The organism is Rhizorhabdus dicambivorans (assembly GCF_002355275.1).
Lineage (GTDB): Bacteria > Pseudomonadota > Alphaproteobacteria > Sphingomonadales > Sphingomonadaceae > Rhizorhabdus > Rhizorhabdus dicambivorans.
Genome location: NZ_CP023450.1, coordinates 57,672 through 111,916, shown reverse-complemented (window position 1 = coordinate 111,916; position 54,245 = coordinate 57,672). Strand labels below are relative to the sequence as shown.

General features: G+C 64.8%; 62 protein-coding genes (2 of these 62 cut by a window edge). 23 read left to right on the top strand and 39 right to left on the bottom strand.

From position 1 onward, the window contains the following. From CMV14_RS24245 to CMV14_RS24150, 20 genes are all read left to right on the top strand, one after another. On the top strand, positions 1-327 hold the end of the coding sequence (locus CMV14_RS24245; RefSeq protein ID WP_229742691.1) for a LuxR family transcriptional regulator. 351 nt of this gene lie to the left of the window's left edge; only the last 327 of its 678 coding nucleotides appear in the window; its start codon lies beyond the left edge, outside the window; it ends in the stop codon at positions 325-327. A gap of 74 nt (positions 328-401) precedes the next feature. Then, positions 402-1,013 carry an acyl-homoserine-lactone synthase gene (locus CMV14_RS24240; RefSeq protein ID WP_007683387.1) on the top strand — a complete coding sequence of 204 codons (612 nt, stop codon included), beginning with the start codon at positions 402-404 and terminating at the stop codon, positions 1,011-1,013. Between the two features lie 11 nt (positions 1,014-1,024). Beyond that, positions 1,025-1,957, top strand: a complete 933-nt coding sequence (locus CMV14_RS24235; RefSeq protein WP_013039073.1) for a phytanoyl-CoA dioxygenase family protein — start codon at positions 1,025-1,027, stop codon at positions 1,955-1,957. A 63-nt stretch (positions 1,958-2,020) separates the two neighbouring features. Then, a complete protein-coding gene (locus CMV14_RS24230) occupies positions 2,021-2,359 on the top strand; it encodes a hypothetical protein (RefSeq protein ID WP_009823965.1) in 339 nt (112 codons plus the stop codon). Further along, a complete protein-coding gene (locus CMV14_RS24225; protein WP_021224381.1) occupies positions 2,356-3,021 on the top strand; it encodes a lytic transglycosylase domain-containing protein in 666 nt (221 codons plus the stop codon). The genes CMV14_RS24230 and CMV14_RS24225 overlap by 4 nt, the downstream gene beginning before the upstream one ends. Further along, complete coding sequence (locus CMV14_RS24220) at positions 3,018-3,356, top strand: TrbC/VirB2 family protein (protein ID WP_013039070.1); 339 nt, start codon at positions 3,018-3,020, stop codon at positions 3,354-3,356. The genes CMV14_RS24225 and CMV14_RS24220 overlap by 4 nt, the downstream gene beginning before the upstream one ends. Then, a complete protein-coding gene (locus tag CMV14_RS24215; RefSeq protein ID WP_044663235.1) occupies positions 3,353-3,703 on the top strand; it encodes a VirB3 family type IV secretion system protein in 351 nt (116 codons plus the stop codon). Before CMV14_RS24220 ends, CMV14_RS24215 begins: the two co-directional genes overlap by 4 nt. Continuing rightward, the gene (locus CMV14_RS24210) at positions 3,690-6,107 is read left to right on the top strand and encodes a VirB4 family type IV secretion/conjugal transfer ATPase (RefSeq protein ID WP_013039068.1); all 2,418 of its coding nucleotides are present in this window, start codon (positions 3,690-3,692) and stop codon (positions 6,105-6,107) included. Before CMV14_RS24215 ends, CMV14_RS24210 begins: the two co-directional genes overlap by 14 nt. A 3-nt stretch (positions 6,108-6,110) precedes the next feature. Then, positions 6,111-6,824, top strand: coding sequence for a TrbJ/VirB5 family protein (locus CMV14_RS24205; RefSeq protein ID WP_007683402.1), 714 nt, complete (start codon positions 6,111-6,113; stop codon positions 6,822-6,824). Continuing rightward, on the top strand, positions 6,821-7,039 hold the full coding sequence (locus CMV14_RS27660) for an EexN family lipoprotein (RefSeq protein WP_150132838.1): 219 nt from the start codon (positions 6,821-6,823) through the stop codon (positions 7,037-7,039). Before CMV14_RS24205 ends, CMV14_RS27660 begins: the two co-directional genes overlap by 4 nt. A 21-nt stretch (positions 7,040-7,060) precedes the next feature. Beyond that, positions 7,061-8,005 (top strand): TrbL/VirB6 family protein, encoded by a 945-nt coding sequence (locus CMV14_RS24200; protein ID WP_013039067.1) that lies wholly within the window; start codon positions 7,061-7,063, stop codon positions 8,003-8,005. A 340-nt stretch (positions 8,006-8,345) separates the two neighbouring features. After that, complete coding sequence (locus CMV14_RS24190) at positions 8,346-9,044, top strand: VirB8 family type IV secretion system protein (RefSeq protein ID WP_013039065.1); 699 nt, start codon at positions 8,346-8,348, stop codon at positions 9,042-9,044. Next, the gene (gene virB9 / locus CMV14_RS24185; RefSeq protein ID WP_013039064.1) at positions 9,041-9,898 is read left to right on the top strand and encodes a P-type conjugative transfer protein VirB9; all 858 of its coding nucleotides are present in this window, start codon (positions 9,041-9,043) and stop codon (positions 9,896-9,898) included. Before CMV14_RS24190 ends, virB9 begins: the two co-directional genes overlap by 4 nt. 3 nt (positions 9,899-9,901) lie before the next feature. Further along, entirely contained in the window at positions 9,902-11,128 is a 1,227-nt protein-coding gene (virB10, locus tag CMV14_RS24180; protein WP_013849913.1) for a type IV secretion system protein VirB10, read from the top strand. A gap of 3 nt (positions 11,129-11,131) precedes the next feature. After that, the gene (gene virB11 / locus CMV14_RS24175) at positions 11,132-12,136 is read left to right on the top strand and encodes a P-type DNA transfer ATPase VirB11 (protein WP_013039062.1); all 1,005 of its coding nucleotides are present in this window, start codon (positions 11,132-11,134) and stop codon (positions 12,134-12,136) included. After that, positions 12,120-14,084, top strand: a complete 1,965-nt coding sequence (locus CMV14_RS24170) for a type IV secretory system conjugative DNA transfer family protein (protein ID WP_021245302.1) — start codon at positions 12,120-12,122, stop codon at positions 14,082-14,084. Before virB11 ends, CMV14_RS24170 begins: the two co-directional genes overlap by 17 nt. Then, positions 14,074-14,943, top strand: coding sequence for an LPD7 domain-containing protein (locus CMV14_RS24165; RefSeq protein WP_031291273.1), 870 nt, complete (start codon positions 14,074-14,076; stop codon positions 14,941-14,943). Before CMV14_RS24170 ends, CMV14_RS24165 begins: the two co-directional genes overlap by 11 nt. A gap of 97 nt (positions 14,944-15,040) precedes the next feature. After that, positions 15,041-15,238 carry a hypothetical protein gene (locus CMV14_RS24160; protein WP_021245304.1) on the top strand — a complete coding sequence of 66 codons (198 nt, stop codon included), beginning with the start codon at positions 15,041-15,043 and terminating at the stop codon, positions 15,236-15,238. Then, positions 15,238-16,416 (top strand): nucleoside triphosphate pyrophosphohydrolase family protein, encoded by a 1,179-nt coding sequence (locus tag CMV14_RS24155; RefSeq protein ID WP_021245305.1) that lies wholly within the window; start codon positions 15,238-15,240, stop codon positions 16,414-16,416. The genes CMV14_RS24160 and CMV14_RS24155 overlap by 1 nt, the downstream gene beginning before the upstream one ends. Next, a complete protein-coding gene (locus CMV14_RS24150) occupies positions 16,413-17,117 on the top strand; it encodes a uracil-DNA glycosylase family protein (RefSeq protein ID WP_013039057.1) in 705 nt (234 codons plus the stop codon). Before CMV14_RS24155 ends, CMV14_RS24150 begins: the two co-directional genes overlap by 4 nt. Here CMV14_RS24150 and CMV14_RS24145 read toward each other — a convergent pair. The 16 genes from CMV14_RS24145 to CMV14_RS24080 form a co-directional block, all read right to left on the bottom strand. Next, a complete protein-coding gene (locus CMV14_RS24145) occupies positions 17,084-17,863 on the bottom strand; it encodes a hypothetical protein (RefSeq protein ID WP_013039056.1) in 780 nt (259 codons plus the stop codon). The genes CMV14_RS24150 and CMV14_RS24145 overlap by 34 nt on opposite strands. After that, complete coding sequence (locus CMV14_RS24140) at positions 17,835-18,515, bottom strand: C1 family peptidase (RefSeq protein ID WP_013039055.1); 681 nt, start codon at positions 18,513-18,515, stop codon at positions 17,835-17,837. The genes CMV14_RS24145 and CMV14_RS24140 overlap by 29 nt, the downstream gene beginning before the upstream one ends. Positions 18,516-18,520: 5 nt before the next feature. Further along, positions 18,521-19,531: an ImmA/IrrE family metallo-endopeptidase gene (locus CMV14_RS24135; RefSeq protein WP_013039054.1), complete on the bottom strand. Its 1,011-nt coding sequence runs from the start codon at positions 19,529-19,531 to the stop codon at positions 18,521-18,523. 2 nt (positions 19,532-19,533) lie between these two features. Next, positions 19,534-19,908: a helix-turn-helix domain-containing protein gene (locus tag CMV14_RS24130; protein WP_013039053.1), complete on the bottom strand. Its 375-nt coding sequence runs from the start codon at positions 19,906-19,908 to the stop codon at positions 19,534-19,536. After that, on the bottom strand, positions 19,905-20,243 hold the full coding sequence (locus tag CMV14_RS24125) for a hypothetical protein (RefSeq protein WP_013039052.1): 339 nt from the start codon (positions 20,241-20,243) through the stop codon (positions 19,905-19,907). Before CMV14_RS24125 ends, CMV14_RS24130 begins: the two co-directional genes overlap by 4 nt. Before the next feature lie 175 nt (positions 20,244-20,418). After that, on the bottom strand, positions 20,419-20,622 hold the full coding sequence (locus CMV14_RS24120) for a hypothetical protein (RefSeq protein WP_013039051.1): 204 nt from the start codon (positions 20,620-20,622) through the stop codon (positions 20,419-20,421). Positions 20,623-20,782: 160 nt separating this feature from the next. Continuing rightward, entirely contained in the window at positions 20,783-21,097 is a 315-nt protein-coding gene (locus tag CMV14_RS27445; protein WP_236614771.1) for a nucleotidyl transferase AbiEii/AbiGii toxin family protein, read from the bottom strand. Further along, a complete protein-coding gene (locus CMV14_RS27440) occupies positions 21,066-21,833 on the bottom strand; it encodes a nucleotidyl transferase AbiEii/AbiGii toxin family protein (protein WP_237267768.1) in 768 nt (255 codons plus the stop codon). Before CMV14_RS27440 ends, CMV14_RS27445 begins: the two co-directional genes overlap by 32 nt. Further along, the gene (locus CMV14_RS24110; protein ID WP_021245567.1) at positions 21,826-22,434 is read right to left on the bottom strand and encodes a DUF6088 family protein; all 609 of its coding nucleotides are present in this window, start codon (positions 22,432-22,434) and stop codon (positions 21,826-21,828) included. Before CMV14_RS24110 ends, CMV14_RS27440 begins: the two co-directional genes overlap by 8 nt. 179 nt (positions 22,435-22,613) lie before the next feature. Further along, positions 22,614-23,726, bottom strand: coding sequence for a relaxase/mobilization nuclease domain-containing protein (locus tag CMV14_RS24105; protein WP_021245566.1), 1,113 nt, complete (start codon positions 23,724-23,726; stop codon positions 22,614-22,616). After that, positions 23,719-24,279: a plasmid mobilization protein gene (locus CMV14_RS24100; protein ID WP_066969467.1), complete on the bottom strand. Its 561-nt coding sequence runs from the start codon at positions 24,277-24,279 to the stop codon at positions 23,719-23,721. Before CMV14_RS24100 ends, CMV14_RS24105 begins: the two co-directional genes overlap by 8 nt. A 206-nt stretch (positions 24,280-24,485) precedes the next feature. Beyond that, entirely contained in the window at positions 24,486-25,433 is a 948-nt protein-coding gene (locus tag CMV14_RS24095) for a ParB/RepB/Spo0J family partition protein (protein ID WP_021245564.1), read from the bottom strand. Next, positions 25,433-26,197, bottom strand: a complete 765-nt coding sequence (locus CMV14_RS24090; protein ID WP_021245563.1) for a ParA family protein — start codon at positions 26,195-26,197, stop codon at positions 25,433-25,435. Before CMV14_RS24090 ends, CMV14_RS24095 begins: the two co-directional genes overlap by 1 nt. 12 nt (positions 26,198-26,209) lie before the next feature. After that, on the bottom strand, positions 26,210-26,386 hold the full coding sequence (locus CMV14_RS26920) for a hypothetical protein (protein WP_013039042.1): 177 nt from the start codon (positions 26,384-26,386) through the stop codon (positions 26,210-26,212). Positions 26,387-26,577: 191 nt separating this feature from the next. Beyond that, entirely contained in the window at positions 26,578-26,970 is a 393-nt protein-coding gene (locus tag CMV14_RS24085; protein WP_031291473.1) for a DUF3768 domain-containing protein, read from the bottom strand. Between the two features lie 307 nt (positions 26,971-27,277). Next, complete coding sequence (locus CMV14_RS24080; protein ID WP_232307277.1) at positions 27,278-27,469, bottom strand: hypothetical protein; 192 nt, start codon at positions 27,467-27,469, stop codon at positions 27,278-27,280. A 762-nt stretch (positions 27,470-28,231) separates the two neighbouring features. Here CMV14_RS24080 and ltrA point away from each other — a divergent pair. Further along, on the top strand, positions 28,232-30,097 hold the full coding sequence (gene ltrA / locus CMV14_RS24075; RefSeq protein ID WP_066970370.1) for a group II intron reverse transcriptase/maturase: 1,866 nt from the start codon (positions 28,232-28,234) through the stop codon (positions 30,095-30,097). A gap of 186 nt (positions 30,098-30,283) precedes the next feature. Continuing rightward, positions 30,284-31,264: an IS481 family transposase gene (locus CMV14_RS24070; protein ID WP_096367656.1), complete on the top strand. Its 981-nt coding sequence runs from the start codon at positions 30,284-30,286 to the stop codon at positions 31,262-31,264. A 63-nt stretch (positions 31,265-31,327) separates the two neighbouring features. Here the strand turns inward: CMV14_RS24070 and CMV14_RS24065 are convergent, their stop codons facing one another. Both CMV14_RS24065 and CMV14_RS24060 read right to left on the bottom strand, forming a co-directional pair. Next, positions 31,328-31,849, bottom strand: coding sequence for a hypothetical protein (locus tag CMV14_RS24065; RefSeq protein WP_021243662.1), 522 nt, complete (start codon positions 31,847-31,849; stop codon positions 31,328-31,330). Between the two features lie 107 nt (positions 31,850-31,956). Next, complete coding sequence (locus CMV14_RS24060; protein WP_007688065.1) at positions 31,957-32,121, bottom strand: hypothetical protein; 165 nt, start codon at positions 32,119-32,121, stop codon at positions 31,957-31,959. Between the two features lie 306 nt (positions 32,122-32,427). Here CMV14_RS24060 and CMV14_RS24055 point away from each other — a divergent pair, with 306 nt between their 5' ends. Further along, the gene (locus CMV14_RS24055; RefSeq protein ID WP_021243663.1) at positions 32,428-32,862 is read left to right on the top strand and encodes a thermonuclease family protein; all 435 of its coding nucleotides are present in this window, start codon (positions 32,428-32,430) and stop codon (positions 32,860-32,862) included. A 75-nt stretch (positions 32,863-32,937) separates the two neighbouring features. On the opposite strand, the gene CMV14_RS24050 is transcribed toward CMV14_RS24055, so the two are convergent. The 21 genes from CMV14_RS24050 to CMV14_RS23950 form a co-directional block, all read right to left on the bottom strand. After that, a complete protein-coding gene (locus CMV14_RS24050) occupies positions 32,938-33,345 on the bottom strand; it encodes a single-stranded DNA-binding protein (RefSeq protein ID WP_007688067.1) in 408 nt (135 codons plus the stop codon). A gap of 407 nt (positions 33,346-33,752) precedes the next feature. After that, positions 33,753-34,424, bottom strand: a complete 672-nt coding sequence (locus tag CMV14_RS24045) for a hypothetical protein (protein ID WP_031291055.1) — start codon at positions 34,422-34,424, stop codon at positions 33,753-33,755. 113 nt (positions 34,425-34,537) lie between these two features. Further along, positions 34,538-35,479, bottom strand: a complete 942-nt coding sequence (locus CMV14_RS24040) for a DUF2493 domain-containing protein (protein ID WP_031291054.1) — start codon at positions 35,477-35,479, stop codon at positions 34,538-34,540. Between the two features lie 349 nt (positions 35,480-35,828). Beyond that, positions 35,829-36,569, bottom strand: a complete 741-nt coding sequence (gene arsH / locus CMV14_RS24035; protein ID WP_066970268.1) for an arsenical resistance protein ArsH — start codon at positions 36,567-36,569, stop codon at positions 35,829-35,831. After that, positions 36,569-37,000, bottom strand: coding sequence for an arsenic resistance N-acetyltransferase ArsN2 (arsN2, locus tag CMV14_RS24030; protein ID WP_007688071.1), 432 nt, complete (start codon positions 36,998-37,000; stop codon positions 36,569-36,571). The genes arsH and arsN2 overlap by 1 nt, the downstream gene beginning before the upstream one ends. Continuing rightward, positions 36,997-38,064 (bottom strand): ACR3 family arsenite efflux transporter, encoded by a 1,068-nt coding sequence (gene arsB / locus CMV14_RS24025; RefSeq protein WP_007688072.1) that lies wholly within the window; start codon positions 38,062-38,064, stop codon positions 36,997-36,999. The genes arsN2 and arsB (CMV14_RS24025) overlap by 4 nt, the downstream gene beginning before the upstream one ends. Beyond that, on the bottom strand, positions 38,061-38,501 hold the full coding sequence (gene arsC, locus CMV14_RS24020; RefSeq protein ID WP_007688073.1) for an arsenate reductase (glutaredoxin): 441 nt from the start codon (positions 38,499-38,501) through the stop codon (positions 38,061-38,063). Before arsC ends, arsB (CMV14_RS24025) begins: the two co-directional genes overlap by 4 nt. Further along, a complete protein-coding gene (locus tag CMV14_RS24015; protein WP_007688074.1) occupies positions 38,498-39,034 on the bottom strand; it encodes an arsenate reductase ArsC in 537 nt (178 codons plus the stop codon). The genes arsC and CMV14_RS24015 overlap by 4 nt, the downstream gene beginning before the upstream one ends. Before the next feature lie 12 nt (positions 39,035-39,046). Next, entirely contained in the window at positions 39,047-39,385 is a 339-nt protein-coding gene (locus tag CMV14_RS24010) for an ArsR/SmtB family transcription factor (RefSeq protein WP_013849891.1), read from the bottom strand. A gap of 52 nt (positions 39,386-39,437) precedes the next feature. Beyond that, on the bottom strand, positions 39,438-39,707 hold the full coding sequence (locus CMV14_RS24005; protein ID WP_096367884.1) for a zincin-like metallopeptidase domain-containing protein: 270 nt from the start codon (positions 39,705-39,707) through the stop codon (positions 39,438-39,440). A gap of 348 nt (positions 39,708-40,055) precedes the next feature. After that, on the bottom strand, positions 40,056-41,120 hold the full coding sequence (gene arsB, locus CMV14_RS24000; RefSeq protein WP_066970392.1) for an ACR3 family arsenite efflux transporter: 1,065 nt from the start codon (positions 41,118-41,120) through the stop codon (positions 40,056-40,058). Next, positions 41,117-41,644 carry an arsenate reductase ArsC gene (locus tag CMV14_RS23995; RefSeq protein WP_096367739.1) on the bottom strand — a complete coding sequence of 176 codons (528 nt, stop codon included), beginning with the start codon at positions 41,642-41,644 and terminating at the stop codon, positions 41,117-41,119. The genes arsB (CMV14_RS24000) and CMV14_RS23995 overlap by 4 nt, the downstream gene beginning before the upstream one ends. Continuing rightward, positions 41,641-41,997 carry an ArsR/SmtB family transcription factor gene (locus CMV14_RS23990; RefSeq protein WP_066970295.1) on the bottom strand — a complete coding sequence of 119 codons (357 nt, stop codon included), beginning with the start codon at positions 41,995-41,997 and terminating at the stop codon, positions 41,641-41,643. The genes CMV14_RS23995 and CMV14_RS23990 overlap by 4 nt, the downstream gene beginning before the upstream one ends. After that, on the bottom strand, positions 41,997-42,449 hold the full coding sequence (locus tag CMV14_RS23985) for an ArsI/CadI family heavy metal resistance metalloenzyme (protein WP_066970291.1): 453 nt from the start codon (positions 42,447-42,449) through the stop codon (positions 41,997-41,999). Before CMV14_RS23985 ends, CMV14_RS23990 begins: the two co-directional genes overlap by 1 nt. Before the next feature lie 74 nt (positions 42,450-42,523). Continuing rightward, positions 42,524-43,387, bottom strand: a complete 864-nt coding sequence (locus tag CMV14_RS23980; RefSeq protein WP_066970288.1) for an ArdC family protein — start codon at positions 43,385-43,387, stop codon at positions 42,524-42,526. Between the two features lie 169 nt (positions 43,388-43,556). After that, positions 43,557-45,719 (bottom strand): integrase, encoded by a 2,163-nt coding sequence (locus CMV14_RS23975; protein ID WP_066970285.1) that lies wholly within the window; start codon positions 45,717-45,719, stop codon positions 43,557-43,559. After that, the gene (locus CMV14_RS23970; protein WP_066970282.1) at positions 45,716-47,503 is read right to left on the bottom strand and encodes a hypothetical protein; all 1,788 of its coding nucleotides are present in this window, start codon (positions 47,501-47,503) and stop codon (positions 45,716-45,718) included. The genes CMV14_RS23975 and CMV14_RS23970 overlap by 4 nt, the downstream gene beginning before the upstream one ends. Beyond that, the gene (locus CMV14_RS23965; protein WP_096367745.1) at positions 47,500-48,849 is read right to left on the bottom strand and encodes a tyrosine-type recombinase/integrase; all 1,350 of its coding nucleotides are present in this window, start codon (positions 48,847-48,849) and stop codon (positions 47,500-47,502) included. The genes CMV14_RS23970 and CMV14_RS23965 overlap by 4 nt, the downstream gene beginning before the upstream one ends. A 157-nt stretch (positions 48,850-49,006) precedes the next feature. Continuing rightward, a complete protein-coding gene (locus CMV14_RS23960) occupies positions 49,007-49,753 on the bottom strand; it encodes an ArdC family protein (protein WP_096367883.1) in 747 nt (248 codons plus the stop codon). Positions 49,754-49,845: 92 nt separating this feature from the next. Continuing rightward, positions 49,846-51,858, bottom strand: a complete 2,013-nt coding sequence (locus CMV14_RS23955; RefSeq protein WP_007688079.1) for a ParB/RepB/Spo0J family partition protein — start codon at positions 51,856-51,858, stop codon at positions 49,846-49,848. Between the two features lie 111 nt (positions 51,859-51,969). Next, positions 51,970-54,245 carry the 3' portion of a strawberry notch-like NTP hydrolase domain-containing protein gene (locus CMV14_RS23950; RefSeq protein WP_066970045.1) on the bottom strand. It continues 1,924 nt past the right edge of the window, so only the last 2,276 of its 4,200 coding nucleotides appear in the window; the start codon falls outside the window, past its right edge; its stop codon occupies positions 51,970-51,972.

Here is a 54,245-nt window from a genome sequence, read left to right as displayed (position 1 = left end):
GCGGGCGAGATGCTCGACCATCGGCAGCTGCCGTTCGTGCAGCTCGTCGGCAGCTTCGCGTTCGAAGCGGCACGCAAGATTTCCCGGATCCACGCGCCGCAATCCGAATGCCCGAGCCTGACCGAAAGGCAGGCCGAATGCGTGGCGCTGGTCGCGCGGGGCAAGACCGATTGGGAGATCAGCCAGATCCTCGGCATCGGCCAGGAAACGGTGATCCAGCATGTGAAGGATGCGCGCGACCGCTATGGCGTCACCAAGCGCACCCTCCTCGCCATTCGCGCCTTGTTCGAAGGGCAAATCAGCTTTGCCGATGTGTTCGGCCGATGATCTCCCCAGAACTGGGGATAACGCAAAAAAGCCGCCTCTGATCGACTGACAGGCCTCACCAAAAGGAGGCTGTCATGCACATCGGGACCGGCTTTTCGCAAGCCATGGAACACCGCCTGTTTCGCTCCATGTTCGAGGAGCGCAAGCGGGTCTTCGTCGATCTTCTTCGCTGGGACGTTCCGGTCATCGCCGGTCGCTACGAGATCGATCAGTTCGACAATGATCGCGCCGTCTACATCGTTGTTACCGGGGACGACGGGGAACACCGGGCATCCGCACGGCTTCTGCCGACCACGCACGAGCATATTCTCGGCACGATCTTCCCGGATCTTTGCGAGGAAGCGCCGCCGCGCGGCAGTGCTATCCTGGAAATCACCCGCTTTTGCCTTGCGCGAAAATTGCGCGCCCGGGAGCGTCTCGAGCTGCGCAATCAGCTGGTCACCGCGCTCGTCGAATATGCCCTCGCCAACCAGATCCACAGCTTCACCGGGGTCGCCGAGTGGCCGTGGTTCCAGCAGATCCTGGGTTTCGGCTGGACTTGCCGACCATTGGGTCTTCCCACGTCCGAGCAAGGGCGAAGTCTCGTCGCCTTGCAAATCGATGTGGACGACCGAACGCGCGAGCAGCTGCGCGCGAGCGGCATTTTCCGCCCTGTCGGCCTTGCCGATCTTCCCGCCGCAGCATGAGGAGGGCGATCATGGCCACGATCGCACCGCGCGGCGTCTCCGCCGCGACCAAAGCCGACGAAAATCTGCGGCAGCACGGCTTCTGCATCCTGCGGGATGTCGAGTCTCGGTCACGCATCGAGGAGATCAATCGATCCCTCCATCCGCGTTTTGCCGCCACGCCTTTCTGCCAGGGCGGATTCTACGGCCCTCGGACAAAACGCTTCGGTGGCCTGCTGAAGCGCGCGCCGACGGTTGAAAGTCTTGTCCAAAACCCTGCCGTCATGCGCCTCGTCCACGCTATCCTCGAGCCCTGGTGCGACACGGTCCAGCTCAACCTCACGCAAGCGCTCGAGCTGCACCCGGGGGCGCCAGCGCAATTTCCGCACCGGGATCAGGACATGTGGCGCGGTCCGACCGGCGAGCTCGAATATCTCGTCAACGTCATGTGGCCGATTTCGCCGTTCAAGGCCGAAAATGGGGCGACGCTGGTCTGGCCGGGGAGCCACAATGGCGGGCAGGGCGACGACGGCGCGGAGCCGGTCGCCATCGAAGCGGATCCGGGATCGGCGATCATATTCCTGGGATCGACCCTCCATGGCGCCGGCGCGAATCGTTCAAACGCGGTGCGCCGAGGCATCATCGTCAGCTACTGCCTCGGCTGGCTGAAGCCCTATGAGAACCAGTGGCTGACCTATCCGCCCGAGGTGGCCAGCGCATTCGATCCCGAGCTTGCCGCGCTGGTCGGCTACCAGCAGCACCGCCCCAATCTCGGCAATTATGACGGGCAGTGCCCGTCCATCCTGCTCGGCGGCGATCCGCCAGACCATCTCGCCGCAATCGATGCTCTCCGGCCCGACCAGGAAGGCGCTCTGTCCGAATTCCTGCGGCAGCAAACCGATCAACTCCCCCCCCGGCTAGGGGGATTGCCGAAATCGAGCGCGGTCGGAACAAAAGAGAGGTGAAATCCAACGGATAGCTGACGGCATTTCCCGACGCGGGAGCTGTCTCTCGCGGGGGAAGACCCGATGCAACGTGCAATATTCGGCATGGCGATGCTCGCCCTCGCCACAGCCCTTCCAAGCGCACCGGCAGCGGCGAATGACCTGGGCTGCCAGGTTCTCCTGTGTCTTTCCAATCCCGGTGGCGCGACCCAATACGCGCAATGCGTGTCGCCGATGACCAAGCTATGGCAACGCTTGGCCACCGGCGGCGCCTTTCCCGGCTGTAGCGGCGGCGTCGCCCGCACGAAGGTCTATGATCGCGATTCCACAACTCGCCGCCGGGTGGTCATCACGTTCAACGACGGCCGCAGCCAGACCTTCTCGCTGGCCGGCATCGAGCGTTTGGACGGCGGCCGCCGATGATCCTCGATGTCGCCACCCTTCTTTCGCTTGCAGGAGCTTGCGCACCGACGGTGGCGCCTGAGACGCTCATTTCGATCGTCCACACGGAGAGCCGGTTCAACAGTCTCGCAATCGGGGTCAATAGTCCCGGCGTGCGCGCGCCAAAGCCCGCGACCAAGGCGCAGGCAATCGCTGCGGCGCGCAGCCTGATTGGTCGAGGCTACAACATCGATCTCGGCCTGGGGCAGATCAACAGCGCCAATCTCGGCTGGCTGGGGCTTTCGGTGGAAAATGCATTCGAGCCCTGCTCCAACCTAGCCGCCGCCGCGCGTGTCCTAGCGACCAACTACCAGGCGGTCGCGCGCCTTGCCCCGAGCCGCGATCACGCGATCGCGACCGCCCTGTCGCTGTACAATACCGGCGACCGGCAGCGCGGCTTTCGCAACGGCTATGTCGCCAGGGTCTATGCCAGCGCGTCGGCCGTCATTCCGTTGATCCGGAGTACGGCGCCGGCAACCAGAAACTCGGTCGTTGCCCCAGCGGCTCCGGCCTTCGCTCCGCCACCCGATACCCCTGTTTCGCCCCCGGCCGCAGCCGGGTGGAAAACAGCGGCGAGGGCGAGCCAGGCCTCGCTCATGGTGTTCGGCGACGGGGCCGCATCTCAGAAAGGACAGCATCCATGACAGCAATCACCGCCCACCTGGGCGGACGGCCACAATGGGCGCGACTTCTGCTGCGCATCATCGGCGTGATGGCATTGGCGCTGCTTGTCTCGATACTGCTGAGCGATCCTGCGCACGCGCAAGGTGCCGACGGCATCACGTCCATGGCGGAGAACATCAAGACCTGGCTCACCGGGACCTTCGCCAAGACCATCGCGGTGATCGCGGTCGTGATCGTCGGGTTCATGTTTTTCACCGGGCGCGCCAGCCTCGGCCTTCTGGTGACGGTCATTGTTGGCATCTTCATCGTCTTCAGCGCGCAGTGGATCGTCGACACCATCACGGGTGGCGCGTGAAGGAGAGCGCCGCGCTGGACGAGCGGCTGCGCGAGGAGACGTTGTTTCTCGCGGTCACGCGCCCGACGATGTGGCTCGGCGTGCCGCTCGAAGCCTCGTTGCCGATCGCGCTTGCCGCCTGTCTCACTTTGATCGTCAGCGGCAACCCGCTCTATGCCGGCGCCATCGGAGGCGCCTGTCTTGCTGTTGCACGGCTCATCGTGCGGCATGATGCCAACGCCTTCCGGCTGCTGTCCCTCTGGACCATGACCAAGGCGCGCAACCGGAACCGCGTCTGGTGGGGCGGCAGTTCCTATTCGCCGCTCCCGGTCGCCGGGCTGAAACGCAAGGGCTTTGCGCGTGGCTAGCGCGGCTGCCCAGCTCCCGCCCCGCAAGACGCCGTGGCGCATATTGCGGCAAGAGGCCGAGCCTGGGCGCTATCTGCCCTATGCGCGCCACGTGACGTCGGAGGTGATCGCGCTCGATAGCGGCGACCTCATGATGATGTTCCGCCTCGAGGGGCTCGCCTTCGAAACCGCGGATCCGATCCACCTCAACGACTGGCATGAGAAGCTCAACGGCACCTGGCGCAACATTGCCGACGACCGGCTCGCGCTCTGGACCCACATCGTTCGCCGCCCGGTCGATGACTATCCCGAAGGCCAATTCCGCTCGGACTTCGCGGCCGAACTGGACGAAAAATATCGCGCGCGGGTGACTGCCAAGCGCATGTTCGTCAACGAGCACTATCTGACGCTGATCATGCGGCCGGCGGTCGGCTCGGCCGATCGGACGGGGCTTCTCCTCAAGCGCATCGCCAAGGCCAGGGCGGCCGATGAAGAAATCGACCCTGACGAACTGGCCCGCTTCGAGGAGAAGGCGCGCGATATCGAAAAGCTCCTCCGGCGGTGCAGCCCCGCACGGCTCGGCCTCTATGAGCAAAATGGCCTCCTATTCTCCAGGCCGCTCGAAGTGCTCGAGCAAGTCATGATGGGCGCCAAGGCCAAGGTGCCGCTGGTCCGAGGCCATCTTGGATCCGCACTCTACGGCGAGCGGGTGATCTTCGGACGCGAGACGGTCGAGATCCGCGCCCATGATGCGAGCCGCTGGCTGGGGATTTTCGGCATCCGGGAATATCCTGCGCTCACCCGTCCCGGTCAGATGAACGCTCTGCTCGGCCAGGATTTCGCGTTCGTCGTGTCGCAATCCTTCACCTTCATGGGGAAGGCGCGCGCGGCCGAAAGGCTGCGCCGGCGACAGAACCAGATGGCCTCGACCGAGGACGCGGCAGCAAGCCAGGCGCTCGACCTTGAAGACGCCGCCGACGATCTTCAAAGCAATCGGTTCGTGCTGGGCGAACATCACTTCTCGCTTGGGGTGTTTGCCGAGAGCCAGAGGCGGCTCGCCGATAATCTGTCGGCCGCGCGGGCGGCGCTCGCGGACGCTGGTCTGGTGTCGGCGAGGGAAGGTCCGGCGCTCGAAGCAGCCTTCTGGGCTCAGCTTCCCGGTAACTTCGCGTGGCGGGCGCGGCCGGCGGCAATCACATCGCGGAATTTCGCCGCATTGGCACCCTTCCATACCTATCCCGCGGGCCGGCCGAGCGGAAATCATTGGGGTCCGGCGATCGCGCTGATGAAGACGGCCGCGCAATCGCCCTACTATTTCAACTTCCATGTCGGGGATCTCGGCCACACGCTCATTATCGGTCCCTCGGGCGCGGGCAAAACGGTCGTTCAGAACTTCCTGATGGCGCAGCTCGAGAAGACGGGCGCGCAGCAGATCTTCATCGACAAGGATCGCGGCGCCGAGATCTACGTGCGGTCTGTTGGCGGGATCTATCTGACGCTGAAGAACGGGGAGCCAACCGGCTTCGCGCCGCTGCGGGCGCTCGAATATGGACCGCGCAACCTCGTCTTTCTCGGTCGTCTGATCCGGCAGCTGGTGACGCCGCCGGGCGGCCCGCTGGGCGTCACCCAGGAGCGTATGATCGACGAAGGCTTGGCGTCGCTCGGGCGGCTCGCACCGGAGAACCGATCCATTCTGGCCCTGCGCCAGCTGCTCGGCCAGCGCGACCCGGAAGGCATCGGCGCTCGACTTGAGAAATGGTCGCGGGGCGGATCGCTGGGTTGGGTGTTCGACAACGAGATCGATGCTTTGTCGCTCGATGCGCCGTTCCTCGGCTTCGACATGACCGACTTCCTCGACAATCCGGAAGTTCGCACGCCGATCATGATGTACATGTTCCATCGCATCGACGGCCTTCTGGATGGCCGCCGACTGGTGATCGACATCGATGAGTTCTGGAAGGCGCTGGGTGATGACGCTTTCCGCGCCTTTGCCCAGGATGGCCTGAAGACCTACCGCAAGCAGAACGCCTTCTTGGTTTTCGGCACGCAGAGCCCGGCCGATGCGCTGCGCTCGGATATCTCACACAGTATCATGGAGCAGGTCGCGACCAAGATCCTGCTGCCCAACCCCTATGGGCGTGAAACGGATTATATCGACGGGCTGGGCCTGACCCAGGCGGAATTCAAGCTCGTCCGTCACGACCTGAACCCCGAGTCTCGCCGCTTCCTCATCAAGCAGGGTCATGACTCGATCGTGGTGGAACTGGACCTGGGCGGCCTCTCCGACGAGCTCGCGGTGCTCTCGGGCACCACGGAAACCGTGACGCTCCTCGATGCCATTCGCGCTGATGTCGGCGACGACCCGGCGAAATGGCTGCCTCTTTTTCACCAGCAGCGTCGGTCTGCATCGATCAGGAAAGGATGAGCTATGGGTAAGGGCATATACGCAGCACTTGGCGCCATCGCCCTAGGAATGGCGGGGCCTGCAGTTGCGCAAGGCATCCCCGTCTACGACAGCTCCGGTTATCTGCAGGCGCTGGCCACGGTGAAAAACACCCTGTCGATGATCGATCAGGGGAAGGAGCAGATCGCAGAAGCGAAGCAGCTCTATGGCAGCTTCAACCAGGTCACCGACGTCAACGGCATCGCATCATCTCTTTCCACCGATGCCATGCGCCATCTTCTGCCGCGGGAGGCCCGTGACATCAGTCGGCTGATGTCGTCGGACAATGCCAGCCTGGGTTCGCTCGGGAGCTCCGCGACCCGTATCCGGGACGCCAACCGCATCGCTTTGCCGGAATTGCGGCCAGGTGCGTCGGCGTATGAGCGCGCGTCCCGCGATAACCTCTTGCGGAACGGCGACCTCGCAGCGCGCGACGCCGCGATCGCGGAGGCGGCCTATGGCGTGTCGGCCCAGCGTACCGCCGGCCTCGAAGAGCTGAGAACCTCGCTGGATACCGCTTCGGACGCCAAGCAGGTCATGGATATCCAGGCGAGGGTAGGGGTCGAGAATGCCCATATCCAGAACGACGCCTTGCAATTGCAGGCGCTGCGAATGCGGCAAGAAGCAGACGTCCAGTTGCGATCACAGCGCGAAAGCGAAGCGATACTGGCGACGAAGCTAGAAAGCTTGTCGCAATGACCGCGAGAGCTTTGCTGCTTGGGTTTGCCGCAGCGGGAATGCTCGCAGGATGCGAGCGGGCACCGCGCGGGAAGGACTATCTAACCTCTCACCCGGAAGAGCTCAGAGGACTCGTCAAGGCCTGTGCCGACGGATCACATCCCAACGAACAGGAGTGTTCCAACGCTGAAAGCCTCCGGATCCTCGACAACAAGATGCGGTCGCTTTCGAAATAATCCAGCGCCCTGGAGCCTCGCATGGCCACGGACATGTTCAATTCACTTTACGCGAACGTTGATGGGAAGCTTGATCTTTTCCTCAACGAGCGTCTCCAAAACGTCGTAGAGGTTGTCCGTGGTCCGCTCGCTGTCGGGCTGGTTATCTACATCGCCCTGTTCGGCTACATGGTGATGCGGGGCATCATCAGCGAACCATGGGGTGAGCTATTCTATCGGATGGTGAAGCTCTGCCTGCTGTATGTTGCTGCGACGACGGTCGCCTATTCCGATTGGATCACGACGCCGCTCTTCCACGGAATGCCCGATGCGATCTCCCAAGCTCTCGCCGGTAAGACGATCGACACAGTAGGAGAGGCATTCGACGACTATTACACTCAAAGTGATGCTATAGTTGCGCGGATAGAGACTGAAGCCGCAACCTACAGCGACATTAACCCATATAAACTGGTCCTCTATGCGCTGAGCCTGGGGCTGAAGGCATTAGTTGGGCTCTCGGCAGCGGTTGGATTCGCTATCACCATATTTGCCAAAGTTGCGTTGGCGATCATTATCGCGCTTGGCCCCATCTTCATCGCCCTAGCTCTTTTCGAGCCAACGAGGCGTTTTTTCCACGGCTGGCTGGGCCAAGTATTCAACTATATCGTTCTCCTTGCTGTAATCATAGCCATCACGACCCTAATCACAGACCTCGGAGCGGCTGCAACAGCAGCATCTGAAGGCGTCGTGGATACGGCTTTCGGTGCTGTCCTGTTTGCAGCGTACATATTTTTGGGGACGATCTTCTTCTTCCAGGCTCCGGCCATCGCGACGGGAATAGCCGGGGGCGCGGCTGCCGGCGTGGGTGCCTTCGCCGGAACGGCTTGGGGGACGATGGCATCTCCCTTCCGACAGCGTCGCGTCATGCGCAACAGTCGCAACTTGGAGCGCGCCGCTCGTCGCGGCGGCACCATCGAATCGGCGTAGTGAGGCATCATCATGACTTTCCTTTTTCCGCGAATTTCCGCCTCGAGCTTCCGCCGCAGCGTCGCTTGCCTAGTCGGTGGCTTAGCTGTGCTCGGCGTCGCGGGCTGTGCTTCCGGACCCAAGAAGCTCGCGGTTTGCAATGGTCATCGCCTGCGAGACGTGAACATCTACGGAAGCGTCCTGCCTGGCTCGCCAGTGCCTGCCACCACGGCACCAAGAGTTGCGCCGCCCATACCGCCCCTGTCCCATCCTCGAGACGGCGATCCGCCCCCGCCGCCCGCCGTGCCGTCGCCGTCTACCTCGGACGACAAGGTCTCGTTCGCACCAAGGGGATCGCATTATGCGAGCTGCTGATGACCGCTCGGAGGCCGTGCCGGCATCGGGGCTGCAGCGCTATTTCCGGGACGCACGAAGCTGGGATCAGGACAGGATCCGGAACGCGCTGCGCTCGACCCGCATCGCTTGGAGCATCGCGGCCATCGCCTCACTCCTGGCCGCGGCCTCGATCTTCGCAGTTGCGGCTCTGACACCTCTCAAGACTGTCGTGCCCTATGTTATTCGCGTCAACCAGACCACCGGCGCGGTGGATGTCCAGACCGCGCTCACCCAGCGGCCGATGCGCTACGATGAGGCGGTCACCAAATACTTCCTCGCCCAGTATGTGAGAACCCGCGAAAGCTGGATCCCGGCAGCGGCCGAAGAAAATTTTCGGTTCGTGACGATCCTCTCGCAACCGACTGAACAGCAGCGCTGGGCGCGCTTCTACAGCAGCAACAATGGCGCAAGTCCCCAAAATGTCTGGGGCAAGAATGCCGTCGTGCAAGCGCGCGTGCGCAACATCGCCTTCATCAACGATCGCGTCGCCAATGTGCGGTTCACGCGGACGGTCCAGACCGAGACCGACGTTCAGAACAGCGATTGGATCGCCACGATCACGTTCGCCTACGCCAACGCGCCCATGGCGGAAGGCGATCGCTACCGGAACCCGCTGGGATTCCAGGTCGAAAACTATCGTGCCGATCCGGAGGTGATCCGATGAGGGCACTCTCCGCCGCCATCATTTGCGCGCTGGTGCCTGTAACGGCGGCGCACGCGGTCGAAGTTCCGCGAGGTGGTCCGTCCGACCCGCGCGTCAAGTTCGTCGAATATGAAGAGACCGAGGTCTATCGGATCGTCGGCACGTTCCGGACCGCAACGCAGATTGTCCTGAGCGACGATGAGACGATCCAGCACGTCGCGCTGGGCGACACCGTATCTTGGGAGGTCGCCGTCGCCGGGCACATCCTGTTCCTCAAGCCGCGTGAGCGTGCCGGACCGACCAATCTCATCGTCACCACGTCGCGCGGAGGCGAATTGCGCAGCTATGCGTTCGAGTTGACCGCTCGCAGCGGTCCGATCACGGGCCGCAACGGCCAAGCCTATTTTCAGGTGCGGTTCCGATATCCCAGGGACGACGCCGACCGCGCCGCGCGTCTCAGGGCCGCGCAGATTGCCATGCAGGCCGCTGCCCTAGAGGGCCGCGCCGTTCGCGGCGCTCTCGATCATGCGGTCGTCGAAGGGCCTCGCAACATGAACTACAAGGTGCAGGGCTCCAGCGAGCTTCAGCCGTCGGAGGTCTCCGATAACGGGCAGTTCACGGTGTTGCGTTTCCCCGCGAACCGCGAGGTGCCGGCGATATATCTGGTGCGACCGGACGGATCTGAGACGCTGGTCCCCTTCGACGTCCGCGACGAATTCGTCGTCGTCCATTTGGTGGCGCGTCAGCTGCGCCTTCGGCGAGGCGGCGAGGTGCTGTGCATCTATAATCAGGCGCCAGAACCCTATGGGGTCGATCATGGGACGAACACCGGGTCGCCCCATGTCGAGCGCACCATCACACATCCGCAGGAATGAGCCATGGCCGAAGATCCATCCTCCGTTTCGCGCCTTCTGCCGAGCGCCGATCTCACGCCGGAGAAAGACGAGATCCTGCACGAGCGCGGTATCGAGCCGATCGGGGGGATGACGCCTTCCAAGCGCAATACCGCCCTCATCTTTGCCGGCACGGCGATGGTACTGGGCATCCTGTGGGTTAATTCCGGGACGAGCCAACAGGGCTCCAATCGTGACCTCACTGCACCGGGCGGGGCGGCCCAAGAGCGGCGCGATATCGTGGCGCGGGAAACCGTCGATTACGCGGCGGTCGCTCCGCAGCCGAGACCGCTGGGCGCAGGCGGGAGCGATCCCAACGCACCTGTGCTCAATCCCGCAGCAGGGGTTCCTGGCCCCGACGGTCAGATCGTCCCTGCCATGCAGCCCGGTGCGGCGCCAGGACCGACAGGAGGGACGGGCGCCCGGCCCAACCTCGCCGACCGGGCGCGACGGTCGACACTCATCGCCTATGGCGGGCGCGATCTCGGTGGGGAGACCTCGCAAGGTCCGGCGGCGGCCTCGGGCGCGCAACCGACCGAAAATTCAGGAACGCCAGGGAGCGCTGAGGGCGGGGCGCCCAATGCGCTGGATCTTCTGCGGCAAAGTTCGGCCGTAGGCGAAGCGCGAGCCTCGATGCTCCCCAATCGCAATTTTCTGATCACTGCGGGGACATTGATTCCCTGCACCCTTCAGACGGCCATCAATTCCGCGCAGCCTGGATACACGTCCTGCATGATCCCGCGCGATGTCTACTCCGAGAATGGCCGGGTCGTGCTCATGGAAAAGGGCACGCGCGTGCTCGGCGAGTATCGCGGAGGTATCCAACAGGGTCAGAACCGCCTCTTTGTGCTTTGGACCCGGGCGGTGACGCCACAAGGCGTCCGCATCGACCTTGCCTCGCCTGGGTCAGACGCGCTCGGCCGCGCCGGGCTTGCTGGGGCGGTCGACAGCTTCTTTTGGGCACGGTTCGGCGGCGCGCTCCTGCTCTCGCTCGTCGATGACGCCGCCTATATTGCCGGGCAGGCCGCATCGAGCGGCAACGGCAATTTCAACAATGTCACGCGTGCGCCGAGCGAAGGGGCCGCGATCGCGCTCCAGAACAACATCAATATCCGGCCGGTGCTGAAAAAGAACCAGGGCGAGGAGGTCGGTATCTTCGTCGCCAAGGACTTCAACTTCGCCGATGTCTACAATCTAGAGCTGCGGCGGTAAGCCATGCGCGACACCGCCGTCCTTCGTCACTACCTCGAACCGCTTCTTCCGTTGCTGGAGCCAGATGATGTGACCGAGCTCGTCATCAACCGTCCGGGCGAGGCGGGAATCGAGGACCGGCAGGGGTGGCGATGGCATGAGCTGTCCGAACTCGACAGCGAGTGGCTTGGAACGCTCGCCGTCGCCGCGGCAAGCTTCACGCACCAGGACATCGATGGGCAGACCCCGATCTGTTCGACCGTCCTCCCAGGCGGCGAGCGCTGCCAGATCGTAATCCCGTCGGTGACGCCGAGCGGCTGCCCGTCCTTTACGATACGCAAGCCCTCGACCGTAACCCTGCCGATCGACCAGCTCGCACGCGCTGGCCTCTTTGACACGACGCGCGCGAGCGCCCGGGGCCTTACCGAAACCGACGCCGAGTTGGTGGCACTTCGCGATGCGGGCGACTGGCCGGCCTTCTTCAAGGTCGCGGTCGCCGCGCGCAAGAATATCCTGGTCAGCGGTGCAACCGGGTCCGGCAAGACGACCTTGGCGAAAGCGCTCATCCAGCTCATCCCGCCCGACGAGCGACTGCTTACGATCGAGGACACACGCGAACTCATCGTGCCCCATCGCAATGTCGTTCATATGGTCTATTCGAGCGAGGGGCAGGGCCTTGCAAAGGTCGGTCCCAAGCAACTTCTCGAGAGCGCGCTGCGCATGCGCCCGGATCGGATCCTGCTGCAGGAGCTGCGCGACGGCACCGCGTTCTTCTACCTGCGCAATGTCAATTCGGGGCACCCTGGGTCGATCACCACGGTGCATGCCGGCTCTGCGGCGGGTGCCTTCGAGCAGCTGACGCTACTGGTCAAGGAATCCGAGGGCGGCCGAGATCTCGCGCGCGATGATATCCGCGGACTTTTGCGAATGCTCATCGATGTGGTCGTCCAGACCCGGCGCCATGGCGGCCGCTTCGAGGTCGAAGAGGTCTACTTCCACCCGAAGGTGGGCGATGCCGGTGCAGCGTAGCTTCTGGATGATCGGCCTGTCCGTTGCCGGCGGCACCTTATTGTGCTGCGCCATCGCCGTGCTGGTTGCCCTCTTTGGGCTGGGCCAGATCGGCTCTCACACCGACCTCACGGCCTTGCCCGCATGGCTGTGGTACTATCGGGCGGACCCACTGCTTATTCTTTGGCTAAAGCGCGGGGCGCTGGCGGGCGCAGTTGTGGTCGGGCTCCTCGCGATTGGAATTCTGCGCCGCGGGCCGGCATTGCACGGCACCGCCCGGTTTGCGCGCGAAGGCGAGATCCGGCGGGAGGGCCTTCGCGCCGCGTCCGGCATCGTTGTCGGCCGCAAGGCTGGACGTTTCCTGATATTCGGCGGGAGCGAGCATGTTCTGCTCGAGGCACCCACACGAGCGGGCAAGGGCGTGGGCGTCGTCATTCCCAATCTGCTGACCTGGCCAGATTCGGTGGTCGTGCTCGACGTGAAACGGGAGAACTGGGGCGCAAGCGCGGGGTATCGTGCACGGGCCGGCCAGGCCGTGCATCTGTTCGATCCGCTCGACGCGGAGGGGCGGACGGCGCGGTACAACCCCCTGGCGCACATCAGACGGACTGATGACATAGAGGTCGTCAACGAGCTGCAGAAGATCGCGGGCATGCTTTTCCCCGCGCCCGAGCGATCCGATCCCTTCTGGGCGGAGGCCGCGCGAGCGGCCTTTGTCGGCGTCGGCGCCCTGGTCGCATCCAACCCGGGCCTGCCCTTCACCATCGGCGAGATATACCGCCGCCTCACGAGCGGGGATCCCAAGAGCGACCTTCCCGCAACGCTTCAGGAAGCCCGCAGGGTGGGCCAGCGCCTCAGCCAAGCGTGCGTGTCCGCGATCCAGGATTTCACCTCGGCCTCGGACAACACCTTTTCCGGGATCAAGCAGACCATCACCGCGCGGCTCAATCTCTGGCTCAACCCCATGGTGGATGCCGCCACCTCGGAAAGCGACTTCGACCTGCGCGAGGTACGGCGTCGGCGCATGTCGATTTACCTTGGCGTGTCGCCCGACAATATCGACCGCATCGCGCCGATCTACAGCCTGTTCCTGCAGCAACTCGTGGATCTCAACACCCGCGATCTTCCTGAGGGCGCGACCAATGTCCCGGTCCTGGTCCTGCTCGACGAGTTCGCCAGGCTCGGCAAAGCCTCGGTGATTGCGAGCGGCTTTTCCTATGTCGCCGGCTATGGCCTACGTCTGGTCCCGGTCATTCAGAGCCGATCCCAGCTTCGCGCAATCTATGGTCCCGATGTCACCGACGAGATCATCGCCAATTGCGGGCTCGAGGTTGTCTTCACGCCCAAGGAGCTAAAGGTCGCGAACGAACTTTCCGAACGGCTCGGCTTTTTCACGATGAGCGTGAAATCCCGCAGCCGCACCATCCACGGGCTGCTGGCGAACCGAAGCATCTCGGAATCCGACCAGCGCCGCGCACTCTTGCTGCCGCAGGAGCTGATGCAGCTACCCAAGAGCGAGCTCCTGCTCCTCCGCGCCGGCATCCCGCCCATTCGAGGTCGCAAGATTGCCTATTACCGGATGCCGCGCTTCACGCGGCGAGTGATCGCTCCGCCCGTGCTGCCCGCCCGTCCCATCGCGGCAATGCTTTCTTCCCCCACTCCGGCTTTAGAGCAGCACGGTGCTGGCACGCCTGGGCTGAGTGGCACCCGCCGGCAACCGGCGACGAGCTCGGGGAACGCCATACCGGAGGAAATTGCGATGCGGGAAATGACCGAGGCCGAGCTTTCAGGCGCGGCAGAGATCACGGACGACATGCTGGTTCTGGGTGACCTGGCCGAACTGCCGCCGCCGGGCGACGAGGCTGCCGCAATCGCCTTCGTGACGGCGATGGTCGAGCGGGCAGTTTTACCACCGACCGGATCGGCATCCACGTCCCTCATGCAGGAAAGGGCAGCCCATGTCCGCTGAGAAACCCGAGAGTTCGCGGGGCGCTAGGAAGCGCAGCAATGCCATTTCAATCGGTGAGGCATCGCCATCGGGCCGTTCCGAAAAACACGGCCCTGATGCTCCCGAACCCCTGGGAAAGAAGGAAAAGGGGCAGCGGCCGCCCCGATCGGTCTCGACCGGCGACATGCCGGAGACGCTGCAAAAACGCTACTTCTCATCGACCAGCAAATGGTCAGGCGAGCCTGCCTACTTTACGACGGCTCAGGCCAAGGAGCCTGCATTTCGGGACCAAGGGAGGCGCCTTGTCACTTCGAGTGACAGTGAGGAGGTCGTGCGTGATCTCGTCGCGATCGCCCGGCATCGTGGGTGGACGAATGTTCACCTTACTGGCAGCGAGGCCTTTCGCCGGGCAGCATGGCTGGAGGCCAACCGCCAAGGGCTCGACGTGCGAGGATATCGGCCGAACGAGCGCGATCTGCAGGAGCTGGATCGCCTCAAGCTTGGCAATGACCGCAACAGCATCGCGCCGGCGGCCGTTCCGTCAGTCACCCGGGAGTCCGGCCGAGATCAGTCCCAAGCTCACGAGCGCTCGGCTCGATCCCGAGCTGCGGCGTCCGTGGGCAGAAACGAGCGAGCCGCGCAAAGTCAGTTGCGGGTGATCGAAGCGGTAGTGCGAACCGCACTGTTCGACAATCCCGAAGCGATCTCGCGCGTGATGAAGGTCGCGACCACCACACTGCAAAACCACGTTGACCGAGGTGATCAAATTCGTCCTGCCCTGCTCAGGGAAGGGCGCAACAGGAAGGGTCTGGACGTTGCGCCCAACCGAAACGAATCCTCGAGAGTCCATCCACCTGTGCAGCGATCTCGCAGCCGGTAGCGCAGTTTGCCCCGTTTACGGCTGTCGGAGGACCAATCATTCACCGATTGATAAATTTCTGTTTCATATTTTCATGAAACTCTGATTTATTGTTTTCATGAAACAAGTTGAGGCTCGCAGCGATGCCGATGACGAGCATCTTCAAATCCAGGTCCCAGGGGTGACCAAGCGCGATCTTGGTCAGCGAGCGCTCGACGCTCGCGAACCCATCCGCATGATCGTGCTGCGCGCGCTCGAGGCCTACGGCGTAAATGTGCCGCCTGAGGCAATCTCCGACCGTCGGAAGCGCAACTAATGTCAGGCGAGTTCGAGGCGCTGACGATCGACGACTACGCCAAGCAGGCTGCCCGGACGGACCAGCGTAGCGGGAAGAGCGCTCTGGGTTTCTCGATGCTCGGATTGTTCGGCGAAGCGGGCAGTCTTCTGAGCGAGGCGAAGAAGAAACAACGCGATGCTGCCTCTTACCTCGGATATGCCGATGCCGTTGCCGAGGAGCTCGGCGACGTTCTTTGGTATTTGGCGGCCGTCGCGCGCCGCAGCGCACTGGCGCTAAGCGACATCGCGGCAAATGCCGCGAGGGGCGACGACGAGTGGCGGGCTGGAAACAACGGTGCCTTGAGCTTCCATGCGCTCCAGCCAGCCCACATTCCGCTAGCCAAGGCGCCCATGCCGCAGTTCGAGCACACGCTGCTCGCGCTCGCCGGCGAGGTCGGCGTCCTCGTCAATAGCTTCCAGTTGGGGACGTTGACGCGAGACAAGGCGATGCTCGCTCGCCAACTCGTGGCGGTCATGCGCAGGCTAATCCAGGCCGCCAACGATTCCGGGGTCACGATCGAGGCGGCCGCCGTCAAAAACCTACATAAGATCTTTGACCGCTGGCCCCGCGAGAAAGTTTATCCGGCTCCGTTCGATGCCATGATGGACCCCGAAGAGCATCTCCCACGGCGGATGACGATCGACGTCTATGAGCGCAAGGTTCGCGGACAGACCTTCGTCTATCAACGATCGAGTGGCGTCTACGTCGGTGATCGGCTCACCGACAATGCGGTTGAACCCGACGATTATCGCTTCCACGACGTCTTTCACTATGCGCATGTCGCGGTCCTGGGCTGGTCGCCCGTCATCCGCGCATTGCTGCGCTTGAAGCGCAAGAGCGACCCGAAGCTCGATGATGCGGAGGATGGTGCGCGGGCGATCCTGATCGAGGAAGGCGTCACCTCGTGGATTTTCGGCCAGGCCCAGCAGCTTCGCTACTTCGACAAGGTAAAATCAGGCGGGCTGCCGCTGGACATGCTCAAGCATGTCCGCCAGTTCGTCGTCGGTTACGAATCCGAACGCTGTCCGCTGTGGCTCTGGGAGGAAGCGATCCTCCAGGGCTACGCGGCCTTCCGCTTCCTCCAGAAACACCGGCGCGGTCGCGTCACGATCGACTTCGCCCATCGTCGCCTGCTTATCAAGGAACTGCCGTCATGACCCCCAAGCATTTCGTTTCTACTCTGGCGGCAACCGAACTTCCTTCCGTTTTCAATCCCTGGCGCGATCGCTGCGCCGTTCATGACCGGCGCGACGCGGCGGCCAAGCGGCGCGATAATCTGGAACGGTTGCTGATCGCTGCCTTGGATGCAAAGGTCGAGACCATCTGGATTGCCCGCGACCTCGGTTATCGCGGTGGCCGGCGCACGGGCGTTCCCCTCACCGATGAGGTCCATCTCGACCGGGCGGGTGCGTTGATGGGCGGCATCGCCCTTCAACGTGCGACGCAAGGCCCGGCGGTCGCCGAGCGGACGGCGGCGATCGTCTGGCGCGTGCTCGAACAGATCGGACAGCCGGTCATGCTCTGGAACGTCTTCCCGTTCCATCCGCATGAAGCGGGCGATCCCTTGTCGAACCGTTGTCATACCCGCGGAGAACGCGAGGCGACCTGGCCTTTGCTTCAAGCGCTGATTGCCATGCTCAACCCCCGGCGCATCGTTGCGATCGGGCGCGATGCTCACCTAGCCCTTGGCGATGTCGGTATACCGACGACGGCCGTCCGCCATCCGAGCTATGGCGGGCAGCGCGACTTCATCGAAGGCATGTTCGCGATGTACGGGATCGACGGTGGCGCTCTCGAAACGCCGCGTCTGCCGTTGGAGGCGCCTTATGCTGCCGCGAGGAGTTGCGCACTCGCCTGATCGCAGCGCGCAAAAAGCTGCTGGAGATCGCCGCGATTCCATTTGCCGGTGTCGATTTCGGCGTGGGTAGAGACGATTGTCATTGGTCCGAGACCGACCCCTCCCTCTTTGGCAATGAACGATTGCAACCTGCCCAGCCCAATCAGATTGCCCAGTAGCTTTTCGATGTAGAAATGGTTGCGGTAGAATGCCGTCATGGCGATCCGGCGTTGATCGCCTTTGCCGATCAGCTTGAGGCTCGCGAAGCTCAGACACTGCCCGCCGTAAGGCGAATCGTTCACGTCGCGGGCAGGGTCGAAAACGCTCAGTTCAAACTTGTTGAGCGCGCGCACCTTTGGATTGCGCAGGCGCTCGACGATCCCCCAAATCTGGTTGATCGGCGGCCCGTCAAGTTGGGGTAACTGCATCATTCGCTCGAAATAGTAGCCTGACCAGGCTTCCTTCAACCTGACCTTTGGAAGCACATTGTCCCGGAACCGATCGAAGAAGAGCGGCGCGCCGTGGCGGTGGTAGAGCGCTGCCGGAAAGATGGTGTTGGCGACCGTCTCGATCGGCTTTTTGCCCCGCCCGGCAAGGAAGGCATCGACCTCGGCGACCACGGGATCTGCAAGCGTCGCGCGCGCCGAGGGATCGGCGACGTCGATGATGACGTTGTAGGCTTGGTGGCCGGGGGCGCCATCGACGACGCGCACCGCCTCGCGCCACGCGGAAACGCAGTCAGGCTGCGAGGGTACTGGAAGATACATCGACTGCCTCCATCAAATTCGCGGTGGCGAAGAGCCGCGGCGCCAGGAACCGTTCCGTCAGCCAGGCATGTCCGTCCATGCCCCATCCCGCACCCCAGCTATTGCGAACGAGAATTGCAGTGGCACCATCGACTTGGCCGTGCCCAACCGCGATTACGGCATGACGCTGGCTCGGTTCAGGCTGTTCGTCATTGGCGGGATCGACGATGCCATCGTCCGTCGGCATGAAGAACGAGCGCGACAGCATCGTCAGGATCACGACCGGCCGGCCTTGGTCGAGCAAGGCGATGATCGAGGCGAGGTTCGCTCCGCCCGGCTGGCCGTCTCGCCCATAGCGTTCACCCACGGCGGACGGCGGCTTCCACGAGCCATGGTCTTCGGGGACGGCCTGGAGGTAGGGCCAGCCCTGTTCTTCGGGTTGGCCGTCGCTGCGCAGCGCATCGAGCATCGCCGACAGCAGCGCGCCCTGCGCCGGCGATCGGCCCGCACGCCGCTGCGCTTGGTAAAAGGCGAATTCGCAGGAAAGCGGTGCCCAACCGTCGCGTAGGCCGGCATGGGCATCGCTTGCCGCAAAGGCCATGCAGGTGGGCCGCGCGCCTTGATCGCGCGCAGCACCAAACAAGGGCCGAAGATCGGTCGTGATCTGGATCATAGGAGCTAGGCGGCCTCGAGCAGATGCCGCCGCTCGGCGCGCGAGAGACCTTCAGGTTCGGGGCCGGTCAGGTCGAAGTCGAACGTCAGATGGGCCAACGCTGGCACCGGCTGCCATGGCCGCCGTTCCTCGATCGACATCCGACCCCGCTGCGCCGCCTCGATGGCGGCTGTCACTCTCCGAACGACCGGCCCGCCAATCGCGTCCGCATCGACCGCTTCGCGGTCGTCGCGAACAATGGCGAAGCCGCTCGCGATAAGCTGGTCGAAATCCCACAGATACCCGCCGCCGCTATGTTCCTTGAGCCGGAGCACAAACAGGTCGTTGCGGCTGCCATCGATTCTCGTGCCAGCGTCGCGTTCGGTCAGAAGCCAGACATCGCCGCGATAATTGGCCGGGCGATAATCCTTGAGAAGATCGATCTTCAGCGCGCGCGGCTGCGTCCGCAACAGATCGGTCATGGTCGATTGCGAGATCAGATTGTAGCGCAGCAGCGTCCGGCATGTCGCTTCGTAGCTGGCGCCCAAGCGAAGCGAGAGCTGATAAACCACGTTGGCGCGGCGAAAATCATCGACCTGCCAATCCTGGCGGGCGCTGTGCGACAGGATCAGCCATTTCGGCATCATGAAGGCAATCGCAAAGGCGTCCGCCTCGGTTTCCTGGAACAGCCCTCCGGGCTCCGGCGATGTTGGCATCCGCCGCAAGATGCTTTCGTCATCAAGGCTGGGTTGATGCTGCATCGAGAAATGCCCCAGCTCGTGGGCCGCCGTGAAGCGCTGAATGCTCATCGGCCGCTCGGTCGTAACGAGGACGCCGTGCGCAGGATCGCTCAAATAGGCGCCGAGCAGCCCTTTGAGCGGCCGGAGCAACAACGGCAGGTCGACGGCGTGGATCGCGCCGAACACATCGACGTTGCCACCTTGCTGTTCGATCACTTCGCGCGTGCTCAGCTGCCGATGCAGCCGCCCAGCGGCCATGGCCCCGGCTCGAACCGCGCTCGCGTAGTCGAGCGCCATGGTCAGCCTTGTCCTCCGCCCGACCGTGCGCGCAGATAATCGGCGAAGCGGCCAAGCTCTTCGCGGTCCTGAGCGGACAGATCGGCAACGCGCCGCGCCAGATGCGCGACATCCGCCGGCAAGCTGGCCGAGGTTTCGTCCTCACCAGTGAAATAGCCGACCGATTGACGATAGAGACGCGCGAGGCGGGTTAACTCGATCGCTTCGACACGGCGCTGCCCGTTCTCGATGTCGGTAAGCCCCGTGCGCGGGATCTTGAGATAGGCCGCGACCTCTTCCTGCTTGAGGCCAAGATATTTCCGGGCCTCGCGCAGCCGTTCGCCTAAGCGCCGCCGCTCCTCCTCGTCGTCCTCGTGACGCAATGCGAGATTGGTCATGGCTTCGATCCTTTCTTGCGAATCCATACGCGCTCGATCTTGGGAACGAGATGTTCGAGCGCGGCTTCGATCGAACTGTAGCCACCTGTGCGGACGATACTTTCGCGCAGCTCGAAGCCGACAACCGGTTCAAGCGCGCACAGCGTATCGACGACCGACAGCGAATCCATCGGAATAGGCGCCTTGATGATCTCGGGATTATCGGGGGGAAGCGGAATGCCGCGTACCTGCGCCTCCGCTTTCGCCACTTCGATGAGCTCGGCCACGAGCGCCGCGATGACGTCGCTCTTGGGGAATGCTACCGTAACCGGCTTGGTAGGTGCAATTGTCGCCATCTACGCCTCGCACGATTTGCCTACATGAGTTGTATATAGTGTCGGATATTCCGACATGCAAGACAATATCTTTGATCGGAGGCCGCCACGGCTCGATCGATATCGTGGGTCTTTTTCTCCATGTTGGGCAGACCGGACTCTCAAAAGAGGGCGATCTCCCTCGTGCGTTAGCCCATCACACGGGTGGATTGATGTCAGCCCAATGGGTGACTTCTTCTAGGATATGCATGCTTTCGGGATCCTCCCAGCCTTCGCGGTCGCTATCCCATCGCCCGATCACAGGGAGGTCAACCTCCCAGAGCAGCAAGCGACGGCCATCTTTCCGGTCTTCCGGCAATGTCGCGATCGGCTCCCAAGGGATGTGCTTGGCGGTGATCATGCAAGTTCCCTCGCTCGCTTCCATTCGTGCCGCATTTAGCTCATCTCTGTGCAGGCACGAAACTCAGCTGGTTGTGGATTTAACATAATATATATTATCAGTCTTTTATTGTTTTATTTCAAATACTTAGTTGGATAGCTCTTTCGCAACCCCCCGGGCATTAGCGCCCGTTAATCGCCGCCTCTATCGCCGCCAGCCCTTTCATCAGCGCATCGAATTTCGGCGGCGCGGCCATGAACATGTCCGCCATCGCGCTATAGTCCCGATCAAGCTTCTCCAGAACGGCTCCGTCAGGCGAAAGGCGCAGTGTTCCAAGCACCGCCGTGTCGTAGGATGCTGACTTGTCCGCGAACATCAGGCTCTTGTTGTGGACGACCTGCTCGAGCAACTCGATCCGCGCCAGCGCTTCGGCCGTGACGCCGGCCTGGTCAAGCATCAGCACGTCATAATAATGGCGCGACATGCCCTCGCGCAGCTTGCCGTTGTGATGGATCGCAGGAAGGATCGTGACCTTTTCCCAGAAGGTCCCGCGCGACGGCGAGCGCTGGCACTTCGGTCACCGCATCAGGCAGCTCCTCGCGAAAGTCCTCGGCCAGATAGGGTGATATGGGTCGGAGCTCGAACGGTTCGGTGTCGCCGCGGGCGCCAAATTCGAGCTTGATGCGCTGCTTGATGTATCCGCTTTCGTCCGCACCGCCGTAATTCTCGCCATAGGTGAGCCCGTAGCCCGAAGTGCGCGGGTAGACGAAGAGCAGCGTCTGTTCGTCCTCGTCGTCGGGATCAAGGACGAGGCTCCAGCCCTCGCTGGTGCCGAGAGCGGCTTCGATTTCGCGCGCCAGGAGCGGCATTGCGACGGTCGCGACATAGGCCTGCGCCGCCGTCTTGAGCGCCCTGGTCCGGCGCTCGCGCTCCTTGCCGGTAATGTCGTCGTCCATCGGCGACGCGACGTCCATGAGCAGCGGCGCCGAGCGGCTAATGGTGAGGTCGATGTCTTCGGAGAAGCGCTCGATGATCCCATAGGCCTTCGACAGCGACGTCCCGCCCTTGAAGGTCATATGACCGGCAAGGTCGGGGCACATGATCAGGCGGCGCAGCGTCCAGCAGACCCAGAAATCCTTCTCGATGATGATGGGCGTGAAATCCCGCCGCGCGGCGGCTTCATCGATATAGGCCCGGCGATCCTCGGCCGGGCGGCGCGCGAACTCATCCATTGCGGGCGGCGCCGATCTTTAAGACGACGTCGCCCATCCACCCGGGCATCTCGGCCCGGGCCTGGGCGAGCATCCGCATGTCGCGATCATCGAGACGGGCGGCGAAGTGCCGGATCTTGTCGCTGTCGATGTTGTCCTTCCCCAGATGCGCGAGCGCCTGCACGACCGCGTTGACCGAGTCAGGCGCATTGTCGAGCACCGGTGCACGGCTGTGCTTGAGCGTCAGGCTGCGCCCGCCCGCTTGCCTGACCCGGGTCCGCCCGGTGGTGGCATAGCTGGCCCGGGCGGGAACCTGGGTCGATAGCCCGAGCCTGTTCGCCGCCGCCGCGCCCGACGGCGCGAGCTTGTCCCCGCTCTGCGTCGAGAGGGCCTTGGCGACATTGGCGGGATCGGGACTGAGCGCCCCGAGCTTGTCATGCTGGCGCGGATAGTCATAAAGGCCCCGGCCGATGCGGCGGATGTCGCCGGCGCTCGCGAGACGCGACAGCGCCATGTCGACCGACCCGCGCGTGCCGAAGTCGACGAAGTTCTTGGGCGTGAACACCCAGCCGCGGCCCTTGCCGCGCACACGCTTCATGATCCGATCGGCTACCGCAGACATTGGTCGATGCTCCTCCTTGTTAGATAATAGCACGCTTTTTTCTAACAAGCTATGAGCTAGATTTTACGTATAACATCCCTGTTTTCCGGGAGATTCTTTCGCACTCATTGATAGGACTGCTCCCTTGTAGGTAAGTCCGGAAAGCCGCGCCCGAGTCGGCGAAGCTAGCGTGGCCGACATCATCGCTCGCGGTCCCGGCCTTGCGGCGGCCGCTCGTCCGTCCCCGCAGCACCATCCTGCGGCGGGTGTGTCCGATCCTGCGGCGGCCGCTCCGATTGCAGGATCTCCCGAGCACGCGCGAGCCGCCGCGATACTGCCGGCGGCATGGCCCCCAGGAATCCGGCAACCTCTTGCGCCAAGGCCCGGTCTTCCTCTTTCCCCGTAGCAGCGAGCGCGACGGCGGCCTCGGCATAGGCGCCGCGGATCTGCTTCTGGCGGGAAAGCGCCATCACATCTTCCGGTCGGCGCTCCTGGTCGGCCGCGCGCGCGAAGCTTTGCGCCCGCAGCTCGTTCAGCTGCTCGAGATTGAGCCTGCGCCGCTCGGTTCCGAGCCGGGCATCGAGATGGAGCGCGGGCGAGCGGACCCGCTTCTGGACATGACCACGTGCGCGCCGGGGCGTCGCTTCCGCCGCGACACCGCGCGCGCGCAGTTCGTGCGCAAAGGTCTCACGCATATGATGGAGGTCTGCCTTGCGCGGATTGAAGCGTGTTCCGTCCGCCCCTTCCGTCGCCACCGTCAGATGGACGTGGGGATGATCGGTGTCGGTATGGAGCGCCAGCATATAGGCATGGTTCCCCTCGAACAGGATCCGCGCGAACGCCTGCGCCGCATCATGGAGCGTCTCGGCGTCGGTCGATCCCCCGGGCATCGAGAGCACCAGCGACATGGACGTCGGCCGCTCCCGGCCATGTTCGTTCATGGCCTCGTCGAGCATCGCCCAGTCCTGAGCGATCGCCTTGAGCCGATCCGGCTCGGTGATAATCTCGCCCTCGCTCGATCGGACGGCGAGCTTCCCGTGGCGCGCCACATAGCCGAAATGCTCGGCGACATGTTGAGCGCCATATTGCTTGCCGGAGACCTTCACCATCACCTCGGGCGCCTTGCGCACGATCCGCTCGAGCTTGGCGCGCGCCTCGGCCTGGCCCATCGACATCGGCCGGGCGGCCCCGCTCCCGCTTCCGCCCGGTTTGATCCGAACATACGCGCCGCGCAGGGTCCGCTTGCCGCCGACCGGCGGCCGCCAGGCTTCCATCAGGCTGGGAAGCGGGAGAACCCCCTCCTCCTCACGCATCGGCCGTGTCCCAGTAGCGAAGATCGCCCTTGAGCGCGGCCCCGAGACCGGCGAGCGCATCGACGATCTCGGACCTAAAGCTTGCGACCCTGGCCGCTTCCCGCGCGACGTCGAGGCCGGATTCGACCATCACCGAGGCGTTGAGCGCGCGGGTCGCCTGGTTGAGGTTGATCCCGATCCGATTAAGCTCGCGCCACGCTTGCGCGACCGCCGCTCGCTCTTCGCGGGGCAAGGGTGCGTTTGCGCGCAAGTGCCGCGCCAGCAACGTGGTGATCCAGTCGGTACGCTTCATCCCCAGCGCATCCGCCGCGCGATCGAGCGCGGCGATTTCTTCCGGGATCAGCCGAACCTCGACCCGGCAGGTTGCGCGCTGGCGGGCGCGCGGCGCCTGATGCTCCTCCCCCGCCTCCATGGCCAAGGCGTCACCGATCAAGCGGCGCAGCAGCGCCGAGCGGCCGCCCGATACCGCCGCGAGCGCGGCGAAGCGCTGGGCGACATCATCGTCGAGCCGAAAGGTGAAGACGGGCATGTGGCCAACGCTATTGTCATACATCCCCGGCGCCAAGCCTATCCGGCCCTCACCTTTACTCAACTCATCTTATAGTCTGCTTGGGCAGACTATCACTCTTCGGTCAGTGAACCCCTCTCGAATATCGATCGTCCGCAGCAAGGGGCGGCACCTTCGGCGCCGCCCCCGCCCGTCGACACGAAAAGGGCCGCACCCCGAAGGGTACGGCCCAAACCATCGTACAAGATAAACTACGAACGCGGAGGAGGCGGGTCAGTTGTTGGCAAGGCCTCGCTTCTCTCGCCGGTCGGACCGATTGACGAGGCAGCGACCTCCCGCTCGCGGCCATCCTCGAAAATCACCGTGACCAAAGGCGCCAGCGGGAGCCACGCAGGGAATCCGTCGACCAGAACCGGTAGTCTCGGAGATCGGATCGGCGCGGAGGGTTTGTCCGTGAGGCCCGATCGAACCGGATCGCGGTCGGTGGGCCCCAATGGCTTTGCCACAGGCGCCCGCGGAGGGACCGGCGCCGGGTGCGTCTGCTTGAGTTCGGCGATGAAGCGCGATCCTGCGGCGAGCGTTGCCCCGGCGTCGCCCCAGCTGGCGACATAGGCCTCGACCTCGGCAGGGTAGTCCCTCGCCGTCCGGTGCAGATCATAGAGAAGGCGAATGGGCGCAAACGGCAGGGCCTCTTTGAGATAGGCCGGCATGTCGCCATAGGCGGCATAGAGCGAGACGAACTGCTTGGATCGGCCGAGTGCCGCCGCGATCTCGACCTGGTTCATCCCGCCCTTGAGCATCCGGGCGATCGCATGGGCGAGCTCGACCGACGACAGATTGGCGCGCTGGTCATTCTCGACGATCTGGTCGGCCAGCAGTTGCACCCCCTCGCCGAACGGCACGACGATCGCGGGGATCGTGGCAAGGCCCGCCAGCTGCGATGCGCGGAAGCGGCGCTCGCCCAGACGTATCCGGTGCATGCCGTTCGCGTCAGGCGGCGTGACCGTGATCGGCTGCAGCACGCCGCGCGACGCGATCGAGGAGGCCAGCTCAGCGAGCGCGTCATCGTCGAAGCTGCGCCGGGGATTGCCGGGGTCGGGCAGGATGCGCGCAAGCTCGATATCCTCGACCCGGCGCGCCCGTTCATGGCCGCCGACAAGAAGTCCGAACTCCTCGATGCGTTCGTCGAACTTGCCCATCAGGCGGCCGCGACCTCCTGGCTTGTCATGCGCCGCTCGATCTCAGCGAGAACCGCGCGGATCTCCTCGGCCGCAGCCTTGGCGCCGCTGCCAGTCTCCTGCCATACCGGACGATGATTTTCCGCGGCATGCTTGTAGGTCGGCCGTGCCTTGATGAAGGCCGGGAACATGAGCTTCTCGCCGACCGCATGCGCGAGCTTCACCGCATTCTCCATCTCGCGCCGGTCGAACGGATTGACCATCGAGGGGAGGAGCCCGAGGAAAGCGATCTTGCGGCCGGCGCGCGCGGCCTCGGCTTTGCGCAGCGCGGTCAGCAGCATCTTGGCGCATTCGACCGAATCCTCAGCCACCTGCACCGGCGCGATCACGGCATCGGCGACCGCCATCGCGCTCAAGGTGAGCTCGTCCCACTTCGGCCCCGTGTCGATGACGCAATAGTCGAAATGCGGGCGGAGCGCCGGGAAGCGCCCGATGAAGTCGCGCACATCCTGCGCCGCCTTGACCATCTGGAGGCGGGGATCGGCACCGAGCACGGTTAGCCCGGCCTGCCCGTCGGCGCACAGGGCAGCGGCAGGATCGAACAGGTCGGCGGAAAATCCGCCTTGCCGCTCGGCGCCCAGGCGCCGCGTCGAGCTGCCCTGCGGGTCGAGATCGACGAAGGCGACGCGGCGCTCAGGCGGTTCAGCAAGATACCAGGCGAGATGACTGGCGAGGAAGGTCTTGCCGACCCCGCCCTTGAGCAGGCTGACGACGATCGTCTTCATGACCGCGGCACCTCAGCAATAGTCGTCCGGACCATCGCGCAGGTTGCGCTCATAATGATCGCGCGAGGACCAGTCGCCGCCACCGCCAATGCCGGGACCGACATAGCGGAACAGATAGACGGTGAGGGCGAAGCAGCCGAACGCGAAGAGAAACGCGTGATCGGGATGCGCGGCGAAATATGCGGCCATGATAAGTCTCCTTGGAGCCAGTGAACGGGCAAGCGAACGGCGCCACTGGCGCCGGCCACGCGCAATCGCGCGGCATCTCAGACCCGCGCCCTCCCCTCCCACATTTGCGGATGCGGCGTCCGTTGCCCGCATAGTCTGCTCAAGCAGACTATGCGGGCCATCCCCCCGGTCGGGGGGATGGCTGCGCCGGATCAATATTCGTCGGCCAGCAGAATGGTGAGCACGCGCGTCGTGACCTCGGGGTTGGCGGCATCCGCCGAGCCATAGGCGAGCTCGAGATCGTAATAGTCGATCTTCCAGTAGAGGATCGCATCCTCGAACTCGAAGCGGCCGAAATCATGCTCGCCGATCGGATCGTTGTCGGGCGTGAAGCTGTCATAGTCGCGCACGATCCGGATGATCTCCGCGCGGCGGCGAAAGCCGCGGAACAGGGCGATGTCGCCGATCAGCGCCGCAACGCCGCCGGTCATCACGACCTGGTTGCGGCCCGGGCTATGGATGGACCGGCGAAGCGCGTCATTGAGTGCGGCGACGCGGGCGATCCGCTCGGCCTGGCTCATCGCATTCGGGGAGGATTGGGACATGAGAACGCTCCTGATCTGTCCGGCCCCGCCCGCCGGGGCCTTCCGACAGGCGTGCCAAGGGCCGGCGGCAGAGCGCGGCCGCGCACCCGCAGGGTCGCAACGGCAGTGGAGAAGCCCGCAAAGCGGGCTTGCGCGGGCGCGCGCGCCGGCCAGGCAAGCCGACAGGAGGAAGGTCTTGGCGGGCGGAATCGCAAAGAGGTGATTGCGGTAACCTGATCCTCTGGCTCCGCGGAGAGCCCGGCGCTATCCTCTGCCAGTCATGACGAGCAGCGCCACTCTCTTCCGCCTTGCCCCGGCCTGGACCGCGTCACTCCAGGCGATGCGGCTGCGCCAGATCCTCGTCCGATCGCAATGCCGCCGCTGCGGTGCCTTGATGCGCGAGGATGTCGATGCCCTGATCGGGCTCCATGGAGCAGGCGCCAGCCTCATCGACCGGCAGGCCCGATGCCGCATGGTCGGCTGCGACGGCGCGGCTTATTATCTCGCGGCGCGCGGCCATGACCGTCCCTGGCACATAATGCTGCACGATGAGCACTTGCGTGCGGGCCTGGCCAACTGCCCTCCAGCGCGCGGCGCGTCCGGCCGGGCCATAGTTTGCGCGCAGGGTTGAGAAGTGCGAGCAGCCACGGCAGGGATCGTCACCCGAATGGGCGTGCGCCGTTGTGGCGCGAGAAGAAAGGAGTGTTCTACCGAACGAAACTTACTGGCACAGTTTCTGCCTGACCGACTTACCGGTGCCGGTGATGAGCCGGCTGAGATTCCGAAAGGGAAACGGGACCATAGCATGTCGGTGAAGGGATCGAAGCCTGACTCCGCAGTCGGGCGGTTGACCTCCGGGCAAGGTGCGCATGGTGAAGACTGGATTGTCTGAATCCCAGTTTCCAGCGGTTAATAGGTGAGCGATGGCGAACGCGGATGACACGCCATTTCGTGCAGGGCGAGGAGCGCGGCCTAGCGAATCGCCGCCAGTCTGCACGGCGCGGCCCCGGTCAGGGGATCAAGGAAACGAACGGGGCACCTAAACGCATCGCGACTCCTCCTCGTGCAACTACGGGATCGCCTAAACAGGCCAGCGTATCGGACCTGCATGGCGACGGAGCCGTCATAGTACTCAAATGCCCGGTGTAATGGCCGGGACAGCCACCGCGAGGTGGACGGACCAGCGGTACAAGCGGCGAGTGATCGCCCGTAAAATTCGCCCGGTACGGGGGAAGGACGGCAGTTCTGCGTAACTCGACCAATCGATGGAAAGGAACTGCTGATGCAGACCGCTATTATCCTGAGAAGGCTCGAAACTCTTCCGGCCCTGTCGCGGGCGGGAAAGCGGGTCAATGGTCTTCACCGTCTGTTGAGATCGTCGCATCTCTATGAACGGGCCTATGTCAAAGTATCCCGGAACCGGGGTGCCGCGACACCGGGCGTTGACGGGCAAAGCTTCGACGGCATGACGCTTGAGAGGTTAGCCAATCTCGCCCGGCAGGTGGCCGATGGCACATACCGCCCCCGACCGGTCAGACGGGTCTATATCCCCAAGGGCAATGGCAAAATGCGCCCATTGGGCATCCCTACGGTCGATGATCGCATTGTTCAGGAAGCGGCTCGAATCGTCCTCGCGCAAATCTATGATCCTGTGTTCTCAAAACATAGCCATGGGTTCCGCACGGGACGCTCGTGTCACACGGCGCTCGAAGAGATCCGTAATACCTGGACAGGCATGAAATGGCTGATCGAGGTGGATGTTCGCGGGTTCTTCGACAACATCGATCATGACATCCTGCTCAGGCTTCTCTCGAAACGCATCGATGATCCTCGGTTCATCGGTCTGATAGAACGGATGTTGAAGGCGGGCGTCATGGACGACTGGATGTTCGAGCGGACCTATAGCGGCACCCCTCAGGGCGGCGTAATCTCGCCCTTGCTGGCCAACATATATCTCCATGAGCTTGATGAGTTCATGGAGGAAATGCGGGTCGGCTTCGATCAGGGAAAAACGCGTAGGGCAAATCCTGCCTATACGCGTCTATCTCGCCAGATCGCCGATTATCGTGCCGAGATCGATGCCCTCCGCGCCGGTGGCGCGGACGATGCCGAGGTCCGCAATCTGTTGAAGCGGATCAAGGCAGTCACGAAGGAAAGGCAGGCATGTTCGTCTGTCGATCCAATGGACCCCAACTTCCGGCGCCTGCGCTATTGTCGCTACGCCGACGACTTCCTCGTCGGTGTAATCGGCAGCAAGGCTGATGCAAAAAGGATCAGGGCTGAAATCGAAGCGTTCCTTCGTGATCGGCTCAACCTTGAGGTGTCACCGGAAAAAACACGGGTCAGTGATGCATCGAAGGGATCGCCGTTCCTTGGCTTCCACGTTTGCGCCTTCACGTTGCGGTCTGCCGGATCAATGGCAGGGCGTCCGAAGGTCGGTGGCGGATCACGTCGTGTCCGTCGCCGACCAACGCGGGGCAATATCAAGCTGTGGGTGCCGAGGTCGCGGGTCTATGGGTTCTGCAGGCGTAAGAAACTCGGCAACCTCGACTTGAGGAATGGCCGGGTACGTCCGCAGTTCCTCGACTCCAGTGTCGCGGAAATGGTCATTGCCTACAACTCAGAGCTACGTGGCCTCGCCAATTATTATGCGATCGCCGACGGCGTGAAAAGCTCGCTCAACGGCCTTGAACTCGTCATGTTCAGGAGCCTACTGGCGACCATCGCGTCGCGGCAGCGCATAACGCGGGCGCGAGCCATGGCAAATCTGAAACTGGGGACGGACTATGGCGTGAAAACCATGGTACGGGGTGAACTGCGGGTCCAGATGCTCTGGCGGTTGAAGCACTTGAACGCTCGGCCTTGGCAACAGTCGGTCGTGGATAACACCACTGTCGGCTCACGCCTTGCGTTGAGCACGAACGACATCATCACACGCCTCAGCGCCCGCGAATGCGAGAGCTGCGGCGATGTTGATGGCCCGTTCGAAGCGCATCATCCCAACAGACTGAAGGACAAGCGGCGCGGCCCGATGACGGCGTGGAAACAATCGGCTCGGCGGCGCGTAACTGTCGTTCTGTGTCGCTCATGCCACGTCCACCTCCACGGCGGCCGGTTGACCAGCGGAATGGAGAGCCGTGTGCATTGAAAGGTGCAAGCACGGTTCGGGGGGAGGCGCTGGAACGTCCTCGAAAGAGGCGTTCCGCGTCGACCCTACTGAGACTTGGCACAAGGCTCAGGGCGAAGCCTAGATGTGAGCTTTCAGGAGGTTGTTCATCCGGCGTGACCGGATCAGACTGATGTTGCGACACGTCAGGTCTGGAGGAACGACCGGATGAACATCCACAAGAATGCCCGAACCACGCCCTTCAGTCGAGCCGAGATCGTCCGGCGCGTGATGGTTCTGCGCGAGACGCCCAGGGCGGTCGCGACCGCCCTGGGCGTCTCGGAGCGAACCGTAGCCAAGTGGCTGGCACGTTATCGGATCGAAGGCGAAGCCGGTCTCGTCGACCGCAGCTCGCGCCCACACGCCATGCCCCGCGCCACGCCCGCCGACCGCATCGAGCAGGTCATCGCCCTGCGCCGTCAGCGCCTCTGCGGCAAGCAGATCGCCGCCACGCTGAAGCTCTCGCCAGCCACTGTCAGCCGGATACTGCGCAACGCACGCTTGAGCCGAATGCGCGATCTCGATCCTCCCGAGCCCATCCGTCGCTATGAGCGCGCGCACCCCGGCGAGCTGATCCACATCGACATCAAGAAGCTCGGCCGCTTCGAACGCGTCGGCCATCGCATCACCGGCAATCGGACAAAGCAGAGCAGCACTCGCGGCAGCCGTGCTGGCGAGCGCTACGGCGCGGGCTGGGAGTTCGTCCACGTCTGCATCGACGATGCCTCGCGCATCGCCTTCAGCCAGATCCTCCCCGACGAAAAGAAGGAAAGCGCAACCGCCTTCCTCTTCGCCGCCATCGCCTATTATCAAAGCCTCGGCATCACTGTCTCGCGCGTCATGACCGACAACGGCGCCTGCTACAAAAGCTTCGCCTTCCGCGACGCCTGCAAAGCACTCGGCCTCAAGCACATCCGCACCAAACCCTACACGCCCAAGACTAACGGCAAGGCCGAACGCTTCATCCAGACCAGCTTACGCGAATGGGCATATGCTCGCGCCTATCCAACCTCCGAGCACCGCAAACGCGCCCTCAGTCCATGGCTCCATAATTATAACTGGCACCGCCCCCACGGCAGCTTACAATCACAACCGCCCATCAGCCGACTACGTCAGCCAATGAATAACCTGTTGAGGCTCCACACCTAGAGCCCGGTCGGGCCGCGCCGGAGCCGCCATTCTCAGCGCATAGATGCAAAGAAATCCCGACTTTCAGACGGCAACCGCCCGGCGCAAATTGCCAAGAGCAGAGCACAATTTCTGCGATACCTTACGGAGCTGCTGAAGCCTCTCCACCGCCTCGCTCTCTTCGATCACGAGCGTCGAACGATCAGCCTGCCGTGCCCGGATCGCGATCACACGAAAGATGGCGGCCCATCGACTGGTCCGTTCGACTGTCAGCTTCGCCTGGCCATGGGCGAGCATCGTGCGCAGCCCCTCCTGGGGCCGAAATTCCGCCAGCAGGCTCGCGACACCATTTCCCTCCACGGAAAAGGGGCCGCCCTCATTGACGAGTGCAGCCAGGTCATCGAGCCGTTGCCCGACCAAATGCCGTAGCTTCACCGACTGTCCTCGTCCCGGGTGAGCGCTCAGATGCAGCAAAGTCTCGGTAACGGCCACCTCCACCGAGGCGAAGCATTGCAGACAGGCGCCGCGCCAGGCGTTCACCTGCTGGATGACGCGCGCCCACAGGGCATCATCGCCGGCATTCGCTATCTCAGCCTCAATCGTCATTATCGCAGCATAGGCGCGGCATCTGAACAATCGGTTCTCGTCTTCGGCGCAAGCCGCGATCGAAGCGAGGGGAATAACCGGGAGCCGAGCGGCTCCCGGACGAGCCGTCAGGCAAAGGGATCGAATTCGGTGACGATGGCGACGCTGCCGTCGGCGTCTTCGGCGGTGATGACCCCGTAATGCTGACCGATCGCGATGACGAAGGTGACCATCATGAGGCTGCGCGAGAGGCTGAAGGCGTGGCGGCGAGCGATTGCGATGTCGGTGAACATGTCGAGGCTCCTTTGCGCGCCGGCGGGTTCGTCCCGCTCGACAGGCGCCCGATGTGTCCGGCCGGTGGCCGCGATCACTTTTTTGGCTGGAGGCCCAAAAAGCCGTAGCGAAGCGACCGGACCCCTTGCGGGTTGATCGCAAAAGGTCACCGGGTGGACCAAGGATCGCGCCGATTGAGAGCGGGCGAACCCGCCGGCCAGGAGGCCAGGTCCCCGCCGATGTCCCGCCCCACCCCTTGCCCTGCCTGCCGCTCCCTTCAACGGGGTCCGGATGACAGGCCGCCGCTTGTCGGTTAGCCCCGCCGGATGCTGTTCCCGCTCCTGCTTGCCGCCGCCGTCGTTCCTAATGGTCAGACCTTCGCCTGTACGCCGACGCGCGTCTGGGATGGCGATGGCCCCATCTGGTGCCGCGAGGGCGCCCATGTGCGGCTCGCCGGCATTGCCGCGCGCGAGATCGACAACAGCTGCCGCCCCGGCCAGCCCTGTCCGGGAGCAAGTGGCCCGGCCGCTCGCGACGCGTTGGTGCGCTTGCTTGGCGGACCGCGCGGCCAGACATCCACGGGGCATATTCGCGTGGTTGGCCCCACCATGCGCTGCGTCTCGACCGGCGAGGCCAAGGGCAACCGGACCGGCGCCTGGTGCAACGCGCCAGGCATCGGCGATCTCAGCTGCGCGATGATTGCGACCGGCACCGTGCTGCGCTGGGAGCGCTATGCCAAGGGGCGATGCCGATCCCGCTGATCCGTTTGGGACCATGCCGCGCCTGAACAGGATAAGAGGCCCGGCGGCGATGCCGCCGGGCCGCCCTGTCCGACCTCAGAAGGGGATTTCATCGTCCTCGGGCTCGTTGCCGCCGCCGCTATTCTCGTTCGACTTGGCGCGAGTGAGGAAGGTAACCTCGTCGGCGATGATCTCGACGCCGTAGCGTTCGATATTCTCGCTGTCGGTCCAGCGGGTGTAGTGGATACGGCCCCGGACCATGACCTTCATGCCCTTGTCGACATATTGCTCGACCGTTTTGCCAACGCCGTTGAAGCAGGTGATCCGGTGCCATTCGGTGTCCTCGAGGCGGCGATTGTTGTCGTCGCGCAGGATCTTGCCGTTGCTGTCGCGCTTCGGGCGCGAAGTGGCGAGGCTGAAATGGGTGATGCGGGTGCCGCCCTGGGTGGTGCGGGTTTCCGGCGTGCCACCGACATTGCCGGCGAGGATGACGAGGTTCTGCATGGCCTGGGTTCCTTCGATATGGGTCCAAGGGACCGTCCCTTCGACTGATCCCCGGCCAAGGCGGACAGGACGGCCCATCCACCGGCAGCGCAGCGCCGGGGAACCCCGAGACAAGGGGTGGTGCGGGCAGCCGTGGCACACGGCAACTCGGCCCGATGGCTCGCGGGTTGGATGGGGCGGACGGCCGGCTTAGGGGTCAGATGAGGAGAAGGACGGTGCGTCGCTTGGACCATGACCGGAGCCCACCCATCGAAACCGCCGATATTGCCGGCTTTGCTGGGCTCGCCGATCCGGCATCTCGCGGACCTTACGCCCGTGCCTTATCTGCCCGTCCCTTGAGCCGCAGGACGGGATTGTAGATCCTTCGCATGGCCTCTCGCGGGCTCGACATGATGTCCGTTGCACAATCACGCGGAGGGGGATGAGGAGGAGGTGGGCAAGGTGGCGGCGCCTGGCATGGCTGGGCTCAGGCAGGCCGCCACAGCATCGAGGAGCTGCGTGGTCTCGCAAAGCACGGCGCCGATGTCGCAGGCATAGCCACCTGCCACCAGCGCGTCGATCCGATGCACAGCATAGGCCGGGCCGAGGCTCTTGATGAAATCGGTCAGCGGACGACCGGGCGCCGGCAGGCCTAGCTGCCGCGCCTCGTCGAGGGCGCGGACAAGGTCATGACGGATATCGCGGACCAGCGCATCGTCCGTCCAGCCATGACCCAAAAGATGCGCCTTCAAACCCAGTTCGCAGGAGATCGCGAGCGAGTGCAGTGTCGGCGCAAGCGCAATAGATGCGCCAATCTGCGCGCCGCGATGAAACGCGCGCGCACGATCGAGAAACACGGCTGCAAGCACCGGATCGCCGGGCGCCGCCAATCTTTCGATCGCGCGCCAGCGGCGCGGCGTCAGTTGGCGGAGCCAGGAGGGACCCGCCCGGTTGCGCAGATGCCGCAGGCAGGCGCCATCAGCTTCGTCCACATCGCGGCCTGTCGACCATAACGACAGCAGCTTCGCATTCCAGTGGCGGCCATGCGCGGCGCGGAAGGCAAGGAGCACGCACACACTGGCGCGATCGGGCATGAACATGATGCGGAACCTCCGAAAGGGAACAAGGGACGCATCCACCCCGCCCCCTCCCCTCCGGCACCGGCATTCGTGAGATTGAGAAAAGCCGGCCGCCGAAGCGGCCGGCACGGCGGTCAGCCGCGGGATAAAGCCGCCGGCGGCGTTCCGAGCGGTCCGCGGCGATCGACGACATGGATGCCGCGCGCCTTGGCCTCAATTACCAGCCTTTCGGTGACGCCGTTGCCCTGGAAGGCGATGATGTAGCGCGGCTTGACCGAGAGCATCTGCTCGTTGCGCCGGAAGCCGGCACGATCGCCGAGCTTGCGATCAAGGCCGAACCGCAGCTGCTGGATGCCGTTCTGCTCGGCCCAGGATGCTGCAAGACGCTCGATGCCCTTCATGTCGCCGCCATGGACGAGATACATGTCGCCCACACGCTCGCGCACGGCCTTGAGGGTCCGCAGCAGATTGTCGGCAAACTGCTTAGCCTCGTCATCGCTGGCGAAGCGAAGGCGCCCGCCGGCGAAGACCACGGGCGTGCCATGGACCATATTGGCATCGCGCACCCGCTCGCGCCGCGCCTGCAAATAGGCCCGGCCATCGACGATCGCAGCGGTCGTGCCGAGCGAGATGCGGTTGCCGGTCGCGGGCACCCAAGAGCGACCGGTCTCGTGCAGATAGTGGCGCGCCGCGGTGTCGCGCATCCCCTCATAGGCCTGGGCGGACTGCTCGACCTTGCGGGCGAGATCGATCTTGTCCTCGAGATCGGCGGTCGCGATCTCCGACCCGTCCTGCTCGGCGAGCAGGAGCCGGATCTCGTCGGTCAGGCGGTCGATCAGCTGATGCTTCTTGGCGGCCGCGCGGTGAAAGAGATTGACGAAGCCCCAGCCCAGATCCTCGATGTCGCGTTCGAGCGCGGTGAAGGGGAAGAGCGCGAAGAGATCGCTCCAGATGGCGCTGACGGTCTGTTCGAGCGCCTCGGCCGGTGGCGGCGCTTCGATCGAGCGTTGGTCGCCCGTTAGGTCGAGATGGCCGAGTTCGAGTGCTTGGAGCACTGCTGAAAGGGAGCTGGTCATGAGGGATTGCCTTTCCGTGTCGCAGGGCCGGCGGCCTTCCCGCCGGATGCGCACCCTCCGGGCCATCGAAAAAGCGGCGGCGGCACCGCCGGGCAACGCCCAAGGGGAACCCGATAAGGTCCGGGTGGTGCGGGCAGGCGCGCCTCGGCGCGCCAACACGGCCGGGCCGTTCGGGTTGCCGCCGCCAGCGCGATGGCCCATGTGCCGCATCCTCTGGCGAAAGGCGCGAAGGCCCTGTCGCGTCAGGCATTCATGGCGCGGAGAAGCCTAAAGAAAGGGCTCCCGCGAACCGGGCTCCCGACAGGGACAAAGCGGCATCCACGCTCGCCGCGTCGGAAGAGCCCGGCCGTCAGGCCGTCGACCGTGAGGCCAGATATTGTGCCGCGTCGCGCTTGGCGGCTGCCGCCTTGCGTTCCGAATAGCGGTCCACGAGCTGATCGGCATGGCTACGTGTCAGCACCGTGAAGCGCACCAGCTCCTCCATGACGTCGACGATCCGGTCATAATAGCTTGAGGCTCTGAGACGGCCGTCCTCGTCGAACTCCTTGAACGCCATCGCGATGCTTGACTGGTTGGGGATGGTGAACATGCGCATCCACCGCCCGAGCAGCCGCAACGTGTTGACCGCGTTGAACGACTGTGATCCGCCCGAAACCTGCATGACTGCCAGGGTCCGGCCCTGGGTCGGACGCATGCCGCCGAATTCGAGCGGCAAATGGTCGATCTGGGCTTTCATGATGCCGGTGATCTGGCCGTGCCGCTCGGGGCTGCACCAGACCATGCCTTCGGACCAGAGCGCATGCTCGCGAAGCTCATGCACTGCCGGGTGGTCATCGTCCTTGATCTGGTCGGGGAGCGGGAGATCGGACGGATCGAAGATCCGCACTTCGGCGCCGAAGAGGATGAGAAGCCGGGCCGCTTCCTCGACCGCGAAACGACTGAACGACCGCTCGCGCAGCGAGCCGTAGAGGAGGAGGATGCGAGGTTTCGGCTCAAGCGCGCCGAGCCCGGCGGCGAGATCGGGCCGGATCATTGCGCGGTCCAGCGCGGGCATGTGATCGGGTTCGGGAAGGATACGAAGACGCGACATCAGGCAATCCATTTGTACAAAAGGGCGGCGCTCGCCGGGCATAGCGATCGGAACTCGGCCGATTGCGCGATGACGGCAGGAACGTCGGTCCGTTCGGCTGTTTCATAGCCGTGACGGCGAAAGAAAGGCTCGGCGGTCGTGGTGAGCAGGTACAGGCTAGTCGCGCCCTCATCAGCTGCAGCGCGTTCGACTGCCGTGAGAATGGCACCGCCCAATCCGCATCCGCGCCGATCGGCCTTCACGACCAGCGAGCGCAGCAGGCGGTCGGAGCCGTCGCCTTCGATCCCGCCATAGCCGACAAGGCCAACATCATCCTCGAACCGAAAGAAGCGGCGTCCCGCCTCGGCGAGATCACTGGCAGGCAGACCCGCCGCGCTCAGCTCCGCCATCAGGTCGGAAAGCGACCTGGAATCCAGCAGTGTAGCGATCATGCAGGAACGCGTTGCTCGTACCAGGGCCGCGTCTTCTTGACGATGCTGACGACAGACAGCATTACCGGCACCTCGACCAGCACGCCCACCACGGTCGCGAGCGCGGCCCCGGAATTGAGGCCGAACAGGCTGATCGCGGCTGCAACCGCGAGCTCGAAGAAATTGGACGCGCCGATCAGCGCGGCCGGAGCGGCGACGCACCAGGCCACGCCGAAGCGCCGGCTGAGCCAATAGGCCAGGCCCGCATTGAAGTAGACCTGGATGAGGATGGGAATGGCAATCAGTGCGATGACCAGCGGATGAGCCAGGATCGCCGGGCCCTGGAAGCCGAACAGGAGGACGAGCGTCGTCAGCAGCGCAACCAGCGACACCGGCCCAAGCGTTGCCAGCAGCCGATCGAGCGCCGGCTGCCCGCCTGACGATAGCAACGCCCGACGAATGATCTGCGCGACGATGACGGGCACGACGATATAGAGCAGGACCGAGATGAGCAGCGTGTCCCAGGGCACTGTGATCGAGGCGACCCCGAGCAGCAGTCCGACCAGCGGTGCGAAGGCGAAGACCATGATCACGTCGTTGAGCGCCACCTGGCTCAGCGTATAGGTCGGCTCGCCGTCGCACAGGTTCGACCAGACGAACACCATCGCCGTGCAGGGGGCGGCGGCGAGCAGGATGAGCCCGGCGATATAGGCGTTGATCTCGCCCTGCGGCAGCAGCGGCCGGAAGAGCCATCCCAGGAACAGCGTGCCGAGCAGCGCCATTGAAAAGGGCTTCACCGCCCAGTTGATGAAGAGGGTGACGCCGACGCCCTTCCAGTGTTGGCGAACCGACCCCAACGCGCCGAGGTCGATCTTGAGCAGCATGGGGACGATCATCAGCCAGATCAGCACAGCCACGACCAGGTTCACGCGCGCGATCTCAGCCGATGCGATGGCTGCGAACAGATTCGGCAGCGAATAGCCGAGCGCGATGCCGACAGCGATGCAGAGCGCCACCCAGACGCTCAAATAGCGTTCGAAGCTGTTGATCGCCGGCTTGGGTCGTGCCGCAACGGTCGCGTTCACGCCCCGATCCTCTTGCCGGCGGCGTCGATGACCTGCTCGCCATCTTCCTTGGTGAAAGCCCCGCGCTGGGCGGACGGGAGAAGATCGAGCACCTCTTCCGATGGACGGCAGAGTTTCACGCCGAGCGGCGACACAACGATTGGCCGGTTGATGAGGATCGGATGTTCGATCATCGCATCAATGAGCTGGTCATCGCTGAGCGTCGGATCGGCAAGACCCAGCTCGGCGAAGGGCGTGCCCTTCTCGCGGAGCAACTGGCGTGCGCTGATGCCCATGCGGGCGATGAGCGAAACCAGGCGCGGGCGGTTGGGCGGCGTCTTGAGATATTCGATCACATGCGGCTCGATCCCGGCGTTGCGGATCATCGCCAGCGTGTTGCGCGACGTCCCACACTCGGGATTGTGATAGATGACGATATCGATTGCGGCATTGCTCATGCGCTGGGTGCCTTTTCGCTTGGGAGGTCGGCGCGGCCCTGTTCCTTGCCGATCCGGTTCAGCCGGTTCTGTAGACTCATCTTGTCGAGGCCTTCGAACGGCAGGTTGGTGAACAGCGAGATGCGATTGAACAGCATCCTGTAAGTATCGAAGAAGGCCGCGTGCTGCACCGTTTCGCTGTCCTCGATAGCGGCCGGATCGGGCACCCCCCAATTGGCGGTCAGCGGCTGCCCCGGCCAAACCGGGCAAAGCTCATTGGCGGCATTGTCGCAAACGGTGAACACGAAATCCAAGGACGGCGCATCGGGGCCGGAAAACTCTTCCCAGCTCTTCGAGCGGAACCGGCTTGCGTCGTAGTTCAGCTTCTCCAAGAGATGAATGGTGAACGGATGGACCTCGCCCTTGGGCTGGCTGCCGGCGCTGAACGATTTGAAACGGCCTAGCCCCTCACGGCTGAGGATCGCCTCGGCCATGATGGAACGGGCGGAATTGCCCGTGCAAAGAAACAGTACGTTCAACAGGCGATCCGTCATGTTGATGTCCTTTCAGGCAGCACGACAGGCAAGCAGTTCATCCGCAAGTGGATGGCAGAGCTCGGCCCGGCCACCACAGCAGTCCTTGACGAGGAACAGCATCACGGAGCGTAGCGCATCGAGATCGGCGCGGTAGTTGATGATCCGGCTGCGCCGCTCGGATGTGACCAGGCCGGCACGCGCCAGGGTCGCCAAATGCACCGACATCGTGTTCTGCGGGACATCCAGCGCCTTGGCGACCTCGCCGGCGGGAAGGCCTTCGGGTTCGTGACGCACCAGAAGGCGGAAGGCGTCGAGGCGCGTGGCTTGGGCAAGCGCGCCCAACGCGACGATGACAGATTCGTTATCCATATATCCACGATAGCGGATATATGGATATAGTGCAATCGGCGACATGGCGAGATCAAGCAGCCGCCTGCTCGTCCAGATCATCCTCGCAAGCGAGATCGGTTGCCCGCAGCAGAAACCCGGCGGCTTCCTCGGCTCGCGCAGCCGCCGTCAGCAATGCGCGATTATCCTTGCGCAAAATGGCGAGCCAGGATCCGATATAAGCCGCGTGGTCGTCGAGATGGGTGGTTGGGAGACCCACATCGGCGCCAACCAGCGCTGCTGTCAGTTCGGCCACATATCCTGACAGTCCAGCCAAAAACGGCGGTTGGAAGGTGAAATCCATCGGTGCCTCCAGCACTGCCCAAAACCCCATGGCCTCCCCCGAGGCGGGGGTGGGCGGCGAGAGCGACCGGAGAGGCCCGCCGAAGCGGCGGGCTGCACCCGCAGGGGCGAAATGCAATGGAGCAGTCCGGCGCAGCCGGACTTGCAGCGCGCCGTGGCGGGCCTAGAAGGGAGCGCCGACCACTCCCGCCTTGAGGGAGGCCCGACGAACAGCGCCGCCGCGCCAGCGGCGACCGCTGGGTGCGGGCGAAGCCCGTGCCGATCGCCTATGCGACTGGGCGGCCGATCCCGAGAGAGAGCGGCCGCCCAGGTCTTCTATCGTTGATGATCGCGAACGCGCCGCGCAGGATTATGCAGGCAACGACCGCTCATACCAGGGCCGCGTCTTCTTCACGAGCGCGACGACCGAGAGCATCACCGGCACCTCGACCAGCACGCCGACGACGGTGGCGAGCGCCGCGCCCGATCCGATGCCGAACAGGCTGATCGCCGCGGCGACGGCGAGTTCGAAGAAGTTGGACGCGCCGATCAGCGCGGCGGGCGCGGCGACGCACCAGGCGACGCCGAAGCGGCGGCTCAGCCAATAAGCGAGCCCGGCATTGAAATAGACCTGGATGAGGATCGGCACGGCGATGAGCGCGATGACCAGCGGATGCGCGATGATCGCCTCGCCCTGGAAACCGAACAACAGCACCAGCGTGGTGAGCAGCGCGATCAGCGATACGGGGCCGAGCGCTGCCAGCAGGCGATCGAGCGCCGGCTGTCCGCCAGAGGCCAGCAGCGCGCGACGGACAAGCTGCGCGGCGATTACCGGCACGACGATGTAGAGCAGCACCGAGATGAGCAAAGTGTCCCACGGCACCGTGATCGACGCGACCCCGAGCAGCAGCGCGACGATCGGCGCGAAGGCGAACACCATGATGACGTCGTTCAAGGCGACCTGGCTCAGCGTGTAATTAGGCTCGCCCTCGCACAGGTTGGACCAGACGAACACCATCGCCGTGCAAGGCGCGGCGGCGAGCAGGATGAGGCCGGCAATATAGGAGCCGATCTCGGCCTCGGGCAGCCAGGGGCGGAACAGATAGCCGAGGAAGAAGGTGCCGAGCAGCGCCATCGAGAAGGGCTTCACCGCCCAGTTGATGAAAAGCGTGACACCGACGCCCTTCCAGTGCCGCCTGACTGATCCCAGCGCGCCCAGGTCGATCTTGAGCAGCATCGGCACGATCATCAGCCATATCAGCACCGCGACGACGATGTTGACGTTCGCGATCTCGGCCGCGGCGACGCGCGCGAACAAGCCGGGCAGCGCATAGCCGAGCGCGATGCCGACGACGATGCAGGCCGCGACCCAGAGGCTGAGATAGCGTTCGAAGGTGCCGATCGCGGGCTTCGCCGCCGCGGCGGCATCGCTCACGCGGCGTCCCCGCGCCGGTTGCTCGCGCCTTCGCCCTGACCGATCTCGCGGACATGTGCCCTCAATGCCATCACGTCGAGCTGGTCGAACGGCAGCGCCATGAACAGCTTGATGCGGTTCTCGAGATAGCGCAGCGCTGTCACGAAGGCGCGCTCGCGCTCGATGTCGTTGCCCTCGACATGGCTCGGATCTTCGATGCCCCAATGGGCGGTCATCGGATGGCCGGGCCAGACCGGACACGTCTCGCCCGCCGCATCGTCGCAAACGGTGAACACGAAATCCATCACCGGCGCGTCCGGCACGGAGAACTCTTCCCAGCTCTTCGAGTGAAGGCCTTCGGTCGGGTAACCGATGCGCTCCAGCAGCCTCAGCGCGTCGGGGTTGACCGCGCCCTTGGGGAAGCTGCCTGCGGAATAGCCGCGGAACCGGCCTTCGCCGAGCTTGTTCAGTGCGCTCTCGGCGAGGATCGAGCGGGCCGAGTTACCCGTGCAGAGGAACAGGACATTGAAAACACGGTCGGTCATTGAACGGCTCCGGGTTGGCAGCAGGCGGCCCTGGTGACCACGTCGGCGAGCGGAGCACAGATCTCCGGGGCGCCGCCGCAGCAATCCTCCATCAGGAAGCCGAGCAGGTCGGTCATGCGGGCATAATCAGCGGTGTAGATGATCGACCGGCCCTCGCGCCGCGACGACACGAGCCCGGCGTGGCCGAGGATGTTGAGGTTGCCCGAGAGCGTCTGCGGGACATGGCCCGTCGCGCGCGCGATATCGCCCGAGGCCATGCCCTCGGCGCCGGCGCGGACCAGCAGGCGAAAGACCTCGAGGCGGCCCGGATGCGCGAGCGCCGAGAGCGAGGCGACGGCAGCGTTCGCGTCCATCAGCAGCACGCCTGCTTTGGCGCGGGCGCATCGGCGGGGCCGCAGCAGGCCGCGGCGGGCTCGGGCAGCACCTCGTCCTCGCCGTAGCTGGTCGCCTCACCGAAGGTGAAGAAGGTCTCCCAGCGCACGCCGGCGGGATCGCGGACCCAGCTCTTGTCCGACTGCGCGTAGCAGCAGGTGGTCGCTTCCTGATCGAACGTCTCCGCCCCGGCGGCCTTGAGGCGACCGGCGAGCGCGCCGAGCTCATCGGCGCTGTCGACCTGGATGCCGATATGGTCGATGCCGGCCGCGCGCGCGCGCTCGGAGATCGCGAAGTTGACCTTGGGATCGTCGAGCATCCACTTGGCGTAGTCGTCCTTCACGACGACGGGCGCGGCGCCGAACAGCGTCTCGTAGAACTGGATCGACGCGCCGAGATCGGGCACGCTGACGTGCAGATGGATGCGCTTCATGGAATGGCTCCTGATAACGACTCGATGACACTACGAGTATATCCGTAATATCATCGAGTCAATGAGCACGACGCTCATGGCTGCTGGGCGTGCATCCAGTCAGCGGCGGCCTGCGCCTTGCTGGCTGCGGTGAAGATCGCCCGCGGCTCATCCTTCAGGAGTTGGAGCCAGGAAGCGATATAGGCGGCGTGGTCGGGCCGCGGCTCGTGGGCGATCCCGAGATCGGCGAGCAGGAACGAGGCGGTCAGCTCGGCGGTCGCTTCCTCCATCGCGAGCGCGTGCCTGGTCCACTTGGCGCTGAAATCCCGGTCGAGCCGATGGGCTGCGCCACTGGCATGAGCGGCCTCGTGAATACGGGTGGCATAGAAGCCGTGAGCGTCGTGGAAGGCGCTGAAATCCGGCATGTGGATGCGGTCTTCGGCGATGTGATAATAGGCGCTGGCCGAGCCGTAGACAGTATCGATGCCGAGGGCGGCGATGAAGGCTTCGGCGGCGGCGAGGCGTTCGCTCTCGGGCAGGTCCGGCCCCGGTTTGGGCGCATAGCCATCGACCTGATCGGCGTTGAACAGGCCGAACGCCTTGGCGAAAAGCCGTCGATGGTCGTCATCGTCGCTGGCGTCGTCGCCCTTCGCGTGAAACTCCTTCCAGAGGACACCGAGGCTGGCGTGCTCACCCTTGCGGACCTGCGCGCCGAGCGCCTGCCACTGGCGATAGGTGCCCCAGACCCCGCTCGCATAGCCGCTGCCATAGGCGGCCGCCCAGAGCGAGACCGTATTTATGCCGCGATAGGGCTTGCCGCTGGCGACGTTGGTCGGGCGGGTGACGTCGGCGCCGGAATGATGCCATGGCATGCGCCAGGTGCCGGTGCCGGCTTCGATGGCGTCGACGATCGCTTGCGTGACGCGAGCATAGACGTCTGAGCGTTGTGAGGCTGACATGATCTGTTCTCCGTTCTCGCGCCGGGGACCATCCCCGGCGGCGGAGGCCCGTTCGCGCCGGGCACAGGGGGGCTCGCGCACCCGTCAGGGCCGCAGCGAAGCGAAGGACGGCGAAGCCGTTGCGCGGGCGCGCCGACCGGCGCAGGACTCCGCCAACAACCGGGGTGGTCTACGGCGCGGGAGGGTCGATCCCGGCAATCACCACGCTCAGGCGATCCAGCTCGCGCTGGAGAGCCTGACGCTGGAGATCGGAGATGCGCCGTTCGCGTAAGTGCGCCCTGGCATCGGCCGCCGCGCGTTCCCAGGCCGGCCTGTGGCGGGCGGTGATGCAGGCGTTGGGACAGCGGGTCGGCTCGCACAGGGCAGTGAGCGGCCCTGCCGGATCGGGGGTCGTCACGCGCTTGAGGCAGAGCGCGGTCGCGGGATCGAAGAAGCAATCCGCGAGCGGGCCGACATGGAAGGTGCGCGCGACGCTGGCGAGCATGACGCGCAGGCGGGCGCGATCGGCGATCATGGCGGGCAAAGGCCCTTGTCTGACGGCGGCATCGTCGAGCGTCCGCGCGATGCGCGGTCCCGCCGGTCCACCGAGCGATGCGCCGCCCTGACGCCGGTCGAAATAGTCCAGCAGATCGTCAATCTGACCGAGCCGACGCTGCGCCTCGACCTCGGCGCGAAACCCTGATGCGCTGGTCCCGGCATAGCCTTCGAACGCGGCGACCGAGGCGTGCTTGTACTGGATCATGCCGGCGATGGTGCCGAACGGACGGTTGGCGATGTGCCACGCGATCGTGCGCCGGAACTGCCGCGTCGTGATGCGCCACGGCTTGCCATCGGGTCCGGGCGGGATGACCGGCTCATCGGGGGTGCCGAAGGCGCTGTTGAGGTGGTCGCGGAAGGTGTTGAGCTGGCGGACCACCTCGCTCGACAGATGCGTCTTGGAGACGGCGCTCGCGCGCAGCACCGGCCAGAGCGTATCGCTGCCGCTGGCGCGCGCCGGCCCTGCCGACAGGCGTTCGAGCACCATGATCGCGGCGGCGACCGGCTCGATCGTCACCCAGCTCGCCGCCTCGCCCACCGCCGCCCGGCGCTTGTAGATGGTCGACCGGATGCGATGGCGCTCGATCAGGCCGTCCTCGCTGCGCGCGATAGAGAGACACCCGCGCCGCATCGCCTGCACCTCGCAGTCGCGCATGCCGGTCAGGTAGGCGCACACGATATAGGCAGCGGCTTGAAGCATCCGTTCCTCGTGTGCGAGAGTCTTCGCATCGAAGCGCTCGCGCCACGGCCGACCGCTGTCAGGATCGATCGTGATCGGCGTGTCCATGCCGCCGACCTCTACCCCCAGCTCGGCCGCCACTGCGTCGATCAACCTCGCTTCACCGCCTGTCAGCAGAAGATGCGCGCCAGGCTCGGCCTGCACGTCGATCCCGACATGGAGATGCAGGAGATGTGCGTTGATCGGTGGGGTCACTGCGCCGGTGTTGGGGTCGACGCGCAGCTTGCCGTTATGAGCGGTGCCCCAGATCGGCGCGCCGCGCCCCTCGCGGCGTCGGCGGCCGAAATAGGCCTTCAGGCGGGTGCGGCGACGTTGCCGGCGATCAGGGTCTGGAAGGCCGGCATCGGCGGCGGCAAGGCGATCCCGGCGCACTTCGAGCCGCGCAAGCTCGCGGCGGGCGGCGAGGATATCGTCCGCGAATATGGTGACGTAGCGCAACGACCAGGCGAGTAGCGCGGCGATGACCTCTTCCGGGAAGCGCGGCGTGCGGTTCTCCCGGACATGGCGGTAGCCCGCAACGCGGGCGGGCGCCTGTCCGGCCCAAGGCTCGAATGCAAGGCCTCCGCTATCGAGGTGGTCGCGATAGTAATAGAGATCTGAGACCACTTCGAGGAGGTGGCCGACGATGACGGGTCGTCGGGCAGGATCGTCACGGAGATGACGGGCATAGGCATCGAGCAATGGCTGATCGATACGGGAAACGTCGAGCCGTCCGAGCCGCTCGCGGGCGAAGGCGAAGAACCGGCGGGCACGGTTGAATGCCTGGCGGATACAGGCGGGTGGTAACTTCGTCCGATAGCCGGGGAGATCGGCGTTGAGGCGGGCGTAGAGATAGGCGCGCATCGCCGCCTGCACATCGGCATGTTCGAGCACGTGGAAATGCACGGTGACGTGGCAGCGCCGGGCGTTCTCGCGGAAGACGGCGGGACCGAGATCCCAGCTCGGGTCGCCGACGCGCGATAGCGCCTCGCGGGTATGGCCTTCCTTGAGTGGCGCGCTCGCCAGCACGGGGCGATCGTCGAAAGCGGGCGCCTGGGCATGAACGGGCATGGTCATGCGCGGACCTCCGGCGGCAGATAAAGCCGTTCGCCCTCCATCTGCCGGCGCGCATCGGTGATGACGGCATCGGAGAAGGCCGGCAGGACCTGGGCGGTGATGCGGGCATGGACGCGGCCGAACTTGGCCGCCCAGTCGGTCGCGGGCAGGCTCAGCCGCTGCTCTTCGACGAAGGCGAGGAAGGCGAGGATCGCGGGGAGCTTGCGCACGGTGATGACGGCGTTGGGGCAATCAAGGCAGCCCCAGAAGGGCTGCGCGCAGGGTGATCCGGCCTCGGCGAAGGGACTGTTGTGGAAGCCCGCGCAGGCTGCGAGCCAGACATCCTGTTCGCCGTCGAGCAACGGACCCACGGTATCGGGCGGCATCAGCGGCGCGGCCTGTTCGGGTGCTTCGCGCAACGTCTGCTCGGCGGTGGGCGGAAGCACGGTCGGCATCGCGGCGGCGACCGCCGCGCGGAAGGCGTCGGCGACGGCCGTCTCGTGCACGGGCCGGAGCGACGGCAGATCGGCATAGTGGCGCGCCGCCACCTCGCGCGAGTGGCCGACCGCGAAGCGGGTCATGTGCCCCTCGGTCTTGGTGTACCACAGCGCCTTGTGGGTCTTGCGGAGCCGCGAGAGCAGCAAGTGGAGCGGCTCGCCGTCGTCATCGACAATAGCGTGCTGAGCTACCCAGGCATCGATCCGTTCCGTCGGGTGGCGGATGCCTACCCGCAGGCCGCCAGCGTTGTGATAAACCCAAAGACGATCGTCGTTCAGATGCTTGCGGGCAATCGCCGTGACCTCAATCAGGCGACGAATCAGACCACCAGGCGTGCCCCCACCGCCATCTCGCACGCGCATGCTCTTGTGCTCGGCGCCGCAGGCGCGGCGCTTGAGATAGCGCAGCTCCACCGTGCCGGCATGGGGGTTGGTGAGACAATCTGTGGTCAGCGTCTTCAGGCACTCGGGCTCGAGGCCGGTATCGAGCGTGAGCAGCACGAGCAGCGCCGGCAGATCGCGCGCAAGCGGGTGATGGCGGCCATGCAGATCATCGATGAGCGTGCTGATCGGCAATCCGCGCCGCATGCGCATGAAATAGAGGCTCTTCAGCGCCGGGTGGTCTGCAACGATAAAGCCCTGCCGCGCGATGATCGCTTCGACGTCGGCCCGCGCTCTGGCGATGACCGGGTCGCCCTCATCGGTGCGGTCGTCGGCACCGAGACGGCGGAACATCGCTTCGACGTCGGTCCTCGCGGCGTCGCGCAACGCGCGGGCGACGAAGGGGCTATAAGCATCGCGTGGGGTCGAGCGGCCCGCCGATGTGGCCAGCGTGTAGCGCAGCCGCTCATGCAGGTCGGGCGCGATCCGATCGGGCCGGTCTGCCTCGATCGCGCGCAATGTGTTGACGATCTTGCCGACCGATATGTGCCGGTGGATCGCGCCCATCCCGCGCTGTTCGAGCGCGGAGGCGAACCCATCGATATGGACTGCACGCAGGTCGTTGACGCCGGTCACCCCCGGCGCACCATCACCAAGCCAGGCGAAGAAGTGACGATAGACCTGCACATACTGCTTGATGACGCTGGCCGCACCAATCGGTCCCCCGAGCGCAGCCGATCGACGCAGCGCGCCGGCGAAGGCGATAGCGAGCGGACGGGGATCGAGTGCGGCCATATCGACCAGGACCGTTCCGCCATGCCGCGCCTCGATGGTGAACTTGAGGCCGAGCACCGGATCGGGCTTCTGTGGCTCCGGCGTGATCGGCGCGAAGGCGACAGGCCGGCCCTTGCGGGGATGGCCGCTCATGCGCCCTGCGGTCCCGGCAGCAGCGCAAGCAGCTCCTCGACGGCCGCGTCCACCGTATCGGCGCGCGTCGCGATATGGTCGAGGTAGATATAGGTGGTGGTGAGGCTGGCGTGGCCAAGCAGGCGTTGCACCTGCTGCAGCGGGTCGCCGAGGATCAGCCGATAGCTCTCCAGCGGTCCGACCGGCAATGCCGCTTCGCGCAACCGCTGCTGGATCAGCAAGGCGAGCATATGGACTGCGAATGTGTGGCGAAGCTGGTGCGGGTTGATCGACAGCGGGAAGCCGTTCTCCGCGCACCGGTTGCAGGCGCGGGTGAAGATCACCTCCCACGAGTTGGGCCGAACAGGCTGCCCTACCTCGGTCAGCCACAGCGCCGCCGGCTCGCGGGGCGATCCATCCTCGTCGTACAGGATCAGGCGGCATCGTTCCTCCGGGGTGCAGATATCGCGCATGCGGTCGAGACCGGCGCGGGTGACAGGGATCGATCGTTCGAGCTTGGTCGCGCCGTCTCGCGCGGCGAACTTGGCCACGCCCGCTGCGCGCTCGACGGCGACGTAAGCGGCAATCTGACGAAGCAGCCGACGCGGGAGCAGGACGCTGCGTCCCCGGTCGCCCTTGGTCAGCGGTGGCGGGAGAGGCAGCCAAAGTTGTTGGGCATCGCCGTCCTCGCGGTCGATCGCCGCGAGCTCGGCGGCGAGCAGGCCCGACGCCTCTTCGAGGCGCAGGCCGGTGGTGACGAGAAGATCGGCAAACAGCGCGTTGCGCAGCCCGTTCCGGTCGCGCGCGCCGGGGCGCTCGGTGCCGTCAGGGGTAAGGCCGCGCAGGCCGACCTCGCGGAAAATACGGTAGTCGTCCATCGTGACGAACCGCACATCTGATCGCCTGGCAACACGTTCATAGGCGTCATTGCGCGCCGCGATCATGCCGCGACGGCCACCATGCGCCGGTCGCCACACGGCGCGGCGGCTGAACGGCGCGTCGGTGATCAGCCCGTGCTGCTCACCCCATCGGTAAAGGCGATCGAGACTGGCGACGGCGCGGTTCCAGCTTGCGGCCGTTATCCGGTGATCGGCCTCGTCGCGGCGTCGCTCACGATGATAGGCGTCGACATCGTCGCGGGTCGCAGCCCACACGGTCTTGCCGCAGGCATCGAGAAAGCGAAGCCAGACAACGACATCATAGGCATAGGCGCGAAGCGAGTGCCGCGAGCGGACGCCCGACAACGGCAGGTCGAGAAAGAAGCGATCCAGATCGGGATCATAGAGCGCGTCGCCGCGCAGGATCAGCGGCACATGCGCATCGAGGCCCCTGGCCTCGCGGCGCTCGCAAACAGTAATGATCGACACCGGCGCGAAGCCCTCCCCCCGGCCCCCCCACCGGGAAGCTGACCTTCACACCGTTGCGCACTATGACCCGGCAGCAATCAGGCTGGCCTCCGCCAGCTCTTGGGTCAGCGCTACGGCCAGCCTGATTACTGCCTACCGTGGGCGTCCATCGCCGACCTTACTGCAAAGTTGCGAGCGGCGCAGACTGTCCAGATAAGGCGACCAACTCCTCGAACGCATATGCCTGATCGCCGAAGCGCTTCCCGAACGATCGGGCAAGCCGGGCTGGATGGCCTGTCCAGTGGCCGGCCTCATGCGCAATGGTGGCTGCCCAGGCGGCGCGCGTGTCGAATTGCTCGACCGGCGGCATGGTGATGACGTCCGCGCGCAGATCATAATAAGCACGATCGCCGCCGCATCGCAGCCGCGCGGGCAGCCGATCGACGAAGCGCTCCGCCCGCGGACCGAGCCGGTCGCCCGGCGGGACGAGGGAGAGGGCTTCGGGATAGAAATCGCCCGGCAGTGTATCGATCTGATCGGCATTGAAGACCGCATAGGACCGCATGACCCGGCGCTGCTCATCGACGAGCTCACCCGGACGTTCGTAGGAATCGACCTTCTTCGAATAGGCTTTGTAGAAGATCGCAAATTGCGACTGCTCACCGGCACGGACCTGCCCGCCGAGGCTTTGTGCTTGCCGATAGGTCATCCAGTAGCGGGACCGATAGCCGCACTGCTCGGCGGCCAGCCATAGCCAAAAGGTGTTCATGCCGCGATAGGGCTCGCCATTGGCGCGCAGCGGGCGCCCTTGCGCGGCGCATGATCGCCAGGGCCGTACCCAGGGACGCACACCGGCCTCGAGCCGGTCGATGATGGCGCGCGTGATGGTCTCGGCCGGCGAGGGCCGGCCCGATGATTGGGTCATGGTGGATACTCCGCGAAAGAGCGGCTGTCTCAGCGCCGCCGATGAAGGGCGGCGGGCGACACGAAAGCGCCGCCCGCCGTTAGGCGTTCGCCTCAGGCGGCCTGTTCGAAGTCGCCAGCATCGCCATCGGGGGCGATCTCCCCTGCCCCGCCGTCGCTGTCGTCTTCATCGCTGAGGAAAGCGGAATAGCTCCGGAAGCTTTCGGGCTTTTCGATCGCGCCGAACCGCATCTCGTCGGGCAGCCAGGAGAGCGCCTTTTCCCGGACTTCGGCCTCGACGATGCCCTGCCCCGAACAGAGCGCAGCGCAGGCATTGGCAAGGTCACCCTTCTTGGCGTCCTTGTATCGGCCGCGCAGCACCGGCCCGCCGATCTCGTCGAGCGCTTCGAGCATGACGTCCTTCTTCACCCGCCCGAAAAAGTTCTGGGCATCGGGCCGCCACCATTGCGCGACATCAATGTCGAGCAGCCGTCCGAGATGATCGTGGAAGCCGTTGCGGCGCCCGCCATCGTCGACGTTGAGTGTCGGCTCCAGCGTCTGCGCCATGACATGGGCGAGCCAATCGGCGCGCGCCTGTTCATCCAGTTGCCGGAAGGCATCGAAGCGGGACGACAGCGTGTTCCCGCCTGCCCAGCTCACATCGAGCGCCTGGCGCTGTTCGGTCAGGACATTGCTCGCCGCGCTACCTTCATCGCGGAAGCTGACGATCGGGAAGCTCGCGGCGGCGGCCTGCAACGTCGCGTGGTCCCGGACATAGCTGCTGGCGAACACCGTCCGGTGCGCCATCAGGAATATCGTGAGATCGAGCGCGAACCCGGCATCCGAGGCGACATGGGCTGCCAGGATCTGCCGGCGCTGGGTCGCGAGTTCGTCAACCAGCGTCGCGCTGAGCCGGGAGGCCGCGACCTTGCCGGACGGTGCTTCGGGTTCTGCATCCTCGCCCGCCTGCCGGATGGCGCGCTCGCTGAACATGCGGCTGTGCACCCGCGGACTGCCATCGGGCGCCAGATAGATGAAGGTGCCCAGCTGGTCCTTGATCGCATCATCGACCATCGTGCGCGACGCCTCGATCGTATCGAGTTCCCGCTCGATGTCGGCGAGACGCGCCGAAGCCGCCTCGGCCTCGGGCGTGCCGTCCTCGAGTTCGGTCTCAAGTTCGCGGATGAGCGCGTCGCCCTCATCCGAGAGACTATCGACGCGCTCCTGCTCGTCCCCGCTCAATTCGCGCAGCGGCGGATGATATTCGTGGAGCTGGCACTCCGTATCATAGGGCACATGCGTCGCGAGAACCGGCGTCACGAACGCCAGCTTCTGTTCGGCAGCGAGCGCTTCCGCGGCCGCTTCAAGCTTCTGGGCGGCCAGCTGCTCGATGAGCTCCACGTCGATCCAGCTCTCGTCCACATCTTCACCGAACAGGTCGCGCTCGATCCGGCCGCCCGCGCCGACATAGGCCTCGCGGCCGACGAACCGTGCCTTGGCGTCGGTCGCCTTGACCGTTCCGTTGAGGAGCGCACGGCGGATATTGTCGGGATTGTCGCCATAATAGGACCGGCTCATGCTCTCGAACACGCGCGCCTGGCGATCGACGTCGGGCGTGACGGCATAAGCCTGGGCGACCCCCAGCGTGATCTCGCCCGCCGCCAGCGCCGCGAATACGAGAGGAGCCAGTTCGGCAAGCCGTACCCGCTGCTCAACGAAGCGGGTCGTGACGCCGAAACGTTTCGCCACATCCTCGGCACTCGCGCCCTTGTCGAGGAAGTGCTTGAAAGCCGAGCACTCATCCGCCGGGTTCATCGCGACGCGGTGGAAATTCTCGGCAAGGCTCGCTTCGGCCGATCCGGCATCATCCTCGAGCACCAGCACCTGAACCTCATGGTCCCCGGCAAGCCGACCTGAATCGATCAGCCGCTGGAGCGCCCGCAAGCGGCGGCCACCCGCCTTGACGGTGAAATGTCCTGCCTTCTTGAGCGGCGTGACCACGAGATTCTGCAACAGGCCATGCGCGGCGATATTGTCGGCGAGGCTGTCGAGGTCGGCATCGCGATTGGATTTGCGGACATTGTCCTTCGAGAGCGAGAGGTTCTTGACCTTCACGGACTGGATCATCGGTTGTCTCCTTCGAGGGTTGCGCCGACCTCGTCGGCCGGCTTGAGCCACTCAGGCCCACCCGGCCGAAGGCCCCCTCCCCTCTCTTCGGTCGCTTGGCGCGGTCGCGGGTCAGTCCGTGATCCTGGCGAGGATCTCGAGGGCGCGGCTCGGGGGAACGAACAGCCGCGTGCGGTGCTGGATGATCTCGGTGAAGCAGCCCGCCGCCTTGAGATGCGGCAGCGCCTCGGGCTTCCAGTCCAGCAATTCGAGGCGTTGATCGCCGGCGACCAAGGCGCGCTTCAGCCGCAGCGCTCCGATCGGCATGATCTCGCCCGAGGTGCGGACGTGCTCGACCCGCGCGCCGAGGTCGATCTCGACATGGGCCGCGATGCCGAATGCGCTGGCAATCCGCTCAACCAGCGGCGCCGGAATAAGACGCCCGAGAAGCGACTGGCCGTCATCGCTCGTCAGCCGCCAGACCTGGACATGATCGTCGGGCAGCTTGCCCCACACCGGAAGCAGCAGGCCAGTGACCAGATAGATGATCTGCGTGCGCGTCTGCGCCGCCATTGCGTCGCATTCGGCCTGCCAGGCTTCGTCGAAGCTCGCCCGGTCCACGTCGGTCCAATGGGTTTCGGCGAAGAGGTCCTGCCGGTGCCGTTCGGTGCGCGTCGGCCGCACCAGCTCATAGCGGCGCACGGTCCGCCCCTCTTCGTCCGTCAGCGAGAAGGTCGGCCGGCAAATGGCGGCCTTGCCGGAACGCGGGTTGATCAACCCGCGCGCTTCCGGGTCGGCCAGAAGCCAATGCGCTCGCTCCAGGGTCAGCGGCCGATATCGCTCCTCGGTTTCGATACGCAGGATCTCGGTTTCGGCGCCGCTCACGGGATCGCGCCGGATCACCGTCCGGTCGAGGATCGAAATACGGTCGGCCGCGATCGTTTCGACGCCAAGATCGAGGGTGCCGGCCTCGCGTGCCTTTTCCACCCGTGCTTCGATCAAGCCGAGATATTCGTCGAAGATCGCGTTCTGCAGGTCGATGCGCAGCGCCAGGATGCGGTTCAACCACCGCTGGATCGTGGGCAAGGTCTCGGTGAGCCCCCCGCCCTCCCCGGCCAGGTTCAAACCGGTGAGCGCCTGGAACTGATCGAAGTGGACCGATTGGAGTTTTGCCTGGAACAGCAGGCGAAACCACTGGTCGAGCGATTCCCGCGCGAAGTCGGACTCCAGATTGTCGCGGGGGTCGAAAAGTCCCTGCCCGCCGGTCTGGCGTTGGCCACGGGTCAGCGCGCCCAGGCTGTCGAGGCGCCGGGCGATGGTCGAGATGAACCGCCGTTCGCCACGGCAATCGGTGGAAACGGGCCGAAACAAGGGCGGGCAGGCTTGGTGGGTGCGGTGCGTGCGGCCCAGCCCCTGGATCGCCGCGTCCGCGCGCCAACCGGGCTCGAGGAGATAGTGAATGCGGCGGCTCTGATTGGGCGCGTCGAGGCTGGCGTGGTAACTCCGCCCCGTGCCGCCGGCGTCGGAGAAGATCAGGATGCGCTTTTCGCCGCGCATGAAGATGTCGGTCTCCGCGAGGTTCGTGCGCGCGCTGCGCCGTTCGATCCGCTGACGGCCGTCGGCATCGACGACGATCCGCCGGCTGCGGCCCGTCACCTCGGCCACAGCCTCCGTCCCGAAATGCCCGATTATGTGATCGAGCGCCGAGCCGACGACCGGCAGCGCACAGAGTTGCTCGAGGAGCTGGTCGCGCATGGCCATCGCTTCCCGGCACAGCACGGGCTGCCCGGCCTCGTCGATCATCGGTTCCGAGCGCACCGTGCCGCTATCGTCGGTATAGGTGCGCATCTGGCGCACGGGAAAGGCCGCGGTCAGATAATCGACCAGGAATTCGCGCGGGGACAGCTCGATATCGAGCCAGGCGCGCTCCTCGGGGGACAGGTCGGCAAGGGCACGATCGAGCATCGCTTCCGAGGTCGACACGAGCTGGACGACGGCGCAGTCGCCGCGCGCGAGATCGGCGGTGATCGCCGGGATCAGCGAGGGCAGCTTCATCGACAGCAGGATCTGGCCGAAGAAGCGTTGCTTGGTCGATTCGAAGATCGACAATGCCGCGGCCTTCGCGCCGCTATTATAGGTGGCACCGCTGAAGCCGTCGGTGACGCGCGTGGCGGCGAGCGCGGCCTGCAGATTGTTGTGAATGATCGCCCAGGCATCGGCATAGGCATTGTAGACGGCGATCTGTTCTTCGCTGAGCCGATGCTCGAGGATGTCATATTCGACGCCGGCGAAGCTGAGCGCCCGCGCGGCATAGAGGCCCTGCGCTTTGAGGTCGCGGGCGATCAACTCCATCGCCGCGATGCCGCCTCGGCGCAGGGATTCCACGAAGGCCCGCCGGTCGGCGAAGG

Bases quoted from the DNA above. Each gene is read 5' to 3' on its own strand.
- CMV14_RS24240 (WP_007683387.1), top strand. From the start codon at position 402: ATGCACATCGGGACCGGCTTTTCGCAAGCCATGGAACACCGCCTGTTT.
- CMV14_RS24235 (WP_013039073.1), top strand. From the start codon at position 1,025: ATGGCCACGATCGCACCGCGCGGCGTCTCCGCCGCGACCAAAGCCGAC.
- CMV14_RS24230 (WP_009823965.1), top strand. From the start codon at position 2,021: ATGCAACGTGCAATATTCGGCATGGCGATGCTCGCCCTCGCCACAGCC.
- CMV14_RS24225 (WP_021224381.1), top strand. From the start codon at position 2,356: ATGATCCTCGATGTCGCCACCCTTCTTTCGCTTGCAGGAGCTTGCGCA.
- CMV14_RS24220 (WP_013039070.1), top strand. From the start codon at position 3,018: ATGACAGCAATCACCGCCCACCTGGGCGGACGGCCACAATGGGCGCGA.
- CMV14_RS24205 (WP_007683402.1), top strand. From the start codon at position 6,111: ATGGGTAAGGGCATATACGCAGCACTTGGCGCCATCGCCCTAGGAATG.
- CMV14_RS27660 (WP_150132838.1), top strand. From the start codon at position 6,821: ATGACCGCGAGAGCTTTGCTGCTTGGGTTTGCCGCAGCGGGAATGCTC.
- CMV14_RS24200 (WP_013039067.1), top strand. From the start codon at position 7,061: ATGGCCACGGACATGTTCAATTCACTTTACGCGAACGTTGATGGGAAG.
- CMV14_RS24190 (WP_013039065.1), top strand. From the start codon at position 8,346: ATGCGAGCTGCTGATGACCGCTCGGAGGCCGTGCCGGCATCGGGGCTG.
- virB9 (WP_013039064.1), top strand. From the start codon at position 9,041: ATGAGGGCACTCTCCGCCGCCATCATTTGCGCGCTGGTGCCTGTAACG.
- virB10 (WP_013849913.1), top strand. From the start codon at position 9,902: ATGGCCGAAGATCCATCCTCCGTTTCGCGCCTTCTGCCGAGCGCCGAT.
- virB11 (WP_013039062.1), top strand. From the start codon at position 11,132: ATGCGCGACACCGCCGTCCTTCGTCACTACCTCGAACCGCTTCTTCCG.
- CMV14_RS24170 (WP_021245302.1), top strand. From the start codon at position 12,120: ATGCCGGTGCAGCGTAGCTTCTGGATGATCGGCCTGTCCGTTGCCGGC.
- CMV14_RS24165 (WP_031291273.1), top strand. From the start codon at position 14,074: ATGTCCGCTGAGAAACCCGAGAGTTCGCGGGGCGCTAGGAAGCGCAGC.
- CMV14_RS24160 (WP_021245304.1), top strand. From the start codon at position 15,041: ATGAAACAAGTTGAGGCTCGCAGCGATGCCGATGACGAGCATCTTCAA.
- CMV14_RS24155 (WP_021245305.1), top strand. From the start codon at position 15,238: ATGTCAGGCGAGTTCGAGGCGCTGACGATCGACGACTACGCCAAGCAG.
- CMV14_RS24150 (WP_013039057.1), top strand. From the start codon at position 16,413: ATGACCCCCAAGCATTTCGTTTCTACTCTGGCGGCAACCGAACTTCCT.
- CMV14_RS24145 (WP_013039056.1), bottom strand. From the start codon at position 17,863: ATGTATCTTCCAGTACCCTCGCAGCCTGACTGCGTTTCCGCGTGGCGC.
- CMV14_RS24140 (WP_013039055.1), bottom strand. From the start codon at position 18,515: ATGATCCAGATCACGACCGATCTTCGGCCCTTGTTTGGTGCTGCGCGC.
- CMV14_RS24135 (WP_013039054.1), bottom strand. From the start codon at position 19,531: ATGGCGCTCGACTACGCGAGCGCGGTTCGAGCCGGGGCCATGGCCGCT.
- CMV14_RS24130 (WP_013039053.1), bottom strand. From the start codon at position 19,908: ATGACCAATCTCGCATTGCGTCACGAGGACGACGAGGAGGAGCGGCGG.
- CMV14_RS24125 (WP_013039052.1), bottom strand. From the start codon at position 20,243: ATGGCGACAATTGCACCTACCAAGCCGGTTACGGTAGCATTCCCCAAG.
- CMV14_RS24120 (WP_013039051.1), bottom strand. From the start codon at position 20,622: ATGATCACCGCCAAGCACATCCCTTGGGAGCCGATCGCGACATTGCCG.
- CMV14_RS27440 (WP_237267768.1), bottom strand. From the start codon at position 21,833: ATGGATGAGTTCGCGCGCCGCCCGGCCGAGGATCGCCGGGCCTATATC.
- CMV14_RS24110 (WP_021245567.1), bottom strand. From the start codon at position 22,434: ATGTCTGCGGTAGCCGATCGGATCATGAAGCGTGTGCGCGGCAAGGGC.
- CMV14_RS24105 (WP_021245566.1), bottom strand. From the start codon at position 23,726: ATGCGTGAGGAGGAGGGGGTTCTCCCGCTTCCCAGCCTGATGGAAGCC.
- CMV14_RS24100 (WP_066969467.1), bottom strand. From the start codon at position 24,279: ATGTATGACAATAGCGTTGGCCACATGCCCGTCTTCACCTTTCGGCTC.
- CMV14_RS24095 (WP_021245564.1), bottom strand. From the start codon at position 25,433: ATGGGCAAGTTCGACGAACGCATCGAGGAGTTCGGACTTCTTGTCGGC.
- CMV14_RS24090 (WP_021245563.1), bottom strand. From the start codon at position 26,197: ATGAAGACGATCGTCGTCAGCCTGCTCAAGGGCGGGGTCGGCAAGACC.
- CMV14_RS26920 (WP_013039042.1), bottom strand. From the start codon at position 26,386: ATGGCCGCATATTTCGCCGCGCATCCCGATCACGCGTTTCTCTTCGCG.
- CMV14_RS24085 (WP_031291473.1), bottom strand. From the start codon at position 26,970: ATGTCCCAATCCTCCCCGAATGCGATGAGCCAGGCCGAGCGGATCGCC.
- CMV14_RS24080 (WP_232307277.1), bottom strand. From the start codon at position 27,469: ATGGCCGCGCGCCGCGAGATAATAAGCCGCGCCGTCGCAGCCGACCAT.
- ltrA (WP_066970370.1), top strand. From the start codon at position 28,232: ATGCAGACCGCTATTATCCTGAGAAGGCTCGAAACTCTTCCGGCCCTG.
- CMV14_RS24070 (WP_096367656.1), top strand. From the start codon at position 30,284: ATGAACATCCACAAGAATGCCCGAACCACGCCCTTCAGTCGAGCCGAG.
- CMV14_RS24065 (WP_021243662.1), bottom strand. From the start codon at position 31,849: ATGACGATTGAGGCTGAGATAGCGAATGCCGGCGATGATGCCCTGTGG.
- CMV14_RS24060 (WP_007688065.1), bottom strand. From the start codon at position 32,121: ATGTTCACCGACATCGCAATCGCTCGCCGCCACGCCTTCAGCCTCTCG.
- CMV14_RS24055 (WP_021243663.1), top strand. From the start codon at position 32,428: ATGCTGTTCCCGCTCCTGCTTGCCGCCGCCGTCGTTCCTAATGGTCAG.
- CMV14_RS24050 (WP_007688067.1), bottom strand. From the start codon at position 33,345: ATGCAGAACCTCGTCATCCTCGCCGGCAATGTCGGTGGCACGCCGGAA.
- CMV14_RS24045 (WP_031291055.1), bottom strand. From the start codon at position 34,424: ATGTTCATGCCCGATCGCGCCAGTGTGTGCGTGCTCCTTGCCTTCCGC.
- CMV14_RS24040 (WP_031291054.1), bottom strand. From the start codon at position 35,479: ATGACCAGCTCCCTTTCAGCAGTGCTCCAAGCACTCGAACTCGGCCAT.
- arsH (WP_066970268.1), bottom strand. From the start codon at position 36,569: ATGTCGCGTCTTCGTATCCTTCCCGAACCCGATCACATGCCCGCGCTG.
- arsN2 (WP_007688071.1), bottom strand. From the start codon at position 37,000: ATGATCGCTACACTGCTGGATTCCAGGTCGCTTTCCGACCTGATGGCG.
- arsC (WP_007688073.1), bottom strand. From the start codon at position 38,501: ATGAGCAATGCCGCAATCGATATCGTCATCTATCACAATCCCGAGTGT.
- CMV14_RS24015 (WP_007688074.1), bottom strand. From the start codon at position 39,034: ATGACGGATCGCCTGTTGAACGTACTGTTTCTTTGCACGGGCAATTCC.
- CMV14_RS24010 (WP_013849891.1), bottom strand. From the start codon at position 39,385: ATGGATAACGAATCTGTCATCGTCGCGTTGGGCGCGCTTGCCCAAGCC.
- CMV14_RS24005 (WP_096367884.1), bottom strand. From the start codon at position 39,707: ATGGATTTCACCTTCCAACCGCCGTTTTTGGCTGGACTGTCAGGATAT.
- CMV14_RS23995 (WP_096367739.1), bottom strand. From the start codon at position 41,644: ATGACCGACCGTGTTTTCAATGTCCTGTTCCTCTGCACGGGTAACTCG.
- CMV14_RS23990 (WP_066970295.1), bottom strand. From the start codon at position 41,997: ATGGACGCGAACGCTGCCGTCGCCTCGCTCTCGGCGCTCGCGCATCCG.
- CMV14_RS23985 (WP_066970291.1), bottom strand. From the start codon at position 42,449: ATGAAGCGCATCCATCTGCACGTCAGCGTGCCCGATCTCGGCGCGTCG.
- CMV14_RS23980 (WP_066970288.1), bottom strand. From the start codon at position 43,387: ATGTCAGCCTCACAACGCTCAGACGTCTATGCTCGCGTCACGCAAGCG.
- CMV14_RS23975 (WP_066970285.1), bottom strand. From the start codon at position 45,719: ATGACCATGCCCGTTCATGCCCAGGCGCCCGCTTTCGACGATCGCCCC.
- CMV14_RS23970 (WP_066970282.1), bottom strand. From the start codon at position 47,503: ATGAGCGGCCATCCCCGCAAGGGCCGGCCTGTCGCCTTCGCGCCGATC.
- CMV14_RS23960 (WP_096367883.1), bottom strand. From the start codon at position 49,753: ATGACCCAATCATCGGGCCGGCCCTCGCCGGCCGAGACCATCACGCGC.
- CMV14_RS23955 (WP_007688079.1), bottom strand. From the start codon at position 51,858: ATGATCCAGTCCGTGAAGGTCAAGAACCTCTCGCTCTCGAAGGACAAT.